The organism is Anaerovibrio lipolyticus LB2005 (assembly GCF_000621545.1).
Lineage (GTDB): Bacteria > Bacillota > Negativicutes > Selenomonadales > Selenomonadaceae > Anaerovibrio > Anaerovibrio lipolyticus_A.
The window spans coordinates 1-57,671 of the sequence record NZ_JHYA01000012.1 but is presented as its reverse complement, the minus strand read 5'-3'; the positions used below and the strand labels follow the sequence as shown (position 1 = coordinate 57,671).

Annotated in this window: 60 protein-coding genes, 7 tRNA genes and 1 rRNA gene (1 of these 68 running past the window's edge); 64 read left to right on the top strand and 4 right to left on the bottom strand. The window is 43.4% G+C overall.

Annotation, left to right across the window (positions count from 1 at the left end):
- The 20 genes from T355_RS0110025 to atpC all read left to right on the top strand — a co-directional run.
- Window positions 1-390, top strand: partial view of a lysophospholipid acyltransferase family protein gene (locus T355_RS0110025; RefSeq protein ID WP_027397641.1) — the end only. Its footprint begins 525 nt before the window's first position; the window shows 390 of its 915 coding nt (coding positions 526-915); its start codon lies off the left edge, out of view; its stop codon occupies window positions 388-390.
- The gene (gene lptC, locus T355_RS0110020) at window positions 383-934 is read left to right on the top strand and encodes an LPS export ABC transporter periplasmic protein LptC (protein ID WP_027397640.1); all 552 of its coding nucleotides are present in this window, start codon (window positions 383-385) and stop codon (window positions 932-934) included. The genes T355_RS0110025 and lptC overlap by 8 nt, the downstream gene beginning before the upstream one ends.
- An 11-nt stretch (window positions 935-945) precedes the next feature.
- Window positions 946-1,638: an LptA/OstA family protein gene (locus T355_RS0110015; protein ID WP_231483020.1), complete on the top strand. Its 693-nt coding sequence runs from the start codon at window positions 946-948 to the stop codon at window positions 1,636-1,638.
- A gap of 17 nt (window positions 1,639-1,655) precedes the next feature.
- On the top strand, window positions 1,656-2,375 hold the full coding sequence (gene lptB, locus T355_RS0110010; protein WP_027397638.1) for an LPS export ABC transporter ATP-binding protein: 720 nt from the start codon (window positions 1,656-1,658) through the stop codon (window positions 2,373-2,375).
- A 13-nt stretch (window positions 2,376-2,388) separates the two neighbouring features.
- Window positions 2,389-3,480: an LptF/LptG family permease gene (locus T355_RS0110005; protein WP_027397637.1), complete on the top strand. Its 1,092-nt coding sequence runs from the start codon at window positions 2,389-2,391 to the stop codon at window positions 3,478-3,480.
- 67 nt (window positions 3,481-3,547) lie between these two features.
- On the top strand, window positions 3,548-4,777 hold the full coding sequence (locus T355_RS0110000; protein WP_027397636.1) for a DUF3084 domain-containing protein: 1,230 nt from the start codon (window positions 3,548-3,550) through the stop codon (window positions 4,775-4,777).
- A gap of 247 nt (window positions 4,778-5,024) precedes the next feature.
- Window positions 5,025-5,438, top strand: coding sequence for a resolvase (locus T355_RS0109995; protein ID WP_037330106.1), 414 nt, complete (start codon window positions 5,025-5,027; stop codon window positions 5,436-5,438).
- Between the two features lie 37 nt (window positions 5,439-5,475).
- Window positions 5,476-5,934, top strand: a complete 459-nt coding sequence (locus T355_RS0109990; RefSeq protein ID WP_027397634.1) for a deoxycytidylate deaminase — start codon at window positions 5,476-5,478, stop codon at window positions 5,932-5,934.
- Window positions 5,935-6,034: 100 nt separating this feature from the next.
- Entirely contained in the window at window positions 6,035-7,072 is a 1,038-nt protein-coding gene (locus T355_RS0109985; RefSeq protein ID WP_027397633.1) for a glycosyltransferase family 4 protein, read from the top strand.
- A gap of 48 nt (window positions 7,073-7,120) precedes the next feature.
- Complete coding sequence (gene wecB, locus T355_RS0109980; RefSeq protein WP_027397632.1) at window positions 7,121-8,281, top strand: non-hydrolyzing UDP-N-acetylglucosamine 2-epimerase; 1,161 nt, start codon at window positions 7,121-7,123, stop codon at window positions 8,279-8,281.
- Window positions 8,282-8,856: 575 nt separating this feature from the next.
- Window positions 8,857-9,120: an AtpZ/AtpI family protein gene (locus T355_RS0109975; protein WP_331279591.1), complete on the top strand. Its 264-nt coding sequence runs from the start codon at window positions 8,857-8,859 to the stop codon at window positions 9,118-9,120.
- A gap of 171 nt (window positions 9,121-9,291) precedes the next feature.
- Entirely contained in the window at window positions 9,292-9,669 is a 378-nt protein-coding gene (locus T355_RS14835) for a hypothetical protein (RefSeq protein ID WP_051555524.1), read from the top strand.
- A 63-nt stretch (window positions 9,670-9,732) separates the two neighbouring features.
- Entirely contained in the window at window positions 9,733-10,401 is a 669-nt protein-coding gene (atpB, locus tag T355_RS0109965; RefSeq protein WP_027397630.1) for a F0F1 ATP synthase subunit A, read from the top strand.
- A 71-nt stretch (window positions 10,402-10,472) separates the two neighbouring features.
- Window positions 10,473-10,724 carry a F0F1 ATP synthase subunit C gene (gene atpE / locus T355_RS0109960; protein WP_027397629.1) on the top strand — a complete coding sequence of 84 codons (252 nt, stop codon included), beginning with the start codon at window positions 10,473-10,475 and terminating at the stop codon, window positions 10,722-10,724.
- Window positions 10,725-10,768: 44 nt separating this feature from the next.
- Entirely contained in the window at window positions 10,769-11,272 is a 504-nt protein-coding gene (atpF, locus tag T355_RS0109955; protein WP_027397628.1) for a F0F1 ATP synthase subunit B, read from the top strand.
- A complete protein-coding gene (gene atpH, locus T355_RS0109950; protein ID WP_027397627.1) occupies window positions 11,266-11,808 on the top strand; it encodes an ATP synthase F1 subunit delta in 543 nt (180 codons plus the stop codon). The genes atpF and atpH overlap by 7 nt, the downstream gene beginning before the upstream one ends.
- 22 nt (window positions 11,809-11,830) lie before the next feature.
- Complete coding sequence (gene atpA, locus T355_RS0109945) at window positions 11,831-13,348, top strand: F0F1 ATP synthase subunit alpha (RefSeq protein WP_027397626.1); 1,518 nt, start codon at window positions 11,831-11,833, stop codon at window positions 13,346-13,348.
- Between the two features lie 19 nt (window positions 13,349-13,367).
- A complete protein-coding gene (gene atpG, locus T355_RS0109940; RefSeq protein ID WP_027397625.1) occupies window positions 13,368-14,228 on the top strand; it encodes an ATP synthase F1 subunit gamma in 861 nt (286 codons plus the stop codon).
- Window positions 14,229-14,240: 12 nt separating this feature from the next.
- On the top strand, window positions 14,241-15,653 hold the full coding sequence (gene atpD / locus T355_RS0109935; RefSeq protein ID WP_027397624.1) for a F0F1 ATP synthase subunit beta: 1,413 nt from the start codon (window positions 14,241-14,243) through the stop codon (window positions 15,651-15,653).
- Between the two features lie 3 nt (window positions 15,654-15,656).
- The gene (gene atpC, locus T355_RS0109930) at window positions 15,657-16,085 is read left to right on the top strand and encodes an ATP synthase F1 subunit epsilon (protein WP_027397623.1); all 429 of its coding nucleotides are present in this window, start codon (window positions 15,657-15,659) and stop codon (window positions 16,083-16,085) included.
- 90 nt (window positions 16,086-16,175) lie between these two features.
- On the opposite strand, the gene T355_RS0109925 is transcribed toward atpC, so the two are convergent.
- Entirely contained in the window at window positions 16,176-16,514 is a 339-nt protein-coding gene (locus tag T355_RS0109925; RefSeq protein WP_027397622.1) for a hypothetical protein, read from the bottom strand.
- 258 nt (window positions 16,515-16,772) lie between these two features.
- Here T355_RS0109925 and T355_RS0109920 point away from each other — a divergent pair, with 258 nt between their 5' ends.
- From T355_RS0109920 to T355_RS14175, 19 genes are all read left to right on the top strand, one after another.
- Window positions 16,773-18,689 carry a sigma 54-interacting transcriptional regulator gene (locus T355_RS0109920; RefSeq protein WP_027397621.1) on the top strand — a complete coding sequence of 639 codons (1,917 nt, stop codon included), beginning with the start codon at window positions 16,773-16,775 and terminating at the stop codon, window positions 18,687-18,689.
- A 21-nt stretch (window positions 18,690-18,710) separates the two neighbouring features.
- On the top strand, window positions 18,711-19,361 hold the full coding sequence (gene trmB, locus T355_RS0109915; RefSeq protein WP_027397620.1) for a tRNA (guanosine(46)-N7)-methyltransferase TrmB: 651 nt from the start codon (window positions 18,711-18,713) through the stop codon (window positions 19,359-19,361).
- Window positions 19,358-20,572 (top strand): FtsW/RodA/SpoVE family cell cycle protein, encoded by a 1,215-nt coding sequence (locus T355_RS0109910; RefSeq protein ID WP_051555523.1) that lies wholly within the window; start codon window positions 19,358-19,360, stop codon window positions 20,570-20,572. Before trmB ends, T355_RS0109910 begins: the two co-directional genes overlap by 4 nt.
- A gap of 35 nt (window positions 20,573-20,607) precedes the next feature.
- A complete protein-coding gene (locus T355_RS0109905; RefSeq protein ID WP_027397618.1) occupies window positions 20,608-21,435 on the top strand; it encodes a pyridoxamine kinase in 828 nt (275 codons plus the stop codon).
- A gap of 22 nt (window positions 21,436-21,457) precedes the next feature.
- On the top strand, window positions 21,458-22,120 hold the full coding sequence (locus T355_RS0109900; protein ID WP_027397617.1) for a TatD family nuclease-associated radical SAM protein: 663 nt from the start codon (window positions 21,458-21,460) through the stop codon (window positions 22,118-22,120).
- 3 nt (window positions 22,121-22,123) lie between these two features.
- Window positions 22,124-22,969, top strand: a complete 846-nt coding sequence (gene yqeB, locus T355_RS0109895; RefSeq protein ID WP_027397616.1) for a selenium-dependent molybdenum cofactor biosynthesis protein YqeB — start codon at window positions 22,124-22,126, stop codon at window positions 22,967-22,969.
- 11 nt (window positions 22,970-22,980) lie between these two features.
- A complete protein-coding gene (locus tag T355_RS14180) occupies window positions 22,981-23,340 on the top strand; it encodes a hypothetical protein (protein WP_037330096.1) in 360 nt (119 codons plus the stop codon).
- A gap of 75 nt (window positions 23,341-23,415) precedes the next feature.
- A tRNA-Arg gene (locus T355_RS0109885) sits at window positions 23,416-23,493 on the top strand.
- A 121-nt stretch (window positions 23,494-23,614) separates the two neighbouring features.
- Window positions 23,615-24,265, top strand: coding sequence for a TetR/AcrR family transcriptional regulator (locus T355_RS0109880; RefSeq protein ID WP_051555522.1), 651 nt, complete (start codon window positions 23,615-23,617; stop codon window positions 24,263-24,265).
- Window positions 24,266-24,313: 48 nt separating this feature from the next.
- Window positions 24,314-25,504 carry a putative heme d1 biosynthesis radical SAM protein NirJ1 gene (gene nirJ1 / locus T355_RS0109875; RefSeq protein ID WP_027397614.1) on the top strand — a complete coding sequence of 397 codons (1,191 nt, stop codon included), beginning with the start codon at window positions 24,314-24,316 and terminating at the stop codon, window positions 25,502-25,504.
- A complete protein-coding gene (gene nirJ2, locus T355_RS0109870; protein WP_027397613.1) occupies window positions 25,504-26,496 on the top strand; it encodes a putative heme d1 biosynthesis radical SAM protein NirJ2 in 993 nt (330 codons plus the stop codon). The genes nirJ1 and nirJ2 overlap by 1 nt, the downstream gene beginning before the upstream one ends.
- A gap of 311 nt (window positions 26,497-26,807) precedes the next feature.
- On the top strand, window positions 26,808-27,605 hold the full coding sequence (locus tag T355_RS0109865; protein ID WP_027397612.1) for an HAD family hydrolase: 798 nt from the start codon (window positions 26,808-26,810) through the stop codon (window positions 27,603-27,605).
- A 55-nt stretch (window positions 27,606-27,660) separates the two neighbouring features.
- Window positions 27,661-28,512, top strand: coding sequence for a PHP domain-containing protein (locus T355_RS0109860; protein WP_027397611.1), 852 nt, complete (start codon window positions 27,661-27,663; stop codon window positions 28,510-28,512).
- Between the two features lie 90 nt (window positions 28,513-28,602).
- Window positions 28,603-28,872, top strand: a complete 270-nt coding sequence (locus T355_RS0109855; RefSeq protein ID WP_027397610.1) for a type II toxin-antitoxin system RelB/DinJ family antitoxin — start codon at window positions 28,603-28,605, stop codon at window positions 28,870-28,872.
- Window positions 28,860-29,144, top strand: coding sequence for a type II toxin-antitoxin system YafQ family toxin (locus T355_RS0109850; protein ID WP_419670104.1), 285 nt, complete (start codon window positions 28,860-28,862; stop codon window positions 29,142-29,144). The genes T355_RS0109855 and T355_RS0109850 overlap by 13 nt, the downstream gene beginning before the upstream one ends.
- Before the next feature lie 475 nt (window positions 29,145-29,619).
- Window positions 29,620-30,222 carry a tetratricopeptide repeat protein gene (locus tag T355_RS0109845; RefSeq protein WP_027397608.1) on the top strand — a complete coding sequence of 201 codons (603 nt, stop codon included), beginning with the start codon at window positions 29,620-29,622 and terminating at the stop codon, window positions 30,220-30,222.
- Window positions 30,223-30,240: 18 nt separating this feature from the next.
- On the top strand, window positions 30,241-30,852 hold the full coding sequence (locus tag T355_RS0109840; RefSeq protein ID WP_027397607.1) for a hypothetical protein: 612 nt from the start codon (window positions 30,241-30,243) through the stop codon (window positions 30,850-30,852).
- Window positions 30,853-30,921: 69 nt separating this feature from the next.
- Entirely contained in the window at window positions 30,922-31,368 is a 447-nt protein-coding gene (yidD, locus tag T355_RS15170; RefSeq protein WP_081777664.1) for a membrane protein insertion efficiency factor YidD, read from the top strand.
- A gap of 36 nt (window positions 31,369-31,404) precedes the next feature.
- Entirely contained in the window at window positions 31,405-32,499 is a 1,095-nt protein-coding gene (locus T355_RS14175) for an SPFH domain-containing protein (RefSeq protein ID WP_051555521.1), read from the top strand.
- A gap of 972 nt (window positions 32,500-33,471) precedes the next feature.
- Here T355_RS14175 and T355_RS0109820 read toward each other — a convergent pair.
- Entirely contained in the window at window positions 33,472-34,038 is a 567-nt protein-coding gene (locus tag T355_RS0109820) for a hypothetical protein (RefSeq protein WP_027397604.1), read from the bottom strand.
- Window positions 34,039-34,212: 174 nt separating this feature from the next.
- Between T355_RS0109820 and T355_RS0109815 the strand changes: the two genes are divergently transcribed.
- The 6 genes from T355_RS0109815 to T355_RS0109790 all read left to right on the top strand — a co-directional run bounded on the left by T355_RS0109815 (window position 34,213) and on the right by T355_RS0109790 (window position 40,011).
- Window positions 34,213-35,085: a hypothetical protein gene (locus T355_RS0109815; RefSeq protein WP_027397603.1), complete on the top strand. Its 873-nt coding sequence runs from the start codon at window positions 34,213-34,215 to the stop codon at window positions 35,083-35,085.
- Between the two features lie 33 nt (window positions 35,086-35,118).
- Window positions 35,119-36,060: a homoserine O-acetyltransferase MetA gene (gene metA, locus T355_RS0109810; protein ID WP_027397602.1), complete on the top strand. Its 942-nt coding sequence runs from the start codon at window positions 35,119-35,121 to the stop codon at window positions 36,058-36,060.
- Window positions 36,061-36,142: 82 nt separating this feature from the next.
- Window positions 36,143-36,853: a hypothetical protein gene (locus T355_RS14170; RefSeq protein WP_051555520.1), complete on the top strand. Its 711-nt coding sequence runs from the start codon at window positions 36,143-36,145 to the stop codon at window positions 36,851-36,853.
- Window positions 36,854-36,901: 48 nt separating this feature from the next.
- The gene (locus T355_RS0109800; protein ID WP_037330095.1) at window positions 36,902-37,615 is read left to right on the top strand and encodes a DUF2225 domain-containing protein; all 714 of its coding nucleotides are present in this window, start codon (window positions 36,902-36,904) and stop codon (window positions 37,613-37,615) included.
- A 25-nt stretch (window positions 37,616-37,640) separates the two neighbouring features.
- Window positions 37,641-38,312 carry a hypothetical protein gene (locus T355_RS0109795; RefSeq protein ID WP_037330094.1) on the top strand — a complete coding sequence of 224 codons (672 nt, stop codon included), beginning with the start codon at window positions 37,641-37,643 and terminating at the stop codon, window positions 38,310-38,312.
- 25 nt (window positions 38,313-38,337) lie between these two features.
- Complete coding sequence (locus T355_RS0109790; RefSeq protein ID WP_027397599.1) at window positions 38,338-40,011, top strand: DUF4127 family protein; 1,674 nt, start codon at window positions 38,338-38,340, stop codon at window positions 40,009-40,011.
- 91 nt (window positions 40,012-40,102) lie between these two features.
- Here T355_RS0109790 and serC read toward each other — a convergent pair whose 3' ends face one another.
- The gene (gene serC, locus T355_RS0109785) at window positions 40,103-41,194 is read right to left on the bottom strand and encodes a 3-phosphoserine/phosphohydroxythreonine transaminase (protein WP_027397598.1); all 1,092 of its coding nucleotides are present in this window, start codon (window positions 41,192-41,194) and stop codon (window positions 40,103-40,105) included.
- Window positions 41,195-41,402: 208 nt separating this feature from the next.
- Between serC and serA the strand changes: the two genes are divergently transcribed.
- The 10 genes from serA to T355_RS14165 all read left to right on the top strand — a co-directional run bounded on the left by serA (window position 41,403) and on the right by T355_RS14165 (window position 52,858).
- Complete coding sequence (gene serA / locus T355_RS0109780; protein WP_027397597.1) at window positions 41,403-42,983, top strand: phosphoglycerate dehydrogenase; 1,581 nt, start codon at window positions 41,403-41,405, stop codon at window positions 42,981-42,983.
- A gap of 138 nt (window positions 42,984-43,121) precedes the next feature.
- Window positions 43,122-43,574 (top strand): YaaR family protein, encoded by a 453-nt coding sequence (locus T355_RS0109775; protein ID WP_027397596.1) that lies wholly within the window; start codon window positions 43,122-43,124, stop codon window positions 43,572-43,574.
- Window positions 43,574-44,593, top strand: a complete 1,020-nt coding sequence (holB, locus tag T355_RS0109770; RefSeq protein ID WP_027397595.1) for a DNA polymerase III subunit delta' — start codon at window positions 43,574-43,576, stop codon at window positions 44,591-44,593. The genes T355_RS0109775 and holB overlap by 1 nt, the downstream gene beginning before the upstream one ends.
- A gap of 1 nt (window position 44,594) precedes the next feature.
- Entirely contained in the window at window positions 44,595-45,422 is an 828-nt protein-coding gene (locus T355_RS0109765; RefSeq protein WP_027397594.1) for a PSP1 domain-containing protein, read from the top strand.
- Complete coding sequence (locus tag T355_RS0109760) at window positions 45,412-46,185, top strand: tRNA1(Val) (adenine(37)-N6)-methyltransferase (protein ID WP_051555519.1); 774 nt, start codon at window positions 45,412-45,414, stop codon at window positions 46,183-46,185. Before T355_RS0109765 ends, T355_RS0109760 begins: the two co-directional genes overlap by 11 nt.
- A gap of 20 nt (window positions 46,186-46,205) precedes the next feature.
- Window positions 46,206-47,063, top strand: a complete 858-nt coding sequence (gene rsmI / locus T355_RS0109755; protein WP_027397592.1) for a 16S rRNA (cytidine(1402)-2'-O)-methyltransferase — start codon at window positions 46,206-46,208, stop codon at window positions 47,061-47,063.
- A gap of 37 nt (window positions 47,064-47,100) precedes the next feature.
- Complete coding sequence (metG, locus tag T355_RS0109750; protein ID WP_027397591.1) at window positions 47,101-49,047, top strand: methionine--tRNA ligase; 1,947 nt, start codon at window positions 47,101-47,103, stop codon at window positions 49,045-49,047.
- A 168-nt stretch (window positions 49,048-49,215) separates the two neighbouring features.
- Window positions 49,216-50,001, top strand: a complete 786-nt coding sequence (locus T355_RS0109745; protein ID WP_027397590.1) for a TatD family hydrolase — start codon at window positions 49,216-49,218, stop codon at window positions 49,999-50,001.
- Window positions 50,002-50,189: 188 nt separating this feature from the next.
- Window positions 50,190-50,957 carry a G5 and 3D domain-containing protein gene (locus tag T355_RS0109740; RefSeq protein WP_051555518.1) on the top strand — a complete coding sequence of 256 codons (768 nt, stop codon included), beginning with the start codon at window positions 50,190-50,192 and terminating at the stop codon, window positions 50,955-50,957.
- Between the two features lie 209 nt (window positions 50,958-51,166).
- On the top strand, window positions 51,167-52,858 hold the full coding sequence (locus T355_RS14165) for a putative bifunctional diguanylate cyclase/phosphodiesterase (protein WP_051555517.1): 1,692 nt from the start codon (window positions 51,167-51,169) through the stop codon (window positions 52,856-52,858).
- A gap of 51 nt (window positions 52,859-52,909) precedes the next feature.
- Here the strand turns inward: T355_RS14165 and T355_RS14160 are convergent, their stop codons facing one another.
- A complete protein-coding gene (locus T355_RS14160; protein WP_037330099.1) occupies window positions 52,910-53,287 on the bottom strand; it encodes a hypothetical protein in 378 nt (125 codons plus the stop codon).
- Between the two features lie 266 nt (window positions 53,288-53,553).
- On the opposite strand from T355_RS14160, the gene T355_RS0109725 reads away from it, so the two are divergent.
- From T355_RS0109725 to T355_RS0109685, 9 genes are all read left to right on the top strand, one after another.
- Complete coding sequence (locus tag T355_RS0109725) at window positions 53,554-54,912, top strand: amino acid permease (RefSeq protein WP_027397588.1); 1,359 nt, start codon at window positions 53,554-53,556, stop codon at window positions 54,910-54,912.
- A gap of 37 nt (window positions 54,913-54,949) precedes the next feature.
- Window positions 54,950-56,422: a hypothetical protein gene (locus tag T355_RS0109720; RefSeq protein ID WP_027397587.1), complete on the top strand. Its 1,473-nt coding sequence runs from the start codon at window positions 54,950-54,952 to the stop codon at window positions 56,420-56,422.
- 48 nt (window positions 56,423-56,470) lie between these two features.
- Window positions 56,471-56,546, top strand: a tRNA-Thr gene (locus tag T355_RS0109715).
- A 158-nt stretch (window positions 56,547-56,704) separates the two neighbouring features.
- Window positions 56,705-56,780 (top strand) — tRNA-Gly (locus T355_RS0109710).
- A 6-nt stretch (window positions 56,781-56,786) separates the two neighbouring features.
- Window positions 56,787-56,862: transfer RNA gene (locus T355_RS0109705), tRNA-Gly, on the top strand.
- Between the two features lie 57 nt (window positions 56,863-56,919).
- A tRNA-Ile gene (locus T355_RS0109700) sits at window positions 56,920-56,996 on the top strand.
- A gap of 31 nt (window positions 56,997-57,027) precedes the next feature.
- Window positions 57,028-57,105, top strand: a tRNA-Arg gene (locus tag T355_RS0109695).
- Between the two features lie 8 nt (window positions 57,106-57,113).
- Window positions 57,114-57,198, top strand: a tRNA-Tyr gene (locus T355_RS0109690).
- Window positions 57,199-57,497: 299 nt separating this feature from the next.
- Window positions 57,498-57,671 (top strand): 16S ribosomal RNA (locus T355_RS0109685); the annotation flags it as partial.

The window sequence follows — 57,671 nt, the reverse complement described above, 5'->3', positions numbered from 1 at the left end:
AAAAAAGGGAGAATACTGGGATTTTTGGCAGATCAAGATGCTGGTCCTGGTGGTGCCTTTATTGAATTTTTGGGCAAGACGGCTTCAACTCCCATGGGGGCTGCTGTTTTTGCCAAAAAGTTTAATTCTCCGATTTTGCCAGCCTTTATATTGCGTCAGCCCGATGGTCATCACAAGGTTGTGATTGGTGAGGTTCTTCGTTATGAAGACACTGGGGACAGCGATAAGGATTTGTTTGATTTAACCTATAAAATGACTAAGATTCTTGAGAAAATTATTATTGAAAATCCAACTCAGTGGCTTTGGTTCCAGAAGCGCTGGAACACAGCTCCTGAGCAGCAGGTGCATAAGCATCATATAGTAAAATCAGAGGTAACTGACAATGAATAAAAAAGGAAAGGCCTTGGCAGGTATATTTGCAGTTTTGTTGGTAGGCCTTATTGTATGGGCTGTGAACGGCATACCAGAGCCACCTGATGTGGTAGACACTCCATCACAGCGTATAGTTAATTTTGATGGCAATACTATCAGCGAGGAAAAAAATGGTAAAATCATTTGGACAGTAACTGCCGAAAATATAGAAATGGATATTGATACCAAGGATGCTTCTCTTATCAACGTGAAGGCTGTATATAATTTTGAGGACGGCCGCACTGTTGAATTGAAGGCTCCAAAGGCTATATATAAGGAAAAGGATCATCATTTGGAAATTACCGATGGTGTTGAAGGAAAATCCAGTGATGGCGGAAAGTTCTCCTGTAAGGAAGTGGAGTGGCTGTCCGATAAGGATATGCTGGCCATGAAGGGAGACGCAAAGATTGAGTACGAAAAGGAACATATAAAGGCTTCTGGCGACCGCATAGAGAGTACTAACGGTTTTACCAAGTTCAAGGCCATTGGAAAAGCCCATCTGGAAAAGGGTAAAAAGGAATAGGAGAATAAGCTATGAGAATGAGATTGAACATAAAAAAAGCAATTGTTATGGCTGGTATTGCTACTATGGCGGTTTCAGGCACTATTTATGCAGCAGATAATAACGAGCCGGCAACCCTTGATGCAGAGGAAGTAGAATATGATATGGCAAGTGGTCTGGCCTCTGCCAAGGGTAATGTGGTAATGACCAAGGGTAATGCCACTGTTACAGGTAATTATGCAGAGTATAATTCCAAGACCCAGGAAGGCAAGGTAAGGGGCAATGTGGTGGCCACAAAGGAAGACATGCGGGTAACTGCTGATTTGGTAACCACTGATGGTCCTGACCACATGATTGCCGTAGGCTCTGTAAACGGCACCAAGGCTGACAAGCATTTTATGGGGCCTAAGGTGGAATACTTCCAAAAGGATGAGTATGTGTTGATTCCAAGTGGTGGCAGCATCACTTCAGCGGATGGGACCTTTAGAGCTGATCTGATTCGCGGATTTATGAAGGAAGATCACATCGTAGGTAATGGTAATGCATATATGGTAAGCCCCAAGAATAACATGGAGGCCGGTGGCGACCAGGTGGATTATTGGGGCAAGGAAAAGGGCAAGGCTATTATAACTGGCAACGCCTGGGCTGTTCAGGATAACAATACACTGAAGAGCAAAAAACTGACCGTATATTTGGCTGATGACGGCAAGACATCTGTGAAGTAACTGGGAGGTCTATTGAGTTGCATATTGAGGCCAGAAATTTAGTTAAAACATTTAAAAAACGAAATGTGGTGGATGGTGTTTCCCTTAATGTTAGCACGGGAGAAATCGTAGGCTTGCTGGGGCCAAATGGTGCCGGTAAAACCACCACTTTCTATATGATTGTTGGTTTGGAGCGCCCAACCTTCGGAGAAGTCTTTTTATCTGATTTTCCCATTGGTGATATGCCAATGTACAAGCGTTCCCGTCTGGGAATCAGCTATTTGGCCCAGGAGGCATCAATTTTTCGCAATATGACCGTTGAGGAAAATATTATGTCCATTCTGGAGGGCACCATTAAGGATAAGGCTACCCGTCAGAAGAAGGTTAAGGAGCTGCTGGAGGAATTCCATGTATCTCATGTTATTGACAGATTGGGTACAGAGCTTTCTGGCGGTGAGCGTCGCCGCGTGGAGATTGCCCGTTGTCTGGCATTGGAGCCACAGTTTATTCTGTTGGATGAGCCCTTTGCCGGTGTAGATCCATTGGCAGTAGCTGATATTCAGGGGATTATCAAATACCTTCAGGAGCGTGGAATGGGTATTCTCATCACTGACCATAATGTAAGAGAAACCCTGCACATCGTTGACAGGGCATATATCCTTAATAATGGTAAGATTCTCCTGGAGGGTGACAGCAACACTATTGCAAACAGTGAGCTGGCCAAGAAATTCTATCTTGGTAATGATTTCACATTATAATAGAGGTAAGAAGATGCAGATTAGAATATTAGACAAATACATATTTAAAGAGGTTTTTAAGACCTTTATATTTGGTATATGTGCATTTTCTGCCGTATTTATCGGTTCCGGAACCTTGTTCCGAATTGCACAGTATATCACTGAATATGGTGCCTCACTGGCATCAGTGGCCAAGATTTTTGTGCTGAGTCTTCCAGGCGTTGTCATCTGGACTTTTCCAATGTCCATGCTGCTGTCCGGCCTGTTGACCATTGGCCGTTTGTCCGGCAATAGCGAAATAACAGCCATGAAGTCATGCGGTATCAGCTTTTATCGCATTGCGGCACCAGCCATTGTTTTAGGCGCATTTGTAAGTGTATTTGCTGTTTATTTCAGTGAATACATAGTGCCATGGTCCAATGAAGCGTATAGTAATGTGCTCAATTATGAGATTAAGGGAAATTTGGCACCCCAGTCTCAGGAGCATATCATTATCAAGGATATAAAGAACGGCAATATTGAAAATCTTATCTATGCCCGTCAGTATGACGCTACCACCAATCAGATGCTGGGTATAACTATGCAGTCCTTTGAAAAGGGAGAGCTGAGTCATGTGGAAAACGCTGAATTTGCTGATTGGAAGGATAATCAGTGGACCATGCATCAGGGAATTATTTATGATGTATCCCAGGGAGAGTCCCGCCATACCATGCATTTTGATACCCAAGTGCTTCCGGTAAATGAAAGTCCGAAGGAAATTATCCGTGAGCAGAAGAAGCCTGAGGAAATGTCCATGGCAGAGCTGACGGCTCAGATAAAAATAATGAAAAGCCAGTATGTTAATACTGCAAAGCTGGAAACGGAGCTTTATCAGCGTGTTACTATACCAATGGCCAGCCTGATTTTCACCTTGGTGGCGGTTCCATTGGGCATGCAGCCAAACCGCAACAGTTCATCTCGTGGCTTTGTTATAAGTATAGTAATAATCTTTATTTACTATAGCTTAATGACCATGGCCGGGGCCATTGCCCAGGGGGGAACTGTTCCACCGATTATAGCTGTATGGCTGCCTAATATAGTAGGCCTTATTGCAGGTGGCTGGCTTATGCACAGGGCTTCCAAGTGATGAAAACTATGTAGTCATTAAATGATGATTCTGTTGTTTGTATTTTTTGAAGGGATGTGACTTCGCCGTGTATGGTCTGTTTTTGATTGTGGTTCTGGTAGTAGTGGGCGGAGCCATAGCCTTTATAGGTGATAGATTAGGGTCTAAGGTCGGCAAGAAAAAGCTGACTATTTTTGGGCTTAGACCGAAGCATACTTCTGTTTTGGTAACGATTCTTACAGGTATCAGTATTACTACCATGACTTTGGCAGTAATGACCACTGTTTCTGACAATGTTCGTACTGCTCTTTTCGGTATGGAACAGCTTCGCCAGACCATGGCGGAAACGGAAAACCGTCTGGCTTATGCTTCTAAGGAACTGGAAAATTCCAAAGCAGAGCAGGCCAAGACTGATGCAACATTGGCTCAGACCCGCAAGGATTTGGATCAGCTTATGGAACAACGTCGTGAGCTGGAGCAGAGGGCAGATGAGCTGCAAAGGGGTAATGATGCCTTGGAGGCAGCCAAGGCTGAGCTGATGGCAGAAAACAATAATTTGATATCCCAAAATCAAGGATTAGCAGACGATAATGCCAAAATGGCTGATGATAATGCTAAGCTGGCCGACGATAATAAGCAGCTGGAGGACAGAAATGCTTATCTGACTACAGGCATTCAGATTATGCGTGAAGGTGATATCACCTTCCGCGCTGGTGAAGTGCTGTCCGGTGGAGTGGTTAAGTGTGGTCGTAGCACCGAGGAAACCATGAATGATCTGAGCGTGCTTACAGATATGGCAAGAGAGAATATTGCCCATCGTTTGGGTGATAAGGCTACGGAGCAAGAAAAGCAGATATGGATTTTGCAGTCTGATTATGAACAGGCAGCCCAGATTATTTCTGAAAGTCAGGATGATATGATTGTGCGTATTGTATCCATTGGCAATCTAGTTCGTGGTGAGGATGTTCGCACAGTGCTGCAGCTTTATCGTAATAAGCGGGTATTTAATGACGGTGAGCTGATTGCTACCAAGAGACTCCATGTCAACGTTAATAAAGAGGAGGAAGTGGATGCAGAAATAACCAGCTTCCTTCAGGAGGTTAACGGCATTGCTACCCAAAAGGGTGTATTGCCTGATCCTATTTCCGGTAATGTGGGTATTATCGAAGGTGAAGAAATTTATAATACCATTAATGACCTTAGGGCAGCCCGTGGGAATGCAACAATTTATGCGTACGCCAAGGGGGCCTGTGAGGTATTCGGGCCACTGCGGGTAAGACTGAAGATTATAGCCTCCGGTGTCATAGGGGCATTTTAAACATTATGATAATTAACTATAAATTATAAGTATAAGGTAGAGGCTGATTGTCTTGAGCATTAAGTTTCAGAGCGTTAAAAAGCGATTTTTTGCTTACTTACACAGCGAGAAAACATCCGTTGTTTGAGCGAAGCGAGTTCGGATTTTTCTTGCTGCTAATTATTATGCAAAAAATAGCTTTAGCGATGAAACTGAGCGAAAGACAACAGCTTCTACCTTTATTTCATTAGGAGTAATTGTTTTGAATATGGAAATATCAGGAAAAAGTATATTGGCAGTTGACCCGGGGCGGGATAAGTGTGGTGTAGCCGCTTTGTCAACAGATGGTACTGTCCTTTATCAGCGGGTGGTGGATACGGCTTCTCTGCCCAATATTATTAGCAATTTGAAGAGAGACTATGAAGCTGATATACTTGTAATTGGTAATGGTACCACCTCCGGCGAAGCACAGGTCCGTATAAAAAATGAGTGCCCGGGGCTCCAACTGGAGGAGGTTGATGAGTACTATACTACACAGCTGGCCCGTGGTGAATATTGGAAGGTAAAGCCCCCAAAGGGGTGGAGAAGGCTGATACCTACAAGTATGCAGGTGCCACCAGAGCCGGTGGATGATTTTGTGGCGGTTATTTTGGCCAGAAGATTTCTGGACGAACATAAATAATAAAGAGTATGGGAAAACAAAAGAAGGGGAGAAAAAAATGGCTGATGCTTCAAAGAGACCGGAATGGAATGAGTATTTTCTTGATATTTCCAAGGCAGTAGGAAAACGCTCCACCTGTCTTAGGCGCAAATACGGGGCAATTATCGTTAAGGATAAAATTATCATCAGTACTGGATATAACGGTGCCCCAAGAGGTGAGGCCAACTGCATTGATACTGGTCTTTGTGAGCGTCAACGCCTGGGGATCAAGCCAGGACAGAATTATGAGTTGTGTGTAGCTGTCCACGCAGAGCAGAATGCCATTATTAATGGTGATCCTGAGAAAATGAAGGGGGCCACAGCCTATATTGTGGGCTATAATGCAGACGGAACCCTGGCCAGCGGCAAGCCATGTCTTCTCTGCAGGCGCATGCTTAGAAATGCCATGCTGGATAAGGTAATTTATCTGGAGTCTGATGGTTCAGTGGTGGAAGTTGAGCCAAAGGATATTAAGTAAGCCCATCTATTTTTTCCTTTATACCTGCTTTTAATCTTGTTGACAGAGCGTATTTCGTGGAGTAAAATTGGTATGTTCTAAAGAAAGCAGGTGACTTTTTATGCCAAATTTCGTTTGGGCATTACTTATAGCTTTGGTGGTATCACTGGTGATTACCCCGGCTGTTATATTATTTGCAGATAAAACTGGTGCTATGGATGCACCTGATGCCAGAAAAGTACATAAAAAACCTATTCCCCGTATTGGAGGCTTAGGTATTTATATTGCCTTTATGGCAGGTGTGTTGGCTACGTTACAGTTGGATATGCTGCCTGAGGATGTTCAGTCAGGTGTTATTGGCCTTTTGATTGGTGCAACCCTGATTGTTATCCTTGGTTTAGTGGACGATTATAAGAATCTTCCCCCTAAGGTGAAGTTGCTGGGGCAGATTGTTGCTGCGGGAGTGCTGGTTGCCTTTGGGGTGCAGATTGATTTCATAGCGGATCCTTTTGGTGATTATTTCTATCTGGAATACTTTGCCATTCCTGCAACCCTTTTTTGGATTGTGGGTCTGACCAATACTGTTAATCTTATTGACGGTTTGGATGGTTTGGCCGCAGGTGTGGCCACTATTGCTTCCATTACGATACTTTTGGTGGCTATTCAGAATGCCTTTGTGCTGGTGACTATTATTACAGCAGCATTGGCCGGAGCAGCTATTGGATTCCTTTGGTATAATTTTAACCCGGCAAAGATTTTTATGGGAGATACAGGCAGTATGCTCCTTGGTTTTGTGTTGGCGGGAATTTCTGTAATTGGTGCGGTTAAGAGTGCGGCGACTATCGCCCTTATTGTGCCTATTTTGGCCTTGGGGGTGCCAATTCTTGACACCTCCTTTGCCATTATCCGCCGTTATCGCGGTGGCGTTCCAATTTTTAAGCCAGACAAGGGACATTTGCATCATCGCCTTTTGGATATGGGCTTTAACCAGCGTCAGGCTGTGCTGTTGATGTATGTTATCAGCGCCATGCTGGGACTTAGTGCTGTTCTTCTTAATGAAGTATCCGGTGGTATTGCTGTTGCCATTGTAGTGGCTGTTATACTGCTGGTATTTTTCGGTGCCAAAAAACTTGGTATTCTTAGAATGAAGAATCCTTGATACTTAATAATATATTCGTAGTTATCTCATGTGTGGAAGGGGATTAAGATGGGGAAAAGGATTAAAGTAATGACTGTGTTTGGTACCCGTCCGGAGGCAATTAAAATGGCTCCTGTAGTGCTGGAGCTGGCCAAACATCCTGAGGAGATTAAGCCAGTAGTGGCTGTTACTGCCCAGCATCGTGATATGCTGGATCAGGTATTAAATCTTTTTCATATTAAACCAGATTATGATCTGGATATTATGGCTGCTGGCCAGACATTGTTTGATATTACATCCAGGGCTATGATGGGCCTGGATAAGGTATTGCAGAAGGAAAAACCTGATATTGTGCTGGTGCATGGTGATACCACCACCACCTTTGCCGGGGCTTTGGCTGCATATTATCATCAGACTGCTGTTGGCCATGTGGAGGCAGGTCTGAGAACTCACAACAAGTATTCACCATTCCCAGAGGAAATGAACCGCAAACTCACTGGCTCCATCGCCGATATGCATTTTGCTCCTACTAACACCTCTGAGAGCAACCTTTTGGCAGAATCCATCAATAAGGAAGGCATTTTTGTTACAGGTAACACTGTTATTGATGCTCTTCATAAAACTGTTCGGGAGGATTTTGTATTTGAAAACGAAACCCTTCAGAATATTGACTACAAAAATAAACGAATAATTTTGGTTACTACTCACCGCCGTGAGAATCTGGGTGAACCAATGCGCAACGTATACAAGGCTCTGCGTCAGCTCACTGAGGAATTTGAGGATGTGGAGATTGTCTTCCCTGTTCATAAGAATCCGAAGGTGCGTGAGGTAGTTAAGGAAGAACTTGGCGGACACGATAAGATTTATCTCATTGATCCGTTGGACTATGAGCCTTTTGCCAACCTTATGCACAGAGCTTATATGATTCTCACTGACTCCGGTGGAGTTCAGGAGGAGGCACCAGCTTTAGGCAAGCCGGTTCTGGTACTCCGTGATACCACAGAACGCCCTGAGGCGGTGGAGGCAGGTACTGTCAAGCTCATTGGTACTGATGAAAAGGTTGTATATGAGGAAGCCAAGAAGCTGTTGACTGATAAAAACGAGTACAACAGTATGGCAGAGGCATGCAACCCTTATGGTGATGGCCAGGCATCCCGCCGTATTGTGGAGGCTATCCTCCATAAATATGGAAAGGGACATGCAAAGCCGGACCGCTTCGTGGCAAAATAATTTCATAAATTTGAGGACTGCGTTATCCGTGGTCCTTTTTTTATTTGTTACAATGTGGGTCCTGTCATGGAATAGGCCATTCATTTGCTTCGCTAGTGCCACATCAATTTATTTATCGGCTTAAAGATGGTATGGACGGACTTCGTAACCGTCCGCCACATCACAGTGGCTTCGATGAGTTTATTACAGAGGTGTCATTTTGAGCTTCGCATGCTTCATGTCCTTATTCCATGCCACCCACAGTTATTGCACATAAGGACAGGGGTGCTTACTGGAGCAATTAGGTCATGAGTCGTTAAGAAACGCTTTTGTCCGCACATCTATTTTAGTGACAAAAATCATCTGTTTGAGCGAAGCGAGTTATGATTTTTTTCACTATTTAATTAGGACAAAAAGTTTTAGGCCCATGACCGTCGCGACAGAAAACAGCCCTGCCCATTTGTATAAAAGTATAAATAGAAATTATGAAAACATTAGTATGAAATTATTTTCATAAATTTAACAGAATTGTTTCACAATGGAGGAATATTTGCTATAATTTCAAGTGTTGTTGATATTTCAAGGGGCAGAGGAAGGTGAAACACTTGAAGGCGGCGAATAATAACAGAGATGAGCATAAAGAGAAAGAAGCCAGTGGCTTGGCTCAAGCTTTGAAGGCCTTCGGTGTTTTAGGGGGCGTAGGTATTTTCTTTGCTGTAGTTATAGGAATCTGTATTTTTCTGGGGGCTATGGCAGATGATTTTCTGGGTCTTGAATACGGTGGAAAGCTGACGGGAATTGTTCTTGGATTCCCCATTGCCTTTTATCTGACCTACAAACAGCTTAAAGGAATTATTTAGGTTACAACGCAGTTCAAGTTCATAGCGTGTTGAAACGCTAATAATGAATATTTTGCTTATAGCAAAATATGAACAACTGCGTTATAATTATTCTGTATCGGAATTTTCCGGTGCAGAGCAATACTATATTCAACGAAGACGGGTAAATATAAAACTTGTCGGAGGAGGAATATGCGGGAAGTTATATTGACTAACATCATTAAGATGTTAAAAATACTGGGAGTGTTGACTGCCATGGTGGCGGTTTCTCTTTCGGTATATCAGCAGATAGTCCTGCTTTGTGGCTTGGCAGCCGGTTATCTCATGGGCTTTGCCTGGTATGGTGTCATGCTGGGAAGACTGTGGCGCAGTTCAGATATGACTGTGGCCCAGGCGAAAAGTACTATGGCAATGGGACTTATTTTACGATTAGTGCTGCTTTTGGCAGTATTTGGCACGGCTATCCAGATTTCGGTGGAACAGTTTGCAGCTGTGGTTGCAGGCTTTGCCATTGTTTATGTTCTGGGTATGGTTTTGCTGATACAGAACAACTACAGCAGATATCTGTAGGTCAATATAAATTCTCATGTTGTGTCCGGCATGGGCCGGATACATTAGAAGGGGGTATAGGTTATGCATGAAATCGGTGTTCGTGAAACAGTGCAGTTTGCCGGCCTGACCTTCAATTGGGAGACACTGGTGATGACCTGGATAAGTATGGCCATTGTTTTATTAATAGCTATACTTGCCACCAGGAACCTCAAAATGGTACCAACTGGTGCCCAGAACATTGTTGAGGGACTCATCGTGTGGCTTAGGGAACAGACGCTTACCAGTCTTGGGCCAAAGGGAGAATTCCTTTGTCCATTGATTGTAACATTGTTCCTTTTCCTGATTGTAGCCAATTGGCTTGGTCTGGTGCCTACTATGGCATCGCCGACAAATGATCTGAACACCACCTTGGGCCTGGCACTTTTCATTATCGTTATGGTACACACTTTGGGCGTGTACATGAAGGGAATGCATTATATTAAGCATTTCTTCCAACCGTTCCCAATTTTTGTTATCATTAACGTTATTGAGGAAATAGCCAAGCCAATCACACTGGCCTTCCGTCTATTTGGTAACATTCTGGCAGGTGAGATTCTCATCATTATTTTGCTTATGCTGGCTAAATGGGCAATTCTACCATCTGTAGCATGGCTGGCTTTCAGTTTGTTTATCGGCGGAGTACAGGCATTTATCTTCACCAGCCTTTCCTTGGCTTATTTGGCCAATGCAGTAAAGGACAGTGAGGAGTAAGAACGTTTTCTCGTTATGTTATCATGACGAAAACAGAAAAAATCGTTATTTATTTTAAGGAGGATTATCTAATGGAACATTCAGTTATGGTAGCGGCAGCTATGATCGGTGTAGGTATTATTATGGGTTTGGCAGCAGTTGGTGCAGCTTTAGGTGATGCACTGGTAACCAGTAAGTTTATTGAGGGCTTGACCCGTCAGCCAGAGGCAAAGAACGCACTCTTCACTAACACCTTGATTTCCGTAGGTCTGATCGAGGCAATGTGTATTATCGCCACCGTTATTGCCCTGATTATTCTCTACGCTAATCCACTCATCAAGTAATTTAACGCTACCGATGAGGCTATTAAGTAGAGGGGGCAATAGAATTGATTGATATTAACGCAACATTAATTGCGCAGATGCTGAACTTCTTGGTTCTTGTTGTTCTTCTCCGTATTTTTGCGTACAAGCCTATTGTTAAGATGTTAAAAGAGCGTGAGGAAAGAATCGCCGGCAGCATTAAGAAGGCTGACGACGATGCTGCAGCTGCTGAAGCTACCCTGAAGCAGTATCAGGAACAGCTGGCAGGTGCCCGTGTAAAGGCTCAGGAGATCATTGACAAGGCAGAAAAGCGCACTCGTGAAGATCATGAGGCCAGCATGCAGACAACAAAAGCTGAAATCGATCAGATGAAGCATGCTGCCCAGCAGGAAATTCAGAGGGAACGCGCTCTGGCAGTTGAAAAGCTCAAGGGACAGGTTGCTGCACTTTCCATTGCCGCAGCTGAGAAAATCGTTTCCAAAAATATTGATGCTGCTGAGAATGAAGCACTTATCAAGGAGTTTATCGACCAGCTCGATAAGGACAAGATTGGTGATTTGCCATGTTAAATATACAGCTTGCCCGTAAATACGGGGTTGCAATCTTTGAGATTGCCAAAGAGGAAAATCAGCTTGAAAAATACGGCAAGGAGCTTGCTCAGGTGAGCCACGACCTTTTTTCACAGGCTGATCTTAAGGGCTTCCTGACCAACCCGCAGGTACAGCCTCAAGCCAAGAAGGACCTTATTACCAAGCTTTTGCAGGGTGAGGTTTCTGACTTGATGTTTAAGTTTTTGCTGCTTCTGGTGGACAAGCGTCGTATTGTGTTGCTGGAAGCCATTAACGAGTGCTATCAGGAAATGTCCAATAAAGCACAGGGCATTGTAATCGCTGATGTAACCAGTGCATTTGATTTGAAGTCAGAACTCAAGGCAAGTCTTGGCAGCAAATTGGAAGAGGTGACCGGCAAAAAGGTACAGCTTCGCATGCACGAGGACAAGGGAATCATTGGCGGCGTAGTTGTAAAAATCGGTGACAGACGCATCGACGGCAGTGTAACCGGTCGTTTGCAGGCACTGAAGGCTGAATTGATGGCAAGTAATTGAGAAAATGGGGTGACAGCGAAGTATGAAAATGAATCCGGAAGAAATAACAGCCATTATCAAGGATCAAATCAAGAACTACAATGTTGATTTGAATGTTGATGATGTAGGCACTGTTATCGAAATCGGTGATGGTATCGCCCACGTTCATGGCCTCAGCAAGGCTATGGCCGGTGAGCTCCTTGATTTCGGTAACGATATATATGGTCTTGTTCTTAATCTGGAGCAGGACAACGTTGGTGCAGTTATTCTTGGTGGCGATACTGCCATCAAGGAAGGCGATATGGTAAAACGTACCGGCACCATCATGCAGGTTCCTGTAGGCGAAGCCATGGTTGGCCGTGTAGTTGATGCACTGGGCCGCCCTGTTGATGGCAAGGGACCTATCAACACAACTGAATATCGTCCAGTAGAGTACAAGGCTCCTGGTATCGCTGACAGAAAGTCAGTACATGAGCCACTCCAGACTGGTCTAAAGGCAATTGATGCTCTGGTACCAATTGGCCGTGGTCAGCGTGAGCTGATTATCGGTGACCGTGGTACTGGTAAGACTGCTATTGCTGTAGATACTATTCTGAACCAGAAGGGCCAGAACTGTATCTGCGTATATGTGGCAATTGGTCAGAAGGCATCCACCGTTGCCCGTGTAGTTAAGACATTGGAAGATGCCGGTGCTATGGAATACACCATCGTAGTTGTTGCTACAGCTTCTGATAGTGCTCCGCTTCAGTATCTGGCTCCTTACTCCGGCGTAGCTATGGCTGAGTATTTCATGTACAAGGGCGGTCACTGCCTCTGTGTATATGATGACCTTACCAAGCATGCGGCTGCATATCGTGCCATGTCTCTGCTGCTCCGTCGTCCACCAGGACGTGAGGCATATCCAGGTGATGTATTCTACTTACATTCCCGTCTGTTGGAGCGTGCTGCCAAGCTCTCCGATAATTTAGGTGCTGGTTCCATTACCGCCCTGCCAATTATCGAGACTCTGGCAGGTGACGTTTCTGCATATATTCCTACCAATGTAATCTCCATCACTGATGGTCAGATTATGCTGGAGACTGATGCGTTCTATTCTGGTATCCGTCCTGCCATCAGCGTAGGTCTGTCTGTATCCCGTGTAGGTGGTAGTGCTCAGATTAAGGCTATGAAACAGGTTGCTGGTACCATGCGTCTGGATCTGGCTCAGTATCGTGAGTTGGCTGCATTCGCACAGTTCGCTTCCGATTTGGATAAGGCTACCAAGGCTCAGTTGGATCGTGGTGCACGTATGGTTGAGACTTTGAAGCAGGCTCAGTATTCTCCACTGGCTGTAGAGGAACAGGTTGTAGTAATCTTCTCCGCAGTTCGTGGCTTTTTGACCGATATTCCAGTGGACAAGGTAGTTACCTTCCAGGGTGACCTTTTGAAGTTTATGCACAACGAGCATGAGGCTGTTCTTCAGAAGATTGCAGATCAGAAAAAGCTGGATGATGCTTTAGAGGCTGAGATTTCCAAGGCTATTGAGGAATTTAAGGAAACTGTAACCTACAAAATGGCATAAGGCAGCGAGGTGATTTTATTTGGCTAGTTTACAGGACATACGCCGTCGTATCAAGAGCGTAAAGAGTATACAGCAAATCACAAATGCCATGAACATGGTAGCAACCTCCCGCCTTCGTCAGGCTAAAGAGGCTGCTGTTGCCAATAAGCCTTATGCAGATAAAATGGCTCAGGTCGTATCTGATGTTGCCGCAAATGTGACTGATTTCAGTCATCCACTTCTGGAGGTTTATCCGGGGGGGAAGCGCCTTATTCTGGTAATCGCTTCCGATAAGGGCCTTGCTGGAGCATATTCCAGTAATGCCATCAAGGAGGCCGTTGCCCAGGTGGCGGATAAGGGCAATACTCAGCTTATAACTGTGGGCCGTAAAGCAAGAGATTATTTTTCCAACCGTAGCTATGATGTTTCCGGTGAATATATTGGCATCAGCGAACGTCCTAAGTTCGAAAATGCCAAGGATATAGCTGAGGATATCATTGAGCGTTTCAAGTCCGGTGAAATTGAGGAAGTGTACATGGTTTATACCAGATTCATTTCTGCAATTAACTGTGTTCCTGAAACTGTTAAGCTGCTTCCTTTTGGCAATCTTGCCACTGAGGAGGGCGAAGAGAAGAAAATTCGTTCAGAATACATCTATGAGCCTAATGCAGCTGAGGTGCTGGGGTATCTTCTTCCACAGTACCTTGTTACCACCATTTATGCGGCGCTTTTACAGGCAGCAGCCAGTGAGCTCAGCTCCCGCATGAATGCCATGAGTAACGCTACGGATAATGCTCAGGAGCTTATCGCAAAACTTGATTTGCACTATAATAAAGTTCGTCAGGCCGGCATAACCCGCGAGATCACAGAGATCGTGGGCGGTGCTGAGGCACTTAAATAAGGGGGTTTACCATTGGCAAACGGTAAAGTCGTACAGGTAATCGGACCTGTCGTAGATATTGAATTTCCCGCAGGTGAACTGCCAGAGATTCTTAATGCAATTACAATCCAGGGTAAAGCCGGCGACGTGGAAATAGATCTGGTGGTAGAGGTTATGCAGCATTTGGGTGACAGCGTTACCCGTTGTATCGCCATGAGCTCTACTGATGGTCTTACCCGTGGCATGGAAGCTGTAGATACTGGGTCTCCAATTAAGGTTCCAGTAGGCGATGCTTGCCTTGGCCGTGTATTTAACGTATTGGGTCAGACAGTTGATAATAATCCAGCACCAGTTGGCAACAAGGAATTCTGGCCAATTCATCGTCCAGCTCCTAAATTTGATGAGCAGGAGACTGCAACCCAGATTCTGGAGACTGGTATCAAGGTCGTTGACCTTATTGCTCCATATTCCCGCGGTGGTAAAATCGGCTTGTTCGGTGGTGCCGGCGTAGGTAAGACAGTTCTTATTATGGAGCTGATTCATAACATTGCAACCCAGCATGGTGGTTATTCTGTATTTGCTGGTGTAGGTGAGCGTACCCGTGAGGGTAACGATTTGTGGTCTGAGATGACCGAGTCTGGCGTTATTGACAAGACTGCTCTTGTTTATGGCCAGATGAATGAGCCACCTGGAGCCCGTATGCGTGTAGGTCTTACCGGCCTTACCATGGCGGAGTATTTCCGTGATGTTCAGGGTCAGGACGTGCTTCTCTTTATTGATAACATTTTCCGTTTCATTCAGGCTGGTTCTGAGGTATCCGCACTGCTGGGACGTATGCCATCTGCAGTAGGTTATCAGCCAACTCTGACTACGGATATCGGTGCCCTTCAGGAGCGTATTACCTCCACCAACAAGGGTTCCATTACTTCTGTACAGGCTGTATATGTACCAGCCGATGACTTGACAGACCCTGCACCAGCCGGCACATTTACCCATCTGGATGCAACCACAGTTCTGTCCCGTCAGATTGCTGAGCTGGGTATTTATCCAGCAGTGGACCCATTGGATTCCACTTCCCGTATTTTGGATCCAAATGTTATTGGCTCCGAGCATTACGAGGTTGCCCGTGGCGTTCAGGCAGTTCTCCAGAAGTACAAGGAATTGCAGGATATCATCGCAATTCTTGGTATGGAAGAACTTTCCGATGATGATAAGCTGACAGTAGCCCGTGCCCGTAAGATTCAGAGATTCCTGTCCCAGCCATTTGCTGTAGCAGAAATCTTTACTGGCACACCTGGTAAGTACGTTCCACTTCGTGATACCATCCGTGGTTTCAAGGAGATTTTGGAGGGTAAATACGATGAACTGCCAGAGGCTGCTTTCTATATGGTAGGCGGTATCGAAGAGGTTCTGGAGAAGGCAGAGAAGATGAAAAAGGAGGGATAATCCATGGCTACAATAAAGCTAGAGATTGTATCTCCGGATAAGGTCGTTTATTCTGCTGATATTGATATGCTGATTGTCCGTTCCACTGATGGTGAGCTTGGTATTCTGCCTCATCATGCTCCGTTGGTAACAGGCCTTGTGCCTCATGCCATGCGGGTGAAAATGGAAGGCACCGAGAAGCTGGTGGCGGTAGGCGGTGGCTTTATGGAGGTTCAGCCAGAAAAGATTTCTGTGCTGGCGTCCGTGGCAGAGCTTCCTGAGGACATTGATGCAGATCGTGCCCGTAAGTCCATGGAACGTGCCAAGCAGCGTATTGAGGCTTATAAGGCCGGTGGCGCAGCTCGGGAGGATATCAATCTCCTTCGTGCTGAGGCTTCACTGCAGCGTGCGTTGGCTCGTCTTAAGGCTCTGGGAACCAAAGGCGAAATTTAATAAAAATGAAAAAAAGACTGGTTTTCGGACCAGTCTTTTTTACGTATAAAAAAACGGCTCTCCGAAGAAAGCCGTTTTGAATTGACGTTATTATGCAAAATACTGCATGTATACGCTGAGGCCTAAGAGGCCAACGGAAGCAAAAAGTGTACCCATGCTTACGCCTACCAGAATTCTGTGAACTTTGTCGGTGAAGTTGCCGTGACGGTTAATGTAAACAACAACCATACCAATCATAAGGCAGGTGTACATAGCCACGCCGATCTGATCAAGGGTCTGCCAGCCCAAGGCCATAACGAACATGGTAAGGGCAATCATGATGAGAAGAAGTAAATCCCTGGAAGCCTTTGGCTTCATATTGGACTTGCTGTTTGCTGCATCAGCAGCTGGGGATAAATTCTTCTGAATTTTCTTATATTGAGTAGACATCTATAAACCACCATTCTCCTTTTTATTCTAATACATTATCGTACAGACAATGAGATTATATCATAATTAACAACTTGAAAAAAGTCGCCAGACAAAATATTACAATATATAGGACAGAATTGAGGTTTAATTGTAACTTTTAGGTCGGAAAATTTGCAGAGAAAAATCACTAATGTTAAAATAGGTGTATATGTATAGTTTTAGAATCGTTTTACTTTTAAACTAACTTACTATAATAGATTGGAGAGTGAAAGTTTTATGATTAGAGAACGTCGCAGTCGTGAAAAGCTGGAAGCATATTACCATAGATTTATCGAAACAGGAGAAATAGATCCTAATGTACATCCTTGGGTGGCCAAGTCCTGGGAAAAAAGTGCTGCCCTAAAGGTGCCAGCGGATAAAATGTCCACAGCCAAGCGCCTTTCTGAGGCTGAGCTGAAGGAGGCTCAAAAGCTCCATGGCCCCGCTATAAAGTATTTGGAGGATATCAGTGGCAATGTTCGGGAATTCTTCCAGAAATACAATATCAGTCTGCTTATACTGGATGCAAACTGCACCGTTTTAAAGAGCTATTCAATGCCATTTTATCAGATGACCCCAGGTGAAATTGAGGGGGTACGGGTTGGCATTGAAGAGGTTGGCACTTCCTCCATTAGTATTGCTTACGAGCACAGGGCACCATTCTGGCTCTTTGGCCCTGAGATGTGGGCAGCAGAATGCCAGCAAAGCGATGCCTGCTCAGCACCTATCATTGTGGATAATGAGCTGCAGTATATTATTTCTTTGGTGGCGGTGGAACAGACTGATATGCCTCAGGATGCTATTATTGCCATGCTTCTCACTATTAAGGAATCCTTGGAGGTTTATCTCCATCAGTTTACCCGCATCAAGGCCCAGGAGGCTATATTGGATGCAACTCCTTTCGCGGTATATCATGTTATGGCGGGAGATGAGGTGGCCTATGCCAATAAGCTGGGGATGAGCCGTCTTATGGGTATTGGCGCCCAGCCTCAGGATAATAATGAGGTGAAGACAAACCTTAACGAGGTTATAATGAATTACCGTCATACCCCTATATATCGCGGATTTAAAGGTGTGCCTTCCTACAATAAAGAGGTTACTTGGATTACCCAGGCCAAGACCTATGAGGATATTACCACCGTAGTGCCTTTGGATTACAATGGAGATGAAACTGTTCACAGTGTAGTAGCAGTGTCCATGCCTATTGAGGATTTGCGTACCTTGGTGGCTCATGCGGCAGGCTTTACAGCAAAATACAGTCTGAATTCCTTGGTAAGTGCTGGTACCAACTTTAGTTCCATTAAGGATAAGGCTTTGCGCATCGCCAGAAATAAGCATCACATGTTGATTCAGGGTGAAGCGGGAACAGGAAAGCAGCGTATGGCCCATGGTATTCATCAGGCCAGCCCTCGGGCAGCAGGACCACTCATTACCATTCATTGTGGTGATACAACTCCGGAAATTCTGGAACAGGAGCTCTTTGGTGTAGCCCTTAATTCGGAAATCAGCCATCCTGGTAAATTGGAGCTGGCTTCCGGTGGTACTCTCTTTATTGATGAAATAGAGAAAATGCCTAAAAATATTGCCATAGAGCTGGCAGCAGCCCTCAATACCTCTCAGTCCAACCGTGTAGGTGAGGATGTGGACCGTTCTATCGATGTGCGCATTGTGGGGGCATGTGACAGCGATTTGAAGCGTCTTACTGAAAGAGGCTTGTTTGCAAGAGAATTATATGATATCATTTCGAGAAGTGTGATTCGTATACCGTCCCTGAGAAACCGTCGGGAGGATATACGGGATTTGGCAGTTCATATTGTAAATGAGCTGGCCAGTCAGCATCAGATGCCGCAAAAGACCATTGCGGAGGAAACTGTGAATATCCTTACCAATTATGATTGGCCGGGGAATATCAAGCAGCTTCAGGGGGTGCTGGAGGTGGCCTTCTTCAAGACCACAGATGGTGTTATCAGACCTGAGGACATTAACCTTATGGGTGATGTGAAGCCTGATAACAAGTGGAAGGAAGACAAGGATATTTTCGTAAAGGCGTGGAAGGCCGCGGGGGGCAATGTATCCCGTATGGCAAATCTCCTTCACGTAAGCCGTGTTACCCTGTACCGCTATCTAAAAAAGTATGGCTTTGAGAAAAAGTAATTTTGAATAGGAGCGATAAGTTTGCGTTTACGTAGAAAGCCTTGGGTTGACCAGGCTATTCATGATTTTGATGATTTTGTGTTCCCTAAGGATAATCCAGCCTCTGAGGAACAGAAGGGTAAGTGGGCTCAGGTGTTTGACCGTCAGGCTCCCCTTCATGTGGAGCTGGGTACCGGCAAGGGAGACTTTATAAGTCAGATGGCTCTCCGTCATCCTGATATAAATTTCATTGGCATTGAGGCACAGCAGGATGTGCTTTACATGGCTGCAAAAAAAATTCGGGAGCTGGGTATTACCAATGTGAAGCTCCTGGTATTTGATATTAATAATATTGAGACGATTTTTTCTGAAGGCGAGGTAGATCAGTTCTACATCAATTTCTGTGATCCGTGGCCAAAGGCAAGACATGCCAAGCGCCGCCTTACCCATGTGGGCTTTTTGAAGCGCTATTCCAAGCTGCTTAAGCACCCGGGCAAGCTGGTGTTTAAGACAGATAATCGCCCCCTCTTTGATTTCTCACTGGAGCAGTTTGAGGAGGCCGGCCTTCAGGTGGATGATGTGTCCTTTGACCTTCATGCGGAAAATAGACCGGATAATATTATGACTGAGTATGAGCGTAAATTTAGTGGATTTGGTGAAAAAATTAATCGTTGTGAGGTAACCTTCCTTTGAGTAAAGTAGAGCCACTGACACCGCGCAGACAGGGCGTCAAATTATGGAAAAACAACCATGAAGCCATTATGACTCTGGTGATAATATTGCTTATTGCAGGACTTTTTAATGTGTTCAGTTCAACCTTTGTTATGGCTGAAAGGGACTATGGGAGTCCTTATGCATTTTTGCTAAGGCATGCTGTCAGCATGATTTTGGGGCTGATTTTATGCTATGTGGGAGCCAGGGTGGATTACCACAAATGGCGTTCTTTGATAATGCCAGTAACTGTTGTATTGATGGCTTGCCTTTTAGTGGTGCTGCTCTTTACGGCTCCTGTTAATGGTGCCCGCCGCTGGATTCCCCTTCCGGGCTTTTCCTTCCAGCCTGCGGAATTTGCCAAGCTGGTAAGTATTATGCTGGCTGGCTATTATATTTCCTTTAGAAATGGACAGGGCAAGGAGGTCAATCTCTTCAATCGTCAGCTGGGGGTGGTGGGGGCCATGGCCCTGCTGGTTTATGTTGAGCCGGATATGGGTACTGCCTGTATTGTTATGGGTATCCCTATATTGATGCTTGTGGTGGGGGGCCTGCATTTCAGCAAGCTAAAATGGTTGCTTTTGGGTGGACTGATATTGGTGGGCTTTATGATTTACATGCAGCCATACCGCTTGGAGCGTCTAATGGTTACCTATGATCCATGGCCCTATGCCCAGGATCAGGGTTATCAGACGGTAAGGTCTCTGATGTCCATTGGTTCCGGAGGTCTTTTTGGTATGGGCATTGGTCAGGGGCTCAGTAAATATGATTATTTGCCGGAGGCCCATACGGACTTTGCCTTTGCGGTGTTTAGCCAGGAAATGGGCTTTTTTGTGGTTTTGGCTATTTTGATAGTATATATGCTGTTTTGTCGTTATGCGGCAGCTATTGCCATGCAGGCCCAGGATATGTATGGTCAGATGCTGGCTGTAGGGGTATTGCTCCTTATTGGAGGGCAGGCTGTGGCCAATCTCATTATGGTTAGTGGCATGATTCCGGTTGTTGGTGTACCATTGCCATTTATCAGTTATGGTGGTACATCTTTGGTTATGTCCCTTTTTGCCATAGGAATTCTGGTTAACATCAGCAGACAGACAACCATGATAAAGGAAAAGGAGCTTATTCGGGAGGCCCTGAGAAGGGAGCCTAAGCTGATAAGACGAACTGGGCCGCATCTCAGACGAGTGAAATAATTTTTGTATGACAGATGATAGAAGGTAGATGTTGCATGAAAAGGCAGAAGCGTATTGCGTTGGTTAATGATATTACGGGCTTTGGCAGATGTTCCGTTACCGTGGAGCTGCCACTGATTTCCGCCATGAAGATTCAGGCCTGTCCGTTACCCACGGCTATATTATCTGTACATACTGGCTTCGAAAATCCCTTTATTGATGATTATACCCAGCGCATGACTCCCTATATGGACAGCTGGGCCCAGCATAAAATTGAATTTGATGGTATCTGCACTGGCTTTTTGGGAAGTCTGGATCAGATTAATCTGGTGGAGGATTTTATCCATCGTTTCAAGGGAGATAATACCCGGGTTATGGTGGATCCGGTAATGGGGGACTATGGACGGCTTTATTCATCATATACTCCTGAGATGTGCCGGGAAATGCGCCGGCTTTTAAAATGGGCCGATTTGGTAACCCCTAATCTCACAGAGGCTTGCCAGCTGTTGGATGTGGAATATCCGGAAAACGGCAGAATTAGTGAGGACGAACTGGCCAAAATGGCTAAGGCTCTTTCTGAACGTGGTCCTAAGCAGGTGGTAATCACAGGACTTAGTGATGATACCCACATAAAGAACTATCTTTTTGAAAAGGATGGTGTTCAGGGAATTATAAAGAAGGACAAGGTGGGGGATGACCGCTCCGGCACCGGCGATGCCTTTGCTGCTATTGTGGCGGGAAGTCTTGTGAACGGGGAATCTTTGGAGGAAGCGGTAATAAAGGCTGCTGATTTTATTAATAAGGTTCTGGAATACACATGTGAGCTGGATTTGCCATGGAATTATGGATTGGCTTTTGAAGAATTTTTGACTGAGCTAAAATAAGTGTGATATACGGGGTGGCAGTATGATAGTTTATGCAACTCATGCCGGCGGCAGATATTTGCAAGTGGCCGACAGTTTAAAGGAACAGCCAGAGGGCACGCGGGGAATATATGTAAATCTCACAAATAAATGTAATTGTGCCTGTACCTTTTGTCTGCGGAATATGAAGGAAATGGCAGAGCAGAGCTCTCTTTGGCTAAAGGAAGAGCCTTCTGTCCCTGAGGTTAAGTCGCTTCTAGATGAGTTACCTTGGGATATGGTATCGGAAATTGTTTTCTGCGGCTTTGGTGAGCCCACCTGCCGACTTGATGCAGTGGTGGAGCTTTTAAAGTATGTTAAGGACACACATCCTGAAGTGAAAACCCGTCTTAATACCAACGGCCTTTCTGATTTGATGTATGGGCGCAGCACAGCTGGTGATTTTGCCGGGGGAATTTTGGATACGGTTTCTATCAGCCTGAATGCTTCCAACAAGGAACGTTACTTGGAGCTGACCCGTGCCAAGTATGGTATTGAGTCCTTTGATGCCATGCTGAAATTTGCTGTGGACTGCAAGGAATATGTGCCAAATGTGGTAATGACCGTGGTGGAAAAGGTGGAAAATCAGCAGGAAATTGATCTTTGCCAGAAGATTTGTGATGACCGGGGGCTGAAGCTTCGGGTTCGTATATATGAGGACAGCTAAGAAATGAAACAACTTATTATGATCAGGGGCGGCGGTGAGCTGGCCACAGGCATTGCCCATCGGCTGTATAACTGTGGCTATAAGGTGCTGATGCTGGAGCAGCAGTATCCTTCGGCCATTCGTAGAAATATTGTATTTTCTGAGGCTATTTATGACGGTGAGACCACCGTGGAAAGGGTTACCTGTTATAAAGCTGACGACGCCAAGGAGGCCAGCAAAATGCTTAAAGAAGGCAAGCTGGTTATCATGGTGGACCCGGGGTTGGAATCCCTGAAGGTGTTTAAGCCAAAGGTACTGGTAGATGCTATTTATGCTAAGCGCAATCTTGGCACCAATAAGGATATGGCCTCGTTGACTATTGGTATTGGTCCTGGATTTGTGGCAGGTCAGGATGTGACCTGTGTTATTGAAACTGCCAGAGGACACAATCTGGGGCGTATTCTTCACGATGGTATTGCACTGCCGGAGAAGGATATAGCTGAGGCCAGGGCTATTATGAGGGCATCCCACTCTATTAATTCTCCATGCGACGGTTATCTGGAGGCAGGCCATCCTACAGCTTATATTATCGACAAGGATGAGCTTATTGGCCGCCTTCATGTGGATGGTGGTCATGTATTGGAGATAAGAACCCCTATTGCCGGTGTACTCAGAGGTATGCTTCACGATAATTGCCCCGTGCGTACTGGGCTTAAGATTGCGGAGATTGATCCCAGCACCAAGCCAGCCAACTGTATGAGTATTTCAGCCAAGACCCGTTGCGTATCAGGGTCAGTTCTGGAGGTAATAGTGGGATGGGAGCATACTCATGTGAAGAAGTCACGGTTGTTACCATGGAAGAATAAATAGAGGATGATAAAATGGCTTATATTGTAACTAAGCTGCTGACCACCGAAAAGAGTACAGAATTCTTTTTGATAGGCAGTTTTTCGGACATGAAACAGGCAGCGGCTGCTGCTACAGATGAATACAAGGAGTACAACAAGCAGGCTTCCTTTATGAATCTGGAAATGATTAATGAATGGCTCAGTACCCGTGGCGAATATTCCTTCCGTAAGGATAGAAACAACCGCCTTCAGCTGGACATCAGTATAGCTGAGGAAAATCAGATCATTCAAAAGGATCATCAGCGTATTTTCACCTGTACCGATGCGGATTCGGAGTTTGTAAAGCTCAGTGGAGCCTTGGTTTCTGATGGTGAGAAGAAAGCTGAGATTTAAAAAACTCAAAAAAATATTTGACAAATATCATATATTGAGGTAATATACTCGTGTTGGTTATTTAAGACCGACCATGACTCAGTAGCTCAGCTGGATTAGAGTACTTGACTACGAATCAAGGGGTCGGGGGTTCGAGTCCCTCCTGGGTCACCATTGCATATTAAGCGCAGAGCATTAGCTTTGCGCCTTTATTTTGTGCTGTTTTGTCTTATACTTAGAAAGCTGTTAAAAAGTGAATTGGATTCATTAATTGTGAATCTAAGGAGGTAATGTAATGGCAGGACATCCAGAGTCGTTAGATAATACAGAGATGCAGGAAAATCGTGGCGAAAAGCTGGGCCGTCGTGAGCAGAAAAAGATTAAGGCCCGTAATGATATATTAAATGCAGCGGTGATTCAATTCAGTGAAAGGGGCTTTCAGGCTACCTCCATTGCAGACATTATGAATGCGGCGGATATGGGACTGGGAACCTTTTATAACTATTTTAATTCCAAGGAGGATATTCTCATTAGTCTGCTGAACCGCTTTGCAGGTACTATGTCCGAGGAGCTCCATGGATTGATGAAGACCAGTCCTGGCTATAAGGTAATTCTTAAGGAAATGGTAATGCTTACGGCAAGGCTGGTGGGAGAGAACAGATATCTTTTGCCTTTGCTTTTTACCGGGGCCATGACTCAGTCAAATCCACGGGGTGGGCACAAGATTGATATGCCGGCACCGGAATTTATGGGAAAGTTTCTTGATCTTCTGAAGGCCGGGCAGGCCAGTGGGGAGTTCAGAAATGATATTTCTCCGGAAATTATGGCGGAAATGTTTCATTCCATGTTTCAGGCGGCAGCCTTTAGTCATATTCCAGTGACATTTGAGAAGAACATTGAAATGAAGCTGACCTTGCTTTTGGCGGGAATCTGCAGTAAAGAATAATATTGTGTGTGATTATTTTATATAGGGTTATATTTAGGTGATTTTAAGATGATTAGTGTTACAAAGCTGTTGTTTAAGAGAGAGTATTATGGGGATTCTTTAAGATATACAAAGAGTGCCCACGCTCAGAAAAATGGTGCCGGTGAGGGCATGGGGCCTGTTGTAGTGTGGAATTCCACCAAGACCTGCAATTTAAAATGCCGTCATTGTTACATGAGCTCCGACAACAAGAAGTATCAGAATGAGCTTACCACTGAGGAGGCCAAGAGCTTTATCGATGATTTGGCTGACTTCAAGGTGCCTGTGCTGCTTTTTTCCGGTGGGGAGCCATTGATTCGTCCTGATTTTTTTGAGTTGGCAGAGTATGCCCAGAAGAAGGGAGTTCGCCCGACCCTCTCTACCAACGGTACCCTTATAACCCGTGAGGTGGCCCAGCGTATTAAGGATATTGGCGTGGGATATGTGGGTATTTCCCTGGATGGTTTAAAGGATGTAAATGACAAGTTTCGGGGCGTTGACGGCGCTTATGAGAAGGCCATGCAGGGCATTCAGAACTGCGTGGCTGTAGGCCAACGTGTAGGCCTTCGCTTTACCATTAATCATCATAATATTCAGGAGCTGGATAATATTTTCGACTTTATTGAGCGTGAAAATATTAACCGTGTATGCTTCTATCATCTCGTTTATTCCGGCCGTGGCAATGCCATGATGGATGAGGATGTTACTCCTGAGGAATCCCGTCGGGCTATGGATATTATTATCCGTCGTACCAAGGATTTTGAGGAGAGAGGACTTGAGAAGGAAATTCTCACTGTAGATAATCACTGTGATGGTGTTTATATGTACTTAAAGGCATTGTCTGCAGGAGATGACAAGCTGGCCGCCCAGATAAAGGAATTTATTTCCATGAACGGTGGCAACCGCTCTGGTATTGCCTTTGGCGAGGTGGATCCATTCGGCTATGTCCATCCTGATCAGTTTACCCAGCATCACACCTTTGGCAATGTTCGGGATAAGAAGTTCAGTGAAATTTGGACCGACACCAGTCATCCGATAATGGCAGGTCTGAAGGATAGGAAGCATCTCTTAAAGGGACGCTGCAGCCAGTGTAAGTTCCTTGATAACTGCAACGGCAATTTCAGAACCCGTGCAGAGGCCCGTACCGGGGATTTTTGGGAGTCTGATCCTGCCTGCTATCTTACTGATGAAGAAATTGGCCTTGCCGGAGGTAATAAATAATGATAGTTTCCTGGAACGTAACAAATGCCTGCAATATGTTTTGTGACCACTGCTACCGCGAGGCGGGCTGCAAGGCGGAGGAGGAGCTTTCCACTGAGGAGGCCAAGACCTTGCTGGAGCAGATTGCCAGAGCAGGCTTTAAGATAATGATATTTTCCGGCGGTGAGCCTCTTATCCGCCCAGATATTTTAGAGCTGGTTTCTTATGCTACCTCTCTCGGACTTCGCAGTGTATTTGGTACCAATGGTACTCTGATTACTCTGGAAATGGCTCAGAAGCTAAAGGATGCAGGTGCTATGGGCATGGGAATTTCCCTTGATTCCATGGATAAGAAGAAGCACAATGAGTTCCGTAAGTTTGAAGGGGCCTGGGAAGGTGCCGTTCAGGGTATGAGAAACTGCCGCGCTGTGGGACTGCCATTCCAGATTCATACCACTGTAATGGACTGGAATAACCATGAGCTGGAGGCAATTACGGATTTCGCTGTGGCAGAGGGGGCTGTGGCCCACCATTTCTTCTTCCTTGTGCCAACGGGCCGGGCCAAGACAATTGAGGCTGAGTCCCTGCGGGCAGAGCAGTATGAGGAAACCCTTACCCGTATTATGAAAAAGCAAACTGAGGTGGATATTGAATTGAAGCCTACCTGTGCTCCGCAGTTTATGCGCATTGCCGCTCAGATGGGAATAAAGACCCGCTTCCGTCGGGGATGTCTGGCAGGTACGGCATATTGTATTATCAGCCCACGGGGTAAGGTACAGCCATGTGCATACCTTAACATGGAGCTGGGGGATGTACGGGAGACTCCATTTGATGAGATTTGGAAGAATAATGAGGTGCTGAATACCTTGCGTACCCTTGAATATAAGGGGGGCTGCGGTGAATGCGAGTTCAAGAGAGCCTGCGGTGGTTGCCGGGCAAGGGCAGCATATTACCATGAAGGTGACTATATGGCAGAGGAGCCATGGTGTCTGTATCATGGACGTAAAGGGTAAGTTATCATATTTTATTAAAAAGGGCGGGGGCTGCTGGCTGTAACAATTAGGGCATGAGTCGTTAAGAAATTCTTTTGTTCGTACCTTAGTTTTAGTGGGAAAAATCATTTGTTTGAGCGAAGCAAGGCTAATACTGTAATGGCGAAGCGAGTTATGATTTTTTCCACTATATAATCGAACAAAAAATTTTAGGCTCATGACCGACGTTACAGAAAGTAGCCCTCGCCCTTTTTTATTATTGGAAAAATCAACTAACTGCGATATAATATAGTTTAATATTGACAAAAACAGTATCTGAGCTAGGTGATTTTATGATAAAGATTATTTTTTCGGACATGGATGGTACCCTGTTGGATGAAAACGGGGAGCTGCCCGTGGAATTTCCGGAGGTTATGGCAGAGCTGAAGAAGCGGGGGGTTATATTTGCACCTTCCAGTGGCCGCCAATATTTTGCCCTTTTGGAGCAGATGGGGGAATACAAAAACGAGTTTATGTTTCTGGCGGAAAATGGGGCATTTAATATATACAAGGAAAAGGAGATCTGTTCCTCAGTCCTTGATATGGATTTGGTGCATCGTGTAATCGCCGAAGCGGATAAGCATCATTTCTTTGCCATTCTTTGCGGCAAGAAAAATGCCTATGCCAGAAAGGAATGGGAGCCATATATCCATGAGGCCCGCCGTTTCTTTACCCACAGTATTTTTGTGGATAGCTTTGATGATGTGGATGATGAATTTGTTAAGATTGCCTTTGCAGATTGTGAGGGACTTGATGCAGAGCACAATCTTATGCCGGTATTAACACAGTTTGAGCCGGAGCAGCAGGTGTCACTTAGCAGCAACTACTGGGTGGATATACTCAATCCAGGTATCAACAAGGGCTGGGCCATAAAACACATTCAGGAAAGATTCGGCTTCAAACCTAAGGAATGCGCCGCCTTTGGCGACTACATGAACGATTATGAAATGATGCAGTCGGTGTATTACAGCTACGCCATGGAAAATGCTTATCCTGAGCTGAAAAAAGTGGCAAGGTTTACCACCAAGAGTAATGCAGAACATGGCGTTATATATCAGATAAAGGAATTTATTAAGCAAGGTTTGATTTAAGAGAGTTTTAGATAAATAGATATTTGGGTATTTTAGGGGTAGAGGAGAAACGTGTATGAAATTTGACTATCATATGCATTTTGAAAAAGGCGATTATGATGTTGACTGGGCCAAGGGCTTTTTTGAGGCAGCAGCCAAAAGGGGCTTGGATGAAATCGGTATCTCCGAGCATAGCCATACCTTTCCGGAGTTTAAGCAGCTTTATTATGATGATTTGATTTTGGATGATTCCTTTGTGGGGAAATTTCAGCAGCAGTGGCTGAAGTCAAATAAGTTCAAGCATACTCTGGATGACTATTTTGAATTTATGGAAAAGCTAAAGTCTGCCGGCTATAATGCCAAGACCGGAATTGAGGTGTGCAATTTCCGGAATCAGGAGCAGGTTGCAGAGATTTTAAAGGAGTACAATTTTGATTACATTATCGGCTCTATTCACTTTATCCGTGGCTGGGCCTATGATTCTGAGGAAATTATGGCGGAATGGAACCATCACACTTTGGATGATATTTACGAGGCCTATACCCAGGAAATTGAGCACATGGTGACCAGCGGCCTTTATGATGTGCTGGGACATCCATATAATATCCGTCTTTACCGCATGATTCCTTACTTTGATGCCACTCCATATCTGGAAAGGGCAGTGGCGGCATTAAAGAAGGCCAATATGTGCGTGGATGTAAATACGGGTACAGTGTACCGTTATCCAATTGCGGAAATAACTCCGTACTACAAGTTTATGAAGCTGGCCGCCAAGGCTGATTTGCCAATAATAACCAGCTCTGATGCCCACAAGCCGGAGGACTGCGGCAGCTACATTGACGAGGCCATTGACTACGTAAAACGCTATGGCTATACCCAGGGGGTAACCTTCGACAAGCGCAAGCGCATCATGGTGGATTTAGGGTAATTGTAGGGCAGGGGTAAAGCCTAATCATTGAAAATGCACTGCATTAGATGTATAATGCAATTAAAGATACATGATATGGAGGTGCTACTCATGGCTTCAACGAACTTTACCTGTCGAATAGATAATAGTGTGAAAGCCCAGAGTGAGGCGGTTTATAATGAATTGGGGATGAATTTGACAACTGCCATAAATGTTTTTTTGCGTGAGTCTATTCGGGTGGGCGGTTTCCCTTTTGATGTGAGATTAAATAGCCCTAATAAAGAAACAATTGCGGCTATGGTTGAAGCAGAAGGTTTAGCCCATGACAATACTGTTAAAAAGTATGATGTGGAAGAGGCATTGGCAGAATTGAAAAGATGAAAAAGCAAGTAATTTGGACCGGTCAATTTAAGAAGGATTATAAATTGGCTATGAAGCGGCATTTGGATATCAATTTATTGGATGATGTCATCAGGAAATTGGCCAATAGTGAAAAATTGGACGATAAATACAAAGATCATGAGCTTAGTGGCAATTGGGCCGGGCATCGAGAGTGTCATATTTTGCCAGACTGGTTGTTAATATACCGTATTGATGAGGATGTTATTACGTTGACTTTGACCAGGACTGGCACTCATAGTGACTTGTTTTAAAAAGTGAATATTTTATTTTTTGGTAAATTTTTTTATATATAATCTAGAACTGCGGTCAGAATGAGAAATCATTTTGACCGCTTTTTTTGCAGTTACTACAGAACCGCAAGACAGCACGAGTCTACAATGTGCCGAATAAGATAAATGTCTTGCGGGGGGGGACAAATGTGCTAGCATGATATAGGGGATATATTTATTGTTACTTTTTAGTTGCAAGGTGTCTAATATTCACAGAAAGTCTTTTTTCTGCGAGCATAGGCATGTTTCAACTTTATTTTTTACGGAAAGGAGACTTCCTTTTATGTTTTACTTTATGGGGGATAGAAATATTTTAGCTAATCACACTTTTTATAGCACTTAGCGAGTTTTGGATATTTTTTATAAATAATTCAGGTTCAATTTGTGTAGAATTCATGTTGGAGACATCGTGAGCATAAATTATTAAGGCGTTTTTCCAAGGAGGTACTATGCTGCAGTGTCGGATATAAAAGTTATCGAGTTGAATTGTCCTGGTTGTGGAGCACGTGTGTCAATATCGCAAAAGGAATGTGATTGGTGTCATCGCCCTATAGTTATTTCGACTTACAATAGTGTGATGAATATGTCTTTTGGAGAAGTTAATAAGTATATTGAAACGTATAAGTCTTTAGAAATGAACTCGTCTAATGTATCAGGGCTAAATAAGGCGATGGGAATATGTTATTTAAAACTTAGATTTTACAAAGAGGCATTGAATGCTTTCCATCGAGCCTTTGAAAATGATTTTACTGATGACGAGGCGGCGTTTTATGCAGCCGTTTGTGCTTTGGGTGGAAAAAAGGCTTTCGTTAATAAAAGGGAGGAGATAGATAAGGCGTTACAATATATAAATGCTGCAATTTCAATAAAATGCAAGGGGATTTATTATTTTTTTTTATCGTATATCAAATATGATTATTTTGAACGAAAACGATTTAAAAGCGAGCCTAATTATCGTGAGTGCTTAGCCGTGGCTATGGAGCATGGTTTTTCGCATTTGGATAAACAATATCTTTTTGAAATGCTAAACATAAATGCCCCCAAAACATTAGACATATAATTTAAGGAGATGCTTATTATGGGATTAACAGAACAAGAATTACAAGGTTTATACGTAGGTCGTACAAAGGAACAGATTGATGTTATTAATTATTTCTGCCGAGATGCAGGTTGTATGACAAGCAATATTAATGACGATGAATTTAAAAAAATAGTATCAAATCATTGCAATCTCGATGAAATAAAGATAAAGGCTATCGATGCTCTAGGTATAGACGAGGATGAAACTAATGAAATTGAGCCAGTTGTTTTTCACGGGTATGATTTTGGTGAAGACTCATTGGTGCATCATTGTGCTAATGGTGAATGGGTAAGTTCCATCTACCAAATAACATGGATTTTTTTCAGTTCATCGCAAATATTCATATATCGATATTTTTATGAATTAGATCAAGGCGATTCAAACGAGTGTACTAGTGAATACTTTTATAAAGATGTTACTTCTTTCTCAACTGAATCATCGACAACTACAGTGAATGAGGGTGATCGTGAAATTAAAATAAAGGATGATACATTTTTTGTGGTTGTTCCAGGAGATAAATTGAAAGTAGCGATGAATACATCGTTAACTGATCGCAATCGTGATATTATTCAGGCAATGAAACAGAAATTACGTGAAAAAAAGGGGTAAAATAAATTGCAAAGAAGAAGGCATTGTTTTGCCTTCTTCTTTGCAACAATTACATTAAAGGTGTTGGAAATGATTGATAATGAGTTGCCGGTTTATGAAAATAATCCTATAGCAAACAAACTGAATGCACCAGAAAATAAATTATTTCGACCAACTATTTTGTGGAAAAAAATATTGCTGTTAACGATTATTATTGTTGTGGTAACAACGCTATGTTCTATAGTTATAAAGAAAATAATAGATATAAGTGGATATTCTGCGTGTAAAACAATATATATTTATTTTTTTTTACAGAGTTTAGTAATTATCATATATCTTAAAAATATTTTAATTTTATTAATTCGTATATATCAAAAATATGCACGTTCTGAAACTAGATTACGGTGTCTGTACACGCCAAGTTGTTCTGAATACGCAATACTTGCACTGAAGAAATATGGAGTTTTCATTGGAGTCATTAAGGCTATTGGACGACTAAGACGTTGCAAGCCACCGGGAGGTATTGATTATCCTTGAATTAATTAGACTCAGCATGAGGGGAGTGCATAATTTGTGAATTTTTTCACCAAAAATAAAAATGAAGTAGCTTATAATGGTGGTAGTAAAAACTGGGCAGATGTTATAAAGAACACATCTCCTATGAATTTCTTGATATGGCGACAGCCTGAAGAAGATTTTAATACTAATTCAACCCTTGTGGTGATGCCAGGAGAAAAAGCAATTTTTGTAAAAGGGGGGGAGATTGAGCAAGTATTTGATAGTGGGACATATATTTTATCTACTGAGAACTATCCAGTTATCAGTAGATTGCGGAATGTTTTTACTGGCGGAGTAAGTATTTTCAACTGTGTAGTTTATTTTGTTCGTGAGACTGATAGCACGGAAATCAGATGGGGAACGGATACACCAGTTCAAGTGAGAGATAAAGTATGGGGAATAAGAACGGAGGTAAAAGCTCGAGGATCATATAAAGTAAGGGTAGACGATCCTGAAAAGTTGTTAAAAAAACTAATTGGTAATAATGTTATGTATCATGATTGGAGTGATATGGAGGCATATTTCCATAATGAATTTCAAGGCCAAATAAAGACATTAATATCAAAGGTGTTGAATTCATTTGAACAAGAGTTAATTGGTATTGATGCTCATATAGATGATATAGGAAAGATGGTAACACCAAAAATAGATTTGGCGCTTGCTGAATATGGGTTAAAATGCGTTAAATTTTCCATAGCTGCATTAGATGTAACACACGATAAATATGATGAAATTGATAAATCGCAGATAGATTCTATAGGAAAAATAAAGGTTGCGCAAGGTGATAAAAAAGTTATGGACATTCTTGGTGACAATTGGACTAAACAACAAATGGTAAATGTTTTTTCTGATATTGCAAATAATCAAGGTATGGGAACCATTGGAACTGAGTTAGGGTTAGGAATTGCTGCAGGTAATATGTTGAGTAGTGTGGCCAATAATACCTTTTTGCGAGGTAACGATATTGGAAATTCACAACAAGAGTTATCAAAGATTGACAAAGATGATGTCATAAATGTTTTCCAAACATTAAAAAATATGTTTGATGCGGGATTAATCGACCAAGTTGAATATGATGCAAAAAAAAGAGAACTCTTAAGTAGGATGTGAAGGAAATGCAATATAGTACAGGACTGTTGTTCCTGCTAAAAATGATTTTTATTATTGTTTTTAATATCATTTTCTTTCTTTTTTGTGATTTTTCTAATAATAATAGCAATACCACTTGGACCGCATATGTGTTTGTTCATGTTTCGTATTGTTCACTTATATGTGTTCCTAAAATGGTAATTAAAATCAAAAATTCATGTATATTAGGTTTGCCTATGTATGGCATTTCGCTTATTTATTTCGTTGTTATTCTGTTGACCTCTATGTGGTTCTTTGTTAACAATGATATATCATATAAGTACTGTTTAACTACTTATATTATGGTAACAGGACTATATTTATCAATAATGATAGTGTATATACTAGCAAATCAGCATACTAAGAAAAATACAAATATTTAACTTGAATAATTCACCACATCAAAAAAACCAATATATCCATTGTGACGGCAGAATAAGCATAAAATGCGCTTGACGGGATAAATTTGATATTAAAAATGGGCACCCGCTTTGTGGATATCTTCTAAACTGTTTTTTACACCACGCTGATGGGGGCTAAGGCACCTTTTTCTAAGGTCGGCAAGCAACCGCAACACTATGATATCTCCCACCACCTATTAAATTGTGGTGGTATATCCTTTGGAGAATTTTCGCAAGTAATAGAGATGAAATACCTGGATGTTTTTTGTTTGGGAAGAAGCCTATCAATTTTATAAATATGGATAAAGAATGAATAGAATACTTTGTATTGAAAGTCTGCAAAATTATTGCTGACGGATAAGCCAATATTATGGACAGAAACTTTTAGTGAAGAATACAGTCAAGTAAATGGTGGATTGAGGAACAGCTAGGTAGAAAAAATGCTCGATGATAACTATATCTATATAGCAGACAACAACTAATAGCAAATGATAGTAGATGCTTTTGAAAAAGGGACTGCGGCAGCAGTCCCTTTTTGACGTATATATGCTGATTAATGCAAAGCTGTTGGTGGCTTTGGAATATTCAGTGCCACGGACTGTTTTATGAGAGCCTTTTCGCTCATGTCCTTGGAGCTGTGGTTTTTCCACACCCGCTGGAGGGTGGTGACGAAGGCACCTGGAGAAATGGAGCTTTCCAGTTGCTCCTGAACCTTTTTCTGGAGCATTTCATGGAAAGGCTGGTCCAAGGTTATGGTACGCTGGGCCAGAAGAATCTGCAAATTTGTATCCACCAGATAAAGGTGCATAACGGGATCATCCAAGTCGGCGATGCATGGCTTCATGCCAGGTGGCAGCAGATGGATACCCAGAGGGGAATCTCCCCAGCCCTCTTTAAAAATGCCGTCAATTTTGTAGAGGAAGAATACAATGCCCTCAGCTTCAAAAAGTCCCAGCTCCATGGCCCCGGTGCGGAAGGCCTCGGTGGCAATTACATCTGTATGGCTCAGCTGCAGAATGAACATGGCACCGTTGGAATCAATCTGAAACAGTCCGCCGTCCCCCTGATTATGGATAGGCAGCGGAAATTTTTCCCCCACCTGAAAATTTGTATAATTCATGGCTATACCCCCTATATTACTGAAAAGAAGTTTATCATATCCGGGAATATCCCACAAGGTTACACTGGTTATCTGTAAAAAATTACCATTTTATGATAAAATATATACTGCTGAAGTATTTGTATCTCTTTATTCGTTTTTGAATTTAAGGGGATGATGAAGGAGTGATATATTATGATACGCCGATTCATAGCCAGCTTAGTTTTTATGTGCAGCCTCATGATGATGTTTGCTGTGGGTTATGCTGCCAATGATAGTGCAGAATGGTATTGGATTTCCTCCGATGATAAATACAGTAAGTTTTATGCCCCCGGTAAGGTGCAGGTACTGCGCTCCTTTGGAAATATTGCGGTACAGATAAGTGCCTGGACCAAGACCACCTACAGTCCTGCCGGGGCTCAGGAGACACTTAATAATTACGGTATTAAGGATATTAACCCTGGCCAGCTGGCCTACAGTCTGGCTGAGGTGGAGGTTAATCCCCAGAACCGTACACTGGCCTATTTGAACGAGTCCTTTTATGATAAGGATGACAATAAGCTGTGGGAGAAGGTGTACAGCCCAGTTCGCCCAAAGGAAATGAATTCCCAGGAGTTTGATGAGGATTTCTATTGTTATATTGTGGACAGCATTTTCAGCCAGGGAGAAAATGAGCGCCGTAAGGCAGATGATCGTTGGCTCCAGTTGTGGCAGGATGCCCCTAATGGCGGCGGTGTGGTTTACAGTATGGCAGATACATCCACCATGCGTCTGAAGGGTCAGAATATTATTTTTTGGGAATGGCAGGAAAAGAAATCTTCTGCCAGCGAAGTGGAAAGTATCATCTTCCAGAAAAAGGCCGTAAATATTCCAATGTATACGGAAAAAGTGATTCGGGTTATGACCTGGAATGCCACCACTGGCTGGAAGGATATAACCAACACCACTGATGGTATGTACCATGTGATTGAGGCTGGTACCAACAGTGAAAAGGCCCTTAAAGCTCTCAAGGTTTATGAGGGCGGGCATGAAAGCTGGGTAAAGCGTTATAGCTTGGACAATGAATAACTGGCTTTCATAAATAGTTTTTGAGGTGATTTCGTGCCAATAAAGATACCGAATAACCTTCCAGCAACGAAGATTCTGGAGGGGGAGAATATTTTCGTTATGGATTCTGACCGTGCATACAGTCAGGATATACGACCACTGAAGTTATTGATTTTAAATCTTATGCCCATAAAGCAGGTGACGGAGACTCAGCTGCTGCGCCTGTTGGGTAACACCCCACTTCAGGTTGAGGTGGATTTTATCTATACCGAGTCCTATTTGCCTACTCATACCACAACGGATTATTTAACTGAGTTTTATGGTACCTTTGCAGAGGTTCGTCATAAAAAATACGATGGATTTATTATAACCGGTGCTCCAGTTGAGCAGATGCCATTTGAGGATGTGGCCTACTGGGAGGAGGTGGCGGAAATCATGGAGTGGAGCAAGTCCCACGCCTATTCCACCTTCCATATTTGCTGGGGAGCCCAGGCCGGGTTATATTATCATTATGGTATAAAAAAATATGATGTGGCTCCGAAGATTTTTGGGGTATATAAGCATCATCTTTGTGTGGAGAATGAACGACTTTTCCGTGGCTTTGACGATGAGTTCTATGTTCCTCATTCCCGTCATACGGAGGTACGCAAGAAAGATATTGAACGGATTCCTGAGTTGACCATTATGGCTGAGTCCGACGAGGAGGCTGGAGTTTATGCCATTGCCAATCTGGATAAGCGTCAGTTCTTTATCACGGGGCATGCGGAGTATGATCCGTTGTCTTTGAAGGCAGAGTATGACCGGGATATGGCTGCGGGAATGCCAAATGTGAATGTACCATTAAATTATTATCCCGATGATGACCCTACCAAGCCACCTATTGTAAGATGGCGTTCGGTGGCCAATCTGCTTTTTGCCAACTGGCTTAACTATTATGTATATCAGGAGACTCCATATGAACTGGATACCCTTACTCCGTCGGATGACAGGGTTTAAGGGGGGCATTTTTTCATAAGTTTTTCATTTTGACGAGTTAAAGTAAACTTTTGAAGATGTATATATGGAGGCATATTTTGTTATGAAAAAGTCTGTAGTTATCTTATTTGCAATTCTGTGTACCTTGTGGACAGCTGTGGCTAGTGCCAGCCCACAGATGGATGAATCAATCTTTAAGTGGGTCCAGTCTTCTGCAAGGTGCGATTACTTCTTTAATATGCAGCAGATTTGCTATGGTAAGGACGATAAGGGAAATATCGATTTCAATAAATTGGTCGTACCAGTAATAAAAATATACGACTATCTTATGATTGACGATGTGGTTTCTAAGCGCCGCTGGAATGGTAACTCCGTGGAGGGATTTAGCGATTTGGTAGGTGCTGCAGAGTATTATGAAATTAATCTTCAGGATATGACTGTTTATTTTAAGCAACAGGATTTCCTTGATTCCACCTTTACTGCATTGGCAGGAAATAGACCTGACCGCACCGTAAAGCTGGATACCCTCTCAGAAAAGAGCTTTGACCGGATGTTTTACAACAGAATCATTGATTATGCCATGCGCAATAGGGTGAAGCTGGCTCTACGGAGCAACAAGAATGCTGAAAATGAGCTTTTGGTCAAAATGCAGGCAGAGCAGGATGAATACAGGGCTCAAAACAAGGCTACTGATTCCCGGGACAATGAGGAACTGAACGAAGAGGATGCTGCCAAGGTTAAGGCAGCTGTTGAGGCTCAGAATAAAGATAATAAAAAGGAAAAAAGCAAGAAGGTCAAGAAAGACGATGAGTAAGACATAGTCGGATGTTTTGTGTGACTGACCAAATGAGGGATGATGAGTATGTCAAATGAATTTACTTTTGTGGTGGAGAAGAAATGCCCTGTCTGCGGCAAGGAAACAAGAGTTGTAAAGGTTAAATCCAGACTGATGATTTCCCGTACAGATGATGATTATTGCAACCATTATCGGGATTTTAATCCTTATTATTACACTATCTGGGTGTGCGAGCATTGCGGCTTTGCTGCAGATGAAAAGCATTTTTTGATGCCGCTGCCTGAAAGACATCGTGATTTAATGGCAAAATTCCTGCACGACAGGCGGGTGCGGTTTATCTTTTCTCCAGATAGAGGCCTGCCTGAGGCTATTGCTTCCTATCAGCTGGCTATTTATTGTGCTGAGGCTATTCAGGCACCAGCATCCCGGGTTGCTGGTCTGTCACTGCGTTTGGCTTGGGTGTTCCGTACCATGGGCATTAAGGATCAGGAGATGGAATGGACACGAAAGACTGTACAGTTATATGAGCGTGCGCTTATGACAGAGCGCTTCCCAGTTGAGAGCCTCTCTGATAATATGGTTATGTATCTTTTGGCAACGATGTTTAATCGCCTTGGTGATCGGGAGCATTGTACCCAGTATTTGGGCAGAATGATTAATGACAAAGAGCTTAAGATAAGTGACAACAAGCTCTATAATGATGCCCGCAAGCTGTGGCAGGACATTCGTGCTGAAGAGGCTGAGCTGCAGAATGCCATGGAAGCATCGGCCAAAAAGTAATTTGATAATTAAGGGATGACCAATAATGGATTTACCTGTAGCTATAATAGAAGCTGCACAGAATATTGACTGGGGTCAGGTTTCGGAAGTTATAGAGGACTATGGCCCGGTAGTTCAGGTGATACAGCATACCTGGAGTCATCAGTCACTGATGGACATTATGAATGGCAGTATTTCTGTACCAGATTCTGTTATTAATGATGCTTTGGAGCATCGTTTGAGCAACGGCGACTATAATGTAAAAACTATGACGGTTGCTTCCCACGAAAATGGGAAGATAGATATTAAAGCAGATACCAAAAAACTGGGACGTATTGAGGTTTCCGGTACTATTGAGGAAATGGTTCATAATATGGATGATTCTCATGTCACCTTCAAGGTGAAGGAAAGAGCCCTTAAGGATCACGGTTTGGCCTCGTGGTTTATTTCACGTATGTCTCTGTCCATGGTACAGAATATCTTTGGCAAGATTGAAGTGGAGGATATACCAACCACCATTAAGGGCAATCAGGTGACTGTGGATTTAAAGCCAGTACTGGAAAATACAGAGCTGGCTACCACAGAGCTTAGGGGCCATCGCCTGTTGGATTTGTTTAGAGTCGAGTCAGCCACTCCTCACGAAGGGTATATTACCGTTAAGACCAAGGTGGATGTACCTGACGATGTTAAGGAAATGGCGTTAAATGTTTTGCGTTGATAAGAGTGTTTAATGTAGAGAGAATATGAAAAAATTATTTGTGTTATTTATATGCCTTATATGTCTGTTTGGGGCAACAGACACTACGGAAGCCAAGAAGGTAAATAACAGCACCTCCAAGGGCAAAATCGTATTTATTCCACATGATAACAGACCAGTATCAGATGAGATGGCGGCTGATACCGTCAGAAAGCTGGGTTATGAGGTGATAGTACCTCCCGATGACCTTTTGGGCAATAAGGATAATATGGGGAACCCAGAAAATCTTTGGATGTGGCTGGAAAAAAATACAACAGTAAAGAGAAGCCCAAGTAAACTTGAGCAGAAGCGTTTTCATACCGGCGGTAAGATTTGGGGGCTGGATCCTGAAATCAAGGCCATTGTAATTTCTGCTGACAGCATGATCTACGGTAGTCTGGTCAGCTCCAGAAAGCACGATATTACAGAACGGAAGCTGAAGGAACGAGTGGCAAATTTTGCCGATTATAAGTATCGCCATGATGATGCCAAGCTTTACGTATTTTCTTCTGTGATGAGAACGCCTACCTCTGGGGAAAATTCTGGTTCCCAGGAGCCAGAGTATTACAAAGCCTACGGCTATGACATTTTCCGCTATACTGCCCTAAAGGACAAGGCTGATGCCAAGGGCCTAACCTCCAGGGAGAAGAAGGAACTGGAATTTTTGATGGAGCTCATCCCTTCTGCTTATCTTAGGGATTGGGATAACCGTCGTGGCAAGAACTATCGCGTAAATGAAGGACTGATAGATTTGGCCGCTAAGGGCAAATTTGAATGTCTTGCCTTGGGAAGGGATGATAATGCAGCCTGGTCTCAGACCCACATGGAGGCACGTCATCTCAGGGATTACACCCAGAAGAAGAGCGCTGAAACGGTACAGAACATTGCTGGTATTGATGAGCTGGGACTGCTGCTTTTGACCAGAGCTGTGAATGAAATTGAGAAAAAGCAGCCAGTGGTTACTGCTGATTACAATTGGGGCAGTGGCAAATATCTTATTCCTGCCTATTCAGATGAACCTGTGGATACCACGGTGCGTGCCCAGGTACAGCTATTGGGCGGCCAATATGTGGATAACGGGAAAAATGTGGATTTGCTGTTGATGGTGAATACAAACCCTACAGGAGCAAATTTGGGTGCCAACTGGTACAGCAACAATAAAAAGATTCGTCCTGATGTGAAAACCTTTGTCTCCTATATGGAGCGGGCCATTAATCGGGGAGAACCAGTGGGGGTTGCGGACGTTTCCTTTGTAAATGGTTCTGATAATTCTCTTATGGAGGAATTACGGGATAAGGATATGCTTTATAAGCTCCAGTCCTATTCTGGTTGGAATACCCCAACCAACAGTATTGGCTATGCCCTGGCTCAGGGCGTACTGGCCAAGGATATGAAAAAGGCGGATAAGGATGAGCTCCTTACCATTCGTTATTTGGATGATTGGCTGTATCAGGCAAATATTCGTCAGATGGTAAGCCGTCAGCTTTCATGGTTTAAGGAGGGCGGCGTGTATTCTGAGTTGGGATCAGACAAGGCACAGGTGGAGCTAAGAGCTACTTCCCTCATGCATACCTTTGCTGTGGACAACCTGCCTGCAAGCAAAAGTGATTTTATCAAGAAAATAAGGGTATCCTGCCCATGGAACAGACTCTTTGAGGCTAAAATCAGCCCAGAAAAATAATAAAGACATATTAAATAATACAAAAGCCAGCGACCTTCGCTATGATGAAGGAAGCTGGCTTATTTTGTTATAGCTTTATATGGTCTTTATATTACTTATTTGCTTTCTGGAATTTTTCCATGAAGTCTGCCAATTTTTCGCAGCCCTCATAAGGCATGGCATTGTAGATGGAGGTGCGCATACCACCTACGCTGCGGTGACCCTTTACACCACTAAGGCCATTTTCAAGAGCTTCAGCTACGAATTTTTTCTCCAGCTCTTCACTAGGAAGTCTGAAGGTTACGTTCATAAAGGAGCGGCTGTCCTTATCTGCGTGGCCCTTGTAGAAGCCGTCACTGCTATCGATTACACCGTATACCAGATCTGCCTTTTTCTTGTTGACCTTGGCAAGAGCCTCAAGACCACCCTGGGCCTTAATCCACTTTGCGGTCTTTCCCACCATATAAATGCAGAAAGCTGGTGGAGTGTTATAAAGTGAGTTCTTGTTGTAGAAGGTGTCATAGCGCAGCATACTAGGCAGAGCCTCAGGACTCTTTTCCAGCATGGACTTTCTGGCTACCACTAATACAACACCTGCAGGTCCAAGATTTTTCTGAACGCCGGCATAGATGAAGCTGAACTTTTTAAAGTCCAGTGGACGGGAAAGAATGTCAGAGGACATATCGGCAATCAAAGGTACATCTCCGGTTTCAGGAATATAGTGGTACTCAGTGCCGTAGATGGTGTTGTTGTAGCAGAGATGGAGATAAGCTGCATCGTCACTCATTTTTATCTCATCCTGGGTAGGAATGTGCTTATAATCTACATCCTTACTGGAGGCAGCAGAATAGCCCACACCTAAAATCTGTGCTTCCTTGAATGCCTTGGAAGCGAAGCTGCCGGATTGAACGTAATTACCACGTTTTTCCTTTGTGGCAAAATTCATAGGAATCATGGCGAACTGTAGGCTGGCTCCACCCTGGATGAACAATACTTCATAGTCATCACCTAAGCCCATCAGATCCTTGATATCTGCCTTGGCCTGATTATGAACCTCGTCATAGGCCTTGGCACGGTGGCTGATTTCCAATATGGACATGCCGGTATTCTGAAAATTTAAAAACTCTGCCTGGGCTTCCTTTAAAACCTCCAAGGGTAACATTGAAGGGCCAGGATTAAAGTTATAGATACGATTTGCTTCCATGGGACAACCTCCTAAAGTGTAAGAATTTTTAAAACGTCTATTTTTTAATTTTACATCAGAGTTTGGAAAAGGGTCAAGAAAGATTAAAACTTTGTTACAAAAAGTTTTGCTCCAGAATACACTTGATTTTTTAGTGTAAATAAAATAAGATGTAAGGTATAGTGAAAACAACATTAAATTCCAATCTTAATATTATAGGAGGCTTACCATGAAAGTATTAATTGCAGACGGCGTATCTCAGATGGCTGTCGATATCCTTAAGGACGATTTTGACTGTGTTATTAAGGATAAGCTGCCGGCTGAGGAACTTTTACAAATTATTCCGGAGTTTGATGCCTTGATTGTACGCTCTGCCTCCAAGGTTACTGCAGAGGTTATCGATGCGGCAACCAATCTGAAGATTATAGGTCGTGCAGGTGTAGGTGTGGATAACATTGATGTTCCGGCAGCAACTGCCAGAGGTATTATCGTTATTAACTCTCCAGGTGGTAACACCAATGCAGCAACCGAGCATACATGTGCTATGATGCTGTCCATGGCCCGTAATATTCCAATAGCCAATGAGACACTGCAGAAGGGCGAGTGGAATCGCAAGCAGTATACTGGCGTGGAGCTTAAGGATAAGACTTTGGGTGTTATCGGTATGGGACGTATCGGCAGCGGTGTGGCCAAGCGTGCACTGGCCTTTGAGATGAAGGTTATTGGCTACGATCCTTACATAAATGAAGAACGTGCCAAAGATATGGGCATTGAGGTAGGTACCTTTGAGGATGTCATTGCCAAGTCCGATTTTATTACTGTGCACATGCCTCTTACGGATTCCACACGTGGAATGATTAATAAAGAGGTAATGTATAAGATGAAGAAGGGGGTTCGCCTCATTAACTGTGCCCGTGGTGGCATTATTGTTGAGGAAGACCTTAGGGATGCTGTTCTTGACGGTCAGGTGGCCGGAGCAGCAGTGGATGTTTTTACCAGTGAACCAATTCCAGCAGATCACCCACTTTTGGGTGTAAAGAATATCTTTGTCACTCCTCATCTTGGGGCTTCCACTGTTGAGGCTCAGGTGGGTGTGGCTGTGGATGTTGCCCAGGGAATTAAAGCAGCTCTTCATGGTGATCCGGTTATGACAGCCGTTAATATGGCTCCGGTATCCAAGTCTGTAATGCAGGTGATTGCACCTTATTTCGATTTGGCAGAGCGTCTGGGGTGTGCAGCCCGTGCTTTGGTAGAGGGCGGCATCAAGAAGCTGGATGTTACATATAATGGTGAAATTGCTGATGTAAGCACCCGTATGATTACAACCGCTGTCTTAAAGGGAATTTTGAGTGCTGAGTTGGATGACGTGGTAAACTTTGTCAATGCTCCTGGTTTGGCAAAGGAACGCAATATTAAAGTCAGCGAGGTTAAGAACAAAAATACGGAGCGTTTTGCCAATACTGTTACAGTTACTGTTACTGCCGGCAAGAATCAGACTGTCAGCATTCAGGGTACTCTCTTTGGTGACAAGGCACGTATTGTACAGATTAATGATAATAGAGTGGATGTGGCTCCTCGTCGTTGTCTGCTTCTTTGCCCTCATAATAACCGTCCTGGTGTTATTGGACAGGTGGGTTCTATTATGGGTGCAGCTGGTGTTAATATCTCCGGCATGCAGGTTTCCACCACCTCCAAGGAGGACGTAAATCTGATGATTCTTACCCTGGACAGCGAAGTACCGGCTGATGTACTTAAGCTCATCACCTCTATGGAAGAAATATACGATGCAAAGATGATTATGTTTAAGTAAAAATGATAGTTGAATTTTTACAGGGGTTAAGGAACTTAGCCCCTGTTTTTTATTGCCATGCACCCTGAAACTAAGCTATAATTGTATTAGGTATGTGTACTCATAATTGTTGTTTTCTACATTTAGGGATAACAGGTGATAAATATGAAAATAGAAGGCTTAGGAACTAGAGGAACGATGCCTGCCATGGGCAGCAGCTCCAACAGAAAAGCCAATGCCATGGAGTCTGATTTTTCCTCTGAGTTTGAGGATCAGCGAAGCAGTGCTTCCCATGAACAGCTGCAGCGTCTTCTTGATCAGATTGATGAGCAGGGTGCCAAACTTACTAAGACCCCAACCTATGATGAGCTTATTGAATATCGCAGCCTCATCAAAAATTTCGTGGGGACTGTGGTAAGTCAGATGTATGATGTAAGCACTCAGTCCGGTTGGGACCGCATGGGCCGTCAGAAGGTGTACACCACAGTACGAAAGATTGATACTGAGCTGGAAAACATGGCGGAGAAAATTCGTCTGGGCCAGTCGGATCAGCTTGATGTGGTGGCTAGTCATGATGCTATTCGTGGTATGCTGGTAGATTTATATATGTAATGAATATTTCTTGGGATAATATTACAGGTCACAAATTAAATATTGAACGTCTGAAAACCCTTTGTAGGGAAGATATGGTACCCCATTCCATGCTTTTTTGCGGCATAGATGGTATAGGTAAAAAAATGGCTGCTCAGGCTATGGCAGCCACTCTTTTATGTCATCATCCAGTGAATGGCAGTGCCTGCGGCGAGTGTCCATCATGTAAGGCCCTTATTGCGGGAACTCATCCTGATTTTTTCACAGTGGAACCAGAGATAAAAGATGGCAATGGGACCATTTTGATTAACTTAATTCGTGAAATGCAGGGCAAAATTGCCAGAGTGCCTATTATGTCAAAGGTTCGGGCTGTTATCATAGATGATGTTCAGACCATGAATGATGCGGCGGCTAATAGCCTTTTAAAGACTATCGAGGAGCCTGGAGGGCAGATTTATTTTATTTTGGTCACCAATTCTATAATGGCTCTTCTGGATACCATCATTTCCCGATGTATGCGGGAGGAATTTGCGGGATTAAGTCCTGAGGATATAAGCTCTGTACTGGTAAAACAGGGGATTCCTTTGCATCAGGCTAATTATTTGTCCACCTTTGCAGATGGCAGTGTCCGTCAGGCCATGCTTCTTAATGATGAGGAAGGGGCTTCCTTGCAAAGGTCAGCGGTGGATTTTTTCGAGGCCTGTGCTACTGGTGAACTGGATATGGAAAAGGTGTGGAATGAGGGGAAAAGCCTTGGGAACATGGGAAAGAAGGACAAACTTAAGCTGCGGCAGTGGTTTGGCTTTTTGGCTATGGTGATTAGGGATCAGCTGGTGCTTTATAGCGGCAGTGAGGTTACCCTTTACAATCAGACAGATATTTCAAGGATAAACAAGTTGACAGGACAGCTTACACATAATCAGTTGATTGCTATATTGAAGCTGGTGCGGGAGTATCAGGGCAGACTTAGATACAGTGTCAATCCACAGCTGATGGTGGAAAGCTTTATTATAAAGGTTAAAACATTATTGGAGGATTAAGGTGCAGACAGTAGTAGGTGTTCGCTTTAAGCGGGCTGGAAAGATATATTATTTTAGTCCAGGCAAGCTGGAAATTGAAACAAATGATGATGTTATTGTGGAAACTGCCAGAGGTGTTGAGTATGGCACAGCTGTAATCGGACCAAGGGAGGTGCCGGACAGTGATGTGGTATTGCCTCTGAAGGAAGTGCTTCGCAAGGCCACTGAAGCAGATAAAAACAAGGTTATTGACAATGGTCACAAGGAGCAGGAGGCCTTTGGCATTTGCGAGGAGAAAATCCGGGCTCATGGCCTACCTATGAAGCTGGTTCAGGTGGAGTATACCTTTGATGTAAATAAGATAATTTTTTACTTTACTGCTGATGGACGTATCGATTTTAGAGAGCTGGTAAAGGATTTGGCTGCAGTGTTCCGCACACGTATTGAGCTCCGACAGATTGGCGTAAGGGATGAGGCCAAGCTCATGGGGGGTATCGGCTGCTGTGGTCGTTCCCTTTGCTGTCATACCTTCTTGGGAGAATTTGAGCCTGTATCCATACGTATGGCCAAGGAACAGAATTTGTCACTTAACCCTACAAAAATTTCCGGTATTTGTGGCCGCCTTATGTGCTGTTTGAAGTATGAAAATGAGTGCTACTGTGGCAAGTCCCAGAAGCGGGTTAAGGTTAAGCCACCAACTCAGGGCAGCAAGGTGGTTACAGCTGAAGGTGAGGGCAAGGTTATTAATCTCAACCAGCAACGCCGTACGGCCACCATCCTGCTGGATAACAGCAAGACTATTGTGGCCTCCTGGGAGGACGTAATCGAGAAGGACGAAGATGATATTTAATGATACGGGCCTTGGCGATATGGAAATAGAGCTGGGGCCTGATGAACGCCTGGATGATTTGCTTTTGGGTGGCAGAAAAATAATCCAAAATACCAAGGAATTCTGTTTTTCTATTGATGCAGTGCTCCTTGCTCATTATCCCAAGTACCATAAAAACTGGCGGGTATTTGATTTGGGTACTGGTACTGGAGTGATGCCTCTTTTAATAGCCGATGAGGTTAAGGAGGTTCACGGCGTGGAGCTGAATTCAGTCATGGCAGAGCTGGCCCAGCGTAATGTAAAGCTGAATCATCTGGAGAACAAGATTACCGTCAGTCAAGGGGACTATCGCAAAATCAGAGAGCTTTATCCGCCGGAGTCCTTTGACTGTGTTATTGCAAATCCGCCATACCGACCGCTTAATCAGGGCACTTTAAGTGCTGAGGATGGTGTGGCCAGAGCACGGCATGAGATAACAGCTACCCTTGATGATGTGGTGAAGGCTGCCAGATATCTTTTGAGATTTCGCGGAAAGTTTGCCATGGTTCATCTGCCGGAGCGGCTAGGGGAAATCATAGTGGCCATGCACGAAAATCAGATAGAGGTGAAGCGGCTGCAGCTAGTACAGCCTAAGCCTGGTAAGCCTTCAAATCTTATGCTTATTGAGGGTATTGTGGGGGCAGTGCCGGGAGGCATGAAGGCAGAGCTTCCTCTTATGGTTCATAAGGAAGACGGCGGATACACTGACGAAATATTACGAATTTACAACATTAAAAGGGATTAGGATAAAGGGATGACACATTTATGTCAGAGGAATGTAATAACAAAATAGGTATGCTGTACTTGTCGGCAACTCCTATTGGCAATTTGGAGGATATGACCTACAGAAGTGTGCGGATATTGGGGGAGGCGGACCTTATTGCCGCTGAGGATACACGGCATTCACGCAAGCTGCTGTCCCACTTTGATATCCATACACCCTTGACCAGCTATCATGAACATAACAAGCTGGAAAAAGGTCCTGAATTGGTGGAGAAAATGCTGGCGGGGGATACCATAGTGTGTATCAGTGATGCAGGATTGCCAGGGATTTCTGACCCAGGAGCTCATTTGGCTATGCTGGCTATTGAAGCGGGTATTAATGTGAGCCCGCTGCCGGGAGCCAATGCCGCATTGTCTGCCCTTATATGCTCCGGCCTTGATACCACCGCCTTTACCTTTTATGGCTTTTTGCCAAGGACTGGAAAAAAACGGCGGGAGTTGTTGGAACGTATTAACCGGAGTCCTGAGACTCTGATTTTTTATGAGGCGCCTCACCATTTAAAGGGAACCCTCAGTGATTTGATTAAGGCTTTGGGTCCTCAGCGTAGGGCTGTTACAGCCAGAGAGCTTACTAAGACCTTTGAGGAATTCAATCGACGAACGCTGGGGGAACTGGCAGAATATTATAATGAACATGACCCTAAGGGTGAGTTCGTCATTATTATAGAAGGCTTTGATGCAGAAAATGAAGTTGCAGCTGAGCCGGAACAACAGCTTTCACCAGTGGAAATGGTGGCCAGGCTGGAGGCGGAAGGCATGGGACATAAGGACGCCATGCGGGAAACAGCAAAGAAGCTAGGTATCAGTCGCCGTGATGTTTATCAGGCACTGCTGAAATAAATAATATTTATTATATGAGTTTAGGAGGAATTCTTTCGTGAGTAACAAGAGTTTTTATATAACAACCCCAATTTATTATCCAAGTGCAAAGCTTCATATCGGTCACGCATATTGCACCACCATTGCTGATGCTGTGGCACGTTTTCATCGTTTGGCCGGTGAAGATGTGTTCTTCCTTACAGGCAGCGACGAGCATGGCCAGAAAATCCAGGAAAAAGCAGAGGCAGAGGGAATTAAGCCTATTGAATACACTGATAAAATTGTGGCCGGCTTTCAGAATCTCTGGAAGCTGCTGAATATTTCCAATGATGATTTTATCCGTACCACCCAGCCTCGCCATGAGAAGGTGGTTCAGGAGATATTCCGTCGTGTTTATGCCAAGGGGGATATTTACAAGGGATCTTACAAGGGACTGTACTGTACTCCATGTGAGAGCTTCTGGACAGAGCTCCAGCTGGATGAAAATGGCTGTTGCCCAGATTGCGGACGCCCTGTTAAGGAAGTGGCTGAGGAGGCCTACTTCTTCAAGATGTCCAGATATGCAGATAAGATTTTAAAGCACATTGAGGATAATCCTGACTTTATACAGCCAGTATCCCGTCGTAATGAGATGATTAATTTTATCAAGCAGGGGCTGGATGATCTTTGTATTTCCCGTACATCCTTTGACTGGGGTATTCCTGTGCCAATTGATGAGAAGCACGTTATTTATGTATGGTTTGATGCCCTTACAAATTACCTGACACCTATTGGCTTCCTTGATGATCCGGAGAAATTTGAAAAATTCTGGCCAGCCAATATTCATCTTGTAGGCAAGGAAATAGTCCGTTTCCATTCTATTATTTGGCCTTGTATCCTTATGGCATTGGATTTACCATTGCCTAAGCAGATTTATGGCCATGGTTGGCTGGTTGTGGACGGCACAAAAATGTCCAAGTCCTTGGGCAATGTGATTGACCCTATTGAGCTGATTGAAAAATACGGTCCTGATGCTATCCGTTACTTCCTGCTCCGTGAAATCAATTTGGGACAGGATGGTAATTTCTCCGAGTTGGCGTTGGTACAGCGTATAAATGCTGATTTGGCAAATGATTTGGGTAATCTGCTCCACCGCAGCCTTAACATGGTGGGTAAGTTCCAGAATGGTGAAGTGTTGGCTCCAAAGGGCAAGTCTGAAATTGATGAGTCCCTTATTGGTGATGCCATGGATGCAGTAAAGGCATTTGAAGAAGGCATGGCTGACATGAAAATCAGCAATGCTGTAAAGGCTGTATGGGCATTTATCGGCAGAGCCAATAAATATATTGATGAGACAGCTCCATGGGCTCTGGCAAAGGATGAATCCAAAAAGCAGGAGCTGGCCAATGTTATGTACAATCTCATTGAGTCTATGCGTATTATCAGCGTAATGATTGCTCCGTATATGCCTGTAACTGCTGAAAAGGTTTGGCAGCAGTTGAATATTCCTGGTGACTTCAATGATGTACGTCTGGATGACATTAAGACTTGGGGCGGCACACCTGCGGGAATGCATATCGGTGAGGCTCAGCAGCTGTTCCCACGTATTGAGCTTGATGCTGAGGACAAGGCTCAGGCCCAGGCTCCTAAAAAGGAAAAGCAGTCAAAGAAGGAAAAGGCAGAGAAAAAGCAGGAAGCTCCTGCTGATGGCCTCATTACCATCGATGATTTTGGCAAGGTGAAGCTGCAGGTGGTGGAGATTGTTGAGGCAGAGCCAGTACCAAAGGCTGATAAACTCCTGAAGCTAATCGTAGACACTGGTACTGAAAAGAGACAGGTGGTATCAGGTATTGCCAAGCATTATGAGATAAGTGAACTTATTGGCAAAAGGGTTATTCTCGTGATGAATCTAAAGCCTGCCAAGCTCCGTGGGGTAGAATCCCAGGGAATGATTCTTGCTGCAACCAAGGGCGATGAGCTGGAGGTTGTTACTGTTGATATGCCTGTAGGCAGTATTGTTCGATAAATAATTTTTATAGGGTTGCTGCTTTTTGGTGGCAACCCTTATTTATATAGTGCGGATTAATTAAAAATTTTGAGCTTATATAAATAGGAAATAACACGGAAAAAATGTTGTAATTAAAGCAAAAAAATATAGAGTTAAATTATTAAGTTTATTTGGAGAATATATAATATGAAGGAAAATTATATAATTGATACACATTCACACATAAATAGTGAAAAATTTGACCAGGATAGAGGAAAAATTATTACCAACGCAAAAGAGAATGGAGTTGGAGGAATCATAAATATGGGGGATACCATGGAATCCTCTGAGCACGTTTTGCAATTGGCTCAGGAGTATGACATTTGCTATGCTGGAGTGGGGGTTCACCCCGAGGAAGCCTTTGAAATGCAAAAAGATGATTTTGATAAGTTAGCAATTTGGACAAAAAATAATAAGGTCGTATGTATTGGCGAGATTGGATTGGATTATTATTGGGAGAAAGATGGGGACAAAAGAGCTCTGCAAAAACGTATTTTTATTCAGCAGCTGGACCTGGCCAGACAGCTGCATTTACCAGTGTGTGTACACAATCGTGATGCTCACGGTGATACCATGGAAATTCTAAAAAAAGAAGGGAAGGGAATCCGGGGAGTGATGCATTGCTTCTCTGGAAGTCTGGAAATAGCCAGAGAGCTGGTCAAAATGGACTGGTATATTGGGGTAGATGGACCTTTGACTTTCAAAAATGCGGCAAAGCTTCCGGAGATTGTAAAAGAAATTCCACTGGAAAGAATTTTGGTGGAAACTGACTGCCCTTATATGGCTCCTTCACCCATGCGTGGAAAGAGAAATGAACCGGCTTTTGTAAGGTATGTGGCGGAAAAATTGGCTGAATTGAAGGGCATTGATTATCAGACTGTTGCAAGGCAAACTACAATTAATGCAAAGGCACTGTACACAAGGCTGAAATAGGTCTAAAAGGGCAAAAATATACTAATGTGGGAGACGGCTGTCATTTTACAGCCGTTTTTTCATATTTTTTTCATATTTGGAGTATAATATTACCCCAAAAGTGGTGATTGTGATTTTTAAAAATTTGACAAGGCTATTTTTTGCTGATATACTTACAAACATGTTTTTAAAACAAAGGGAGGAATTTAATGAATTATGATAAGTTCCATGTCCGATGTATCCGGGATATCCGGTTCCTGATTTGCATTGGCTTACTGGCTGTGATGACAATGGTAACAGGTTTTGTGTCTCACAGACATGTAACAATTTCAGTGGATGGTCAGCGTATTGAACTGAGCACTCCATATCACGTTGTGGATAATATCCTTACTCAGGCTGGTGTTACCAGAAATGAAAAGGATATATACAAAGTAACTGCTGATGAAAATGGTGACGAGGTCATCCACATCAGAAGAGCTGTACCAGTTGTTGTCGAATACAAGGGCGAGCAGAAAGAATTGATTACTGCCAATGCCACTGTGGATGACATTATGATAGAGCTTGGTTATGTAGGTAACAGATATAAGATTGATAAGGCCGGAGATACAGACGTTGTAGCTGGTATGCACATCAAGGTAACTGATGTACCAGTTGTTCCGGTAAATGTAGTAAATACCCCACAGGGGTCCATGACTTATAAGAGTCATATGAAGATGGAAGCTACAGCATATATTCCAAGTGACGGTGGCGGCAGCGGTATAACTGCTACTGGCATGGTTGCACAGCATGGAGTTATCGCTGTTGATCCAAATGTGATACCGCTGGGAAGTCGCGTGTTTATTCCAGGTTATGGAATGGCAGTAGCCGCAGATACTGGCGGAGCTATCCGAGGCAATAGAATAGACTTGTGCATGAATACTTACCGTGAGGCGATAAATTTTGGCCGTGGTGTAGTAGAGGTGTACATATTGAACTAAAACCGGAGATTGTTTCCTGAATGGAGGCAATAGAAAGCGGGGATTAGTAAGGGTAACAACGGCTTTTACTATTCCCCGCTTTCTATTTGTGTAAACAGTTGATTTTCGTAATAATTCTTTGTAAGAATACAATATTGATAAAAAGTTTTATTTGTTTTAAAATATAGATTATTGATTGAATTGTGCGTTTATATAAATGGGGTTTCTATATGGCGTTAAGAGTAGAGATAGATAATCTTCAAAAAGCGACAGAAAAATTAATAAAGCGGCTTTTTACTGAAGGCGTTGTTGATGCCATAGCGGACGTATTGGATGAAAATGTTATCGGCTTTAGCCCTTCTGGACATTATTACTCTCGTGGCAGCTGGGAGGTAAAGCGCTTTCTTCAGGGAGAGTATGAGCGTCTTGCTCCATGTAATATCAGTAAGATTCGCAGCCGCCAGTTTGTCAGGGAAGGGCAGCTTTCAATAGAGTCACATGTTATTATGACCAGCCTCCAGCAACGAAAGCTGCTGCTTTTAAATGTTACTACCATGTATCGGATGGTGCCTGATGGTTTTATAATTAATGGCATCAATATGGCTATGGATTATGATAGGGAGAGGACATACAAGGTATTAACTGAGAGAGCCGTGAGTGATTTGGATTTTTTGGCATCCTATGATGGCGCCACGGGGCTTTTGAATCGTGAGGCCTTTTGCAGTCGGGCAGCAGACATGATGACAGATTATCCGGATAAGTCATTTGATATTCTCCGTATAAATATTGAACGCTTTAAGGTAATTAATGAGGTATTTGGTGAGCAGCAGGGGGATAAGCTGCTTAATTATATTGCGGGATTTTTAAAAAGTATTGATTTGGAGCTGTGTCTTTCTGCCAGACTATATGCGGATAATTTTGTGATGTGCTTTGAGGCAGTAGAAGGGGAAGCAGAGCGGCTCATCTATACCATGCAGATTGTGGCTAACAGCTTTGAAATCTCTCACCATACTGTGCTGACCTTTGGACTTTATCATGTGGATGACAAGAGCATTCCTGTAAAGACAATGATAGAACGTGCTAATATGGCCCTAAATCAGGCAAAGGGCAATCATGTAACCCCTTATTTTGTTTATGATAACAAGATGCGTGACCAAATGCTGTTGGAACAGAAAATAGTCAATGAATTTGATGCGGCTCTGGAACATGGAGGGTTTAAGCTGTTCCTTCAGCCTAAGTATGATTTGGAAACTGAGCAGATTATGGGCTCTGAGGCTTTAGTGCGCTGGATTAAGGCAGATGGTTCCTGCGTATTGCCATCGTCCTTTATCCCGGTTTTGGAAAAGAATGGTTCTGTTTACGCTGTGGACCGTTTTATTTGGGAAGAAACCTGTAAGTGTCTTAGAAGATGGATTGATGAAGGGAAAAATGTAAAGCCTGTATCTGTAAATGTTTCCCGCATAGATTTATATGATCCGGAGCTAGTAAATGTGTTGGTAGGACTTACCGCGAAGTATAAAATCCCTAAGTATTTATTGGAGCTGGAAATAACAGAGTCAGCATATACCGATGATCCGAGAATGATTATGGGGGTTACGGAAAAACTCCAAAGTGAGGGATTCCTGATTCTTATGGATGACTTTGGCAGTGGATATTCGTCACTGAATATGCTGAAGGATATACATATTGATATACTGAAGCTGGATATGGAATTTCTAAGGAGTACGGACCAGACAGGCAGGGGTGGCAATATTCTCAGTGCTATGGTGCAGATGGCCCGTAGCTTAAATATCCATACCATTGCAGAAGGGGTTGAAACAAGGGATCAGGCGAATTTCCTTAAATCAATAGGATGCAATTGGGTGCAGGGGTACTTTTTCTCTCAGCCGATTACAGTGGAAGAATTTGAAAAGCTTATTTAAAGTATAAAAAAACAGGGGCCATAACAGTCCCTGTTTTTTATGCTTAATAAGTTAAAGCAATGCCTTTAACTGTTCAACTTTTCGTTGGTGTGCCTTAATGGCAAAGTCCATTCTGGCATTTTCCTCTTCGGAGAATTTACCACTTTCAAGGGATTTGCGGATGCGATCCGCTCTGTCCTCGATATCCTTTATTTCGTCCTCCAGAGGTTTCTTCTCCTTAAGGGCAATGCCGTAAACGGTGTGAATGTTGTCGATGATATGCTGTGCATAGCCCCTTTCGGCAGAAACATCCTCCAGAAAGTTGGCTACCTCATAAAGTATGTCATAGGGACTGGCGGCCTGCTGAATCATTTCCAGCATTTTCATTTTTATATCTTCCTGCATGCCATGGGCCATATCGATAAGCTGCTGATTGTTATTTTCCTCCATGATAGTCACCTCTGAGGTAATTAAATCACATGATGATGTATACAGCAAGAGGTTATTTATTTCCAATCTGAAAATATGTTATAATACTGATTGTCATTTGTCACATATTTATCCACAGAAAAAAGTGAAAAGTTGACAAAAACATAGCTGTAATATAGGGTTATCCACTGAGTTATTCACAAAATAGGTTATCTTGTGAATAAGTTATTAACAATATCCACAGGAAAATGGCTATGGAAAAATGTTCAATATTAGGAGTTGGGTTTATGGAAAGCAAGAATCTTAAACGAGGTTTGAAGAACCGGCACCTGCAAATGATGGCACTGGGGAGTGCTATCGGTACAGGGCTTTTTTACGGTTCAGCCTCAACTATTGCCCTGACTGGACCGTCAGTAATGCTGGCATATCTGGTTAGTGGCATAGTTATTTATTTCATTATGCGAATGCTGGGAGAAATGTCAGTGCATGAGCCAGTGGCAGGTTCCTTCAGCTATTATGCCACTAAATACTGGGGTGGCTTTCCTGGATTTTTGGCAGGATGGAATTATTGGTATTGCTATATCATGGTAAGTATGGCAGAGATTACTGCCGTTGGTATATATGTGAATTACTGGTGGCCAGATGTGCCCCAGTGGTTATCGGCACTTATTTGTCTTATTGTTATTACTGCAATTAATCTGGTCAATGTAAGTGCTTACGGCGAAACTGAATTTTGGATGGCACTTGTAAAAGTAGTAGCTATTCTCAGTATGATTTTTTTGGGAGCATATTTAATTATTACCAATCCATTAGGATATCCTGCCAATATTAGTAATTTGTGGAACTATGGTGGCTTCATGCCAAATGGCATTTGGGGGTTGGCCATGGCCTGTGTCGTGGTTATGTTTTCCTATGGTGGAATTGAGCTTTTGGGGATTACAGCCGGTGAGGCGGAGGATCCTGACCGCTCCATTCCAAAGGCAATTAATCAGGTTATCTGGAGAATATTGATATTCTATGTGGGCACCATGTTTGTGCTGATGTGCCTCTGGCCTTGGAATCAGGTGGGTATGGAATCATCACCGTTTGTACAGATTTTTGACAATGTGGGGATTCCTGCAGCGGCTCATATTTTGAATTTTGTAGTATTGTCAGCGGCGGTTTCAGTTTATAATTCTGCTATTTACAGTAATGCCCGTATGCTTTATGGCTTGGCAGAAAAGGGAGACGCACCTAAGGTGTTTATGAAGCTGTCTTCCCGTGGTGTGCCAATAGTGGGGACCTTGGTATCATCATGTATTACTTTGATTATTGTAGTTATGAATTACCTTTTCCCAAGCCAGATTTTCATGTATCTTTTTGCAGTGGTGGTTATTTCTGCAGTAATTAACTGGGTATGCATTACTTTGACTCACATGAAATTCAGAAAGTATTGCGAGGAAAATGGTGTTCATTCCAAATTCAAATCCATTCTTTATCCGTTGACCAATTATGTGAGCCTTGCCTTTTTGGTAGGCTTAATCGTAATGATGACACAGATTCCGGATATGAGGATGGCAGTTATTGCCCTTCCTATCTGGCTGTGTATTCTTTATGCAGGATATCGCTTTAAGATGAGCCGTGATAACAAGAGTAATGTGGAATAATTAAAATCATATTATGGGTATACAAGGGGAATATACGATGTCAGAGAATTTATCAATTTACAACAGAATTAAGGAAGCGCTGCTGCCTGATGGCACATTGCCTGAAGATTTTGTATTGCGTCAGATGCCAGAGCAGGGGCTTCGTTTTGCAGATGGTGCCATAGATGGAACAGTGCGTTATCATATGGGACCTACCAAGAATCCAGATATCAGTGCGCTGACTCTGGTGCTGGAAATGGCTTCCCAGGAGCGGTTTAAGGATTCGGCCAATGCACTTATTACTCATTTCCAGAATGGTGGTGTGATGCTGCCAGTAATGGATGCTCTTCAGGATTGGGTGTTTGATCACCCGGAAAAGCTATCTCCGGAGGCATTGGGACGCTTTTGTATGACTCTTTTGGTACAGAGCGAGGATGTGGAATCCGTAAAGTTTGCCATTACTATTCTGGAGCTTTTGGATCGTGAAGAAACTCAGGCGCTGAAGGATATTCTGCTAGTATTGGCAGCCTCCGAAGAACTGACATTGTTCTGCCTGTTTTTGTTAAGCTCCTTTAAGGATGGCAATGCCTTGATTTATTCTGTGGCGAAGCGTCTTAAGGGCTGGGGGCGTATTCATGCTGTAAGTATGCTGAAACCGGAAAATGATGATATGGCCCAGTGGTTATTGCAGGAGGGCTGGAGAAATGAAATTATGCCGGAGTATTCTGCCATTGTAGCCATTAAGAGAGGTGGGCTCTTGGACAAATTGGAGGCAAATAATGCTGCCAAGGAAGATTTTCAGCTGGCTGGTGAACTGATTGGCGCTTCCTTGGAGGATAATCCAGTTCCGGGTTTAAACAAATACAAGAAGGCTAATGAGCTTTTAGGTGCATATTTAAAATTGGCTGATAAATTTGCAGAGGATTTAGAAGATTACAGCAATATTTTTGATATTCGGGATTTCCTGGAAAAAAGTGATCTGGCAGAAAAAGCCAATCTTTTAAAGAGTGCCAACTCTATCCTTGATTCCAAGGAGTGTATTGATTGCGTTGAGACATCCATGGATGGTGGTGACGGCTTCTATCTTGGTAAGGCTCTTGGCCTTGATTATGCTGCTCGCGCAATGGATACTCTGCGCCATGAATGGCAGACTAAGTATGATATGATTGATCTGCTGTTGCCTGAAAAACAGTATGTTGATGAGATAATTGAGCTTTTTGAGGATGAACTTCCTTTGGAGGATATGGCCTCCGGTCCTGAGAATGAAATGGGAAATGATGAGAAATTTGCTGATTATGGCATTCTTTCTTATGTTATCCAGGGGTTACAGGCGGTGCCAGGCAAGGGCGAAAAGCTCATTTGTGCTGGCCTTTATTCCCCGGTGATCGGAACCAGAAATATTGCTCTGAATACTGTGGATAAGTGGAGAAAGTCTGATTTCCAGCTCACAAAGAATATGGAAAATACCTTGATGAAGCTAAAAAGCTCTGAGGTAAACGAGCAGACTAAAAAGAGATTGGAAAAATTCTGATAAAGAGATTGAAACAACAATGACCATGGAGTATAATTACATAGTATCGCTGACATAGCACAGTTGGTAGTGCATCGGATTCGTAACCCGAAGGTCGCCAGTTCGATCCTGGCTGTCAGCACCATTGATTTTGATGGCTCCCGCCAAGTCGGGAGCCTTTGTTTTCAAGAAAAATAAACTTTTTCAAAAAAAGAGTTGACAAGTATGTCCCAAAACAGTAGAATATGTTTTGTCAGTCAGCGAAACGCTAGCGCGAGAGGCTGCTGACAGTCAAATAAAAATGCGGAAATAGCTCAGTTGGTAGAGCATCACCTTGCCAAGGTGGGGGTCGCGAGTTCGAGTCTCGTTTTCCGCTCCATATCATGCGGAAATAGCTCAGTTGGTAGAGCATCACCTTGCCAAGGTGGGGGTCGCGAGTTCGAGTCTCGTTTTCCGCTCCATAAAGTTTGCGATTCTCGCATTGTTTATCAGTGCGAGATTTTCTATCAGTAAATAAAGGGCCTATAGCTCAGTTGGTTAGAGCAACCGGCTCATAACCGGTCGGTCCCAGGTTCAAGTCCTGGTGGGCCCACCATTTCACTGATTAGCAACAAACCTTTTAACATGACTCAGTAGCTCAGCTGGATTAGAGTACTTGACTACGAATCAAGGGGTCGGGGGTTCGAGTCCCTCCTGGGTCACCATATTATTTGGGTAGGTGCCCGAGTGGTTAAAGGGAACGGACTGTAAATCCGTCGCCGTAGGCTACGATGGTTCGAATCCATCCCTGCCCACCATTTTCTTTTTAATCAACTTCAAGACTTTTATAAAATGTTTTAAAAAAGTGCTTGACAAGAGAGATTATAAAAGATATACTAAGTAAGCTGACTCATGAAGCAAATGCTTCTGAGAAAGCGAAGTGTTCTTTGAAAACTAAACAATGCAACAAGAATCATGCACACATGATTCAAGCCAGATGATGGTACTGTTTTTATAAACAGTAAACATACATAATAGTTTGTGCAAAACTATGAAATTCCTTTATTAAAAGGTAATTCTAGAAACTTTAAGAGCCATTCAGGTTCTTCAAAATATTTTTTTGGAGAGTTTGATCCTGGCTCAGGACGAACGCTGGCGGCGTGCTTAACACATGCAAGTCGAACGGGGTGAAGAGGAGCTTGCTCTTCCTAGCCTAGTGGCAAACGGGTGAGTAACGCGTAGGCAACCTGCCCTTCAGATGGGGACAACATTTCGAAAGGAATGCTAATAC

Bases quoted from the DNA above. Each gene is read 5' to 3' on its own strand.
- lptC (WP_027397640.1), top strand. From the start codon at position 383: ATGAATAAAAAAGGAAAGGCCTTGGCAGGTATATTTGCAGTTTTGTTG.
- T355_RS0110015 (WP_231483020.1), top strand. From the start codon at position 946: ATGAGAATGAGATTGAACATAAAAAAAGCAATTGTTATGGCTGGTATT.
- T355_RS0110005 (WP_027397637.1), top strand. From the start codon at position 2,389: ATGCAGATTAGAATATTAGACAAATACATATTTAAAGAGGTTTTTAAG.
- T355_RS0109995 (WP_037330106.1), top strand. From the start codon at position 5,025: ATGGAAATATCAGGAAAAAGTATATTGGCAGTTGACCCGGGGCGGGAT.
- T355_RS0109990 (WP_027397634.1), top strand. From the start codon at position 5,476: ATGGCTGATGCTTCAAAGAGACCGGAATGGAATGAGTATTTTCTTGAT.
- T355_RS0109985 (WP_027397633.1), top strand. From the start codon at position 6,035: ATGCCAAATTTCGTTTGGGCATTACTTATAGCTTTGGTGGTATCACTG.
- wecB (WP_027397632.1), top strand. From the start codon at position 7,121: ATGGGGAAAAGGATTAAAGTAATGACTGTGTTTGGTACCCGTCCGGAG.
- T355_RS14835 (WP_051555524.1), top strand. From the start codon at position 9,292: ATGCGGGAAGTTATATTGACTAACATCATTAAGATGTTAAAAATACTG.
- atpB (WP_027397630.1), top strand. From the start codon at position 9,733: ATGCATGAAATCGGTGTTCGTGAAACAGTGCAGTTTGCCGGCCTGACC.
- atpE (WP_027397629.1), top strand. From the start codon at position 10,473: ATGGAACATTCAGTTATGGTAGCGGCAGCTATGATCGGTGTAGGTATT.
- atpH (WP_027397627.1), top strand. From the start codon at position 11,266: ATGTTAAATATACAGCTTGCCCGTAAATACGGGGTTGCAATCTTTGAG.
- atpA (WP_027397626.1), top strand. From the start codon at position 11,831: ATGAAAATGAATCCGGAAGAAATAACAGCCATTATCAAGGATCAAATC.
- atpC (WP_027397623.1), top strand. From the start codon at position 15,657: ATGGCTACAATAAAGCTAGAGATTGTATCTCCGGATAAGGTCGTTTAT.
- T355_RS0109925 (WP_027397622.1), bottom strand. From the start codon at position 16,514: ATGTCTACTCAATATAAGAAAATTCAGAAGAATTTATCCCCAGCTGCT.
- T355_RS0109920 (WP_027397621.1), top strand. From the start codon at position 16,773: ATGATTAGAGAACGTCGCAGTCGTGAAAAGCTGGAAGCATATTACCAT.
- T355_RS0109905 (WP_027397618.1), top strand. From the start codon at position 20,608: ATGAAAAGGCAGAAGCGTATTGCGTTGGTTAATGATATTACGGGCTTT.
- T355_RS0109900 (WP_027397617.1), top strand. From the start codon at position 21,458: ATGATAGTTTATGCAACTCATGCCGGCGGCAGATATTTGCAAGTGGCC.
- yqeB (WP_027397616.1), top strand. From the start codon at position 22,124: ATGAAACAACTTATTATGATCAGGGGCGGCGGTGAGCTGGCCACAGGC.
- T355_RS14180 (WP_037330096.1), top strand. From the start codon at position 22,981: ATGGCTTATATTGTAACTAAGCTGCTGACCACCGAAAAGAGTACAGAA.
- T355_RS0109880 (WP_051555522.1), top strand. From the start codon at position 23,615: ATGGCAGGACATCCAGAGTCGTTAGATAATACAGAGATGCAGGAAAAT.
- nirJ1 (WP_027397614.1), top strand. From the start codon at position 24,314: ATGATTAGTGTTACAAAGCTGTTGTTTAAGAGAGAGTATTATGGGGAT.
- nirJ2 (WP_027397613.1), top strand. From the start codon at position 25,504: ATGATAGTTTCCTGGAACGTAACAAATGCCTGCAATATGTTTTGTGAC.
- T355_RS0109865 (WP_027397612.1), top strand. From the start codon at position 26,808: ATGATAAAGATTATTTTTTCGGACATGGATGGTACCCTGTTGGATGAA.
- T355_RS0109860 (WP_027397611.1), top strand. From the start codon at position 27,661: ATGAAATTTGACTATCATATGCATTTTGAAAAAGGCGATTATGATGTT.
- T355_RS0109855 (WP_027397610.1), top strand. From the start codon at position 28,603: ATGGCTTCAACGAACTTTACCTGTCGAATAGATAATAGTGTGAAAGCC.
- T355_RS0109840 (WP_027397607.1), top strand. From the start codon at position 30,241: ATGGGATTAACAGAACAAGAATTACAAGGTTTATACGTAGGTCGTACA.
- yidD (WP_081777664.1), top strand. From the start codon at position 30,922: ATGATTGATAATGAGTTGCCGGTTTATGAAAATAATCCTATAGCAAAC.
- T355_RS0109820 (WP_027397604.1), bottom strand. From the start codon at position 34,038: ATGAATTATACAAATTTTCAGGTGGGGGAAAAATTTCCGCTGCCTATC.
- T355_RS0109815 (WP_027397603.1), top strand. From the start codon at position 34,213: ATGATACGCCGATTCATAGCCAGCTTAGTTTTTATGTGCAGCCTCATG.
- T355_RS14170 (WP_051555520.1), top strand. From the start codon at position 36,143: ATGAAAAAGTCTGTAGTTATCTTATTTGCAATTCTGTGTACCTTGTGG.
- T355_RS0109800 (WP_037330095.1), top strand. From the start codon at position 36,902: ATGTCAAATGAATTTACTTTTGTGGTGGAGAAGAAATGCCCTGTCTGC.
- T355_RS0109795 (WP_037330094.1), top strand. From the start codon at position 37,641: ATGGATTTACCTGTAGCTATAATAGAAGCTGCACAGAATATTGACTGG.
- T355_RS0109790 (WP_027397599.1), top strand. From the start codon at position 38,338: ATGAAAAAATTATTTGTGTTATTTATATGCCTTATATGTCTGTTTGGG.
- serC (WP_027397598.1), bottom strand. From the start codon at position 41,194: ATGGAAGCAAATCGTATCTATAACTTTAATCCTGGCCCTTCAATGTTA.
- serA (WP_027397597.1), top strand. From the start codon at position 41,403: ATGAAAGTATTAATTGCAGACGGCGTATCTCAGATGGCTGTCGATATC.
- holB (WP_027397595.1), top strand. From the start codon at position 43,574: ATGAATATTTCTTGGGATAATATTACAGGTCACAAATTAAATATTGAA.
- T355_RS0109760 (WP_051555519.1), top strand. From the start codon at position 45,412: ATGATATTTAATGATACGGGCCTTGGCGATATGGAAATAGAGCTGGGG.
- rsmI (WP_027397592.1), top strand. From the start codon at position 46,206: ATGTCAGAGGAATGTAATAACAAAATAGGTATGCTGTACTTGTCGGCA.
- T355_RS0109745 (WP_027397590.1), top strand. From the start codon at position 49,216: ATGAAGGAAAATTATATAATTGATACACATTCACACATAAATAGTGAA.
- T355_RS0109740 (WP_051555518.1), top strand. From the start codon at position 50,190: ATGAATTATGATAAGTTCCATGTCCGATGTATCCGGGATATCCGGTTC.
- T355_RS14165 (WP_051555517.1), top strand. From the start codon at position 51,167: ATGGCGTTAAGAGTAGAGATAGATAATCTTCAAAAAGCGACAGAAAAA.
- T355_RS14160 (WP_037330099.1), bottom strand. From the start codon at position 53,287: ATGGAGGAAAATAACAATCAGCAGCTTATCGATATGGCCCATGGCATG.
- T355_RS0109725 (WP_027397588.1), top strand. From the start codon at position 53,554: ATGGAAAGCAAGAATCTTAAACGAGGTTTGAAGAACCGGCACCTGCAA.
- T355_RS0109720 (WP_027397587.1), top strand. From the start codon at position 54,950: ATGTCAGAGAATTTATCAATTTACAACAGAATTAAGGAAGCGCTGCTG.